The organism is Neisseria shayeganii, assembly GCF_014054965.1.
GTDB lineage: Bacteria > Pseudomonadota > Gammaproteobacteria > Burkholderiales > Neisseriaceae > Eikenella > Eikenella shayeganii.
In genome coordinates this window covers 1860087-1914046 of sequence record NZ_CP059567.1, presented here as the reverse complement: position 1 = coordinate 1914046, position 53960 = coordinate 1860087, and the positions used below count along the sequence as shown (strand labels likewise).

59 protein-coding genes and 2 pseudogenes (2 of these 61 cut by a window edge) are annotated in these 53960 nt (G+C 58.4%); 22 read left to right on the top strand and 39 right to left on the bottom strand.

Features of this window, described 5'->3' with window-relative positions; translation table 11 throughout:
* The 6 genes from nuoN to efp all read left to right on the top strand — a co-directional run.
* On the top strand, positions 1 to 723 hold the 3' end of the coding sequence (gene nuoN / locus H3L94_RS09355; protein ID WP_182121804.1) for an NADH-quinone oxidoreductase subunit NuoN. 738 nt of this gene lie to the left of the window's left edge; 723 of the gene's 1461 nt are visible here — the last part of the coding sequence; its start codon lies off the left edge, out of view; its stop codon occupies positions 721 to 723.
* A 162-nt stretch (positions 724 to 885) separates the two neighbouring features.
* Positions 886 to 1185 carry a DUF2818 family protein gene (locus tag H3L94_RS09350; RefSeq protein ID WP_182121803.1) on the top strand — a complete coding sequence of 100 codons (300 nt, stop codon included), beginning with the start codon at positions 886 to 888 and terminating at the stop codon, positions 1183 to 1185.
* 297 nt (positions 1186 to 1482) lie between these two features.
* Entirely contained in the window at positions 1483 to 2553 is a 1071-nt protein-coding gene (locus tag H3L94_RS09345; protein ID WP_198003639.1) for a zinc-dependent alcohol dehydrogenase family protein, read from the top strand.
* Between the two features lie 151 nt (positions 2554 to 2704).
* Positions 2705 to 4378 carry a DNA repair protein RecN gene (recN, locus tag H3L94_RS09340; protein ID WP_182121802.1) on the top strand — a complete coding sequence of 558 codons (1674 nt, stop codon included), beginning with the start codon at positions 2705 to 2707 and terminating at the stop codon, positions 4376 to 4378.
* 401 nt (positions 4379 to 4779) lie between these two features.
* Positions 4780 to 5169, top strand: coding sequence for an ACP-like domain-containing protein (locus tag H3L94_RS09335; RefSeq protein WP_182121801.1), 390 nt, complete (start codon positions 4780 to 4782; stop codon positions 5167 to 5169).
* A 153-nt stretch (positions 5170 to 5322) separates the two neighbouring features.
* Positions 5323 to 5883 carry an elongation factor P gene (gene efp, locus H3L94_RS09330; protein ID WP_040660994.1) on the top strand — a complete coding sequence of 187 codons (561 nt, stop codon included), beginning with the start codon at positions 5323 to 5325 and terminating at the stop codon, positions 5881 to 5883.
* A gap of 69 nt (positions 5884 to 5952) precedes the next feature.
* Here the strand turns inward: efp and H3L94_RS09325 are convergent, their stop codons facing one another.
* Complete coding sequence (locus tag H3L94_RS09325; RefSeq protein WP_182121800.1) at positions 5953 to 6258, bottom strand: PepSY domain-containing protein; 306 nt, start codon at positions 6256 to 6258, stop codon at positions 5953 to 5955.
* Between the two features lie 223 nt (positions 6259 to 6481).
* Here H3L94_RS09325 and thrB point away from each other — a divergent pair.
* Positions 6482 to 7390: pseudogene (thrB, locus tag H3L94_RS09320) on the top strand (homoserine kinase); the annotation flags it as partial.
* Entirely contained in the window at positions 7367 to 7771 is a 405-nt protein-coding gene (locus tag H3L94_RS13130) for an avidin-fold protein (protein ID WP_483406972.1), read from the top strand. The pseudogene thrB and the gene H3L94_RS13130, both read left to right, overlap by 24 nt.
* Before the next feature lie 202 nt (positions 7772 to 7973).
* On the opposite strand, the gene H3L94_RS09315 is transcribed toward H3L94_RS13130, so the two are convergent.
* From H3L94_RS09315 to recA, 9 genes are all read right to left on the bottom strand, one after another.
* The gene (locus tag H3L94_RS09315; protein ID WP_182121798.1) at positions 7974 to 9011 is read right to left on the bottom strand and encodes a Csu type fimbrial protein; all 1038 of its coding nucleotides are present in this window, start codon (positions 9009 to 9011) and stop codon (positions 7974 to 7976) included.
* Positions 8999 to 11464: a fimbria/pilus outer membrane usher protein gene (locus tag H3L94_RS09310; protein WP_182121797.1), complete on the bottom strand. Its 2466-nt coding sequence runs from the start codon at positions 11462 to 11464 to the stop codon at positions 8999 to 9001. The genes H3L94_RS09315 and H3L94_RS09310 overlap by 13 nt, the downstream gene beginning before the upstream one ends.
* Positions 11451 to 12158: a fimbrial biogenesis chaperone gene (locus tag H3L94_RS09305; protein WP_182121796.1), complete on the bottom strand. Its 708-nt coding sequence runs from the start codon at positions 12156 to 12158 to the stop codon at positions 11451 to 11453. The genes H3L94_RS09310 and H3L94_RS09305 overlap by 14 nt, the downstream gene beginning before the upstream one ends.
* Before the next feature lie 43 nt (positions 12159 to 12201).
* Positions 12202 to 12762: a Csu type fimbrial protein gene (locus tag H3L94_RS09300; RefSeq protein WP_182121795.1), complete on the bottom strand. Its 561-nt coding sequence runs from the start codon at positions 12760 to 12762 to the stop codon at positions 12202 to 12204.
* Positions 12763 to 13347: 585 nt separating this feature from the next.
* A complete protein-coding gene (locus tag H3L94_RS09295) occupies positions 13348 to 14319 on the bottom strand; it encodes an SPFH domain-containing protein (protein ID WP_009118716.1) in 972 nt (323 codons plus the stop codon).
* A 4-nt stretch (positions 14320 to 14323) separates the two neighbouring features.
* Positions 14324 to 14740, bottom strand: coding sequence for an NfeD family protein (locus tag H3L94_RS09290; RefSeq protein ID WP_182121794.1), 417 nt, complete (start codon positions 14738 to 14740; stop codon positions 14324 to 14326).
* 130 nt (positions 14741 to 14870) lie between these two features.
* Entirely contained in the window at positions 14871 to 16346 is a 1476-nt protein-coding gene (trpE, locus tag H3L94_RS09285) for an anthranilate synthase component I (RefSeq protein ID WP_182121793.1), read from the bottom strand.
* Between the two features lie 31 nt (positions 16347 to 16377).
* Positions 16378 to 17160, bottom strand: a complete 783-nt coding sequence (locus tag H3L94_RS09280; protein WP_182121792.1) for an HNH endonuclease — start codon at positions 17158 to 17160, stop codon at positions 16378 to 16380.
* An 83-nt stretch (positions 17161 to 17243) separates the two neighbouring features.
* Positions 17244 to 18302 (bottom strand): recombinase RecA, encoded by a 1059-nt coding sequence (recA, locus tag H3L94_RS09275; protein WP_182121791.1) that lies wholly within the window; start codon positions 18300 to 18302, stop codon positions 17244 to 17246.
* A 155-nt stretch (positions 18303 to 18457) separates the two neighbouring features.
* Between recA and trmB the strand changes: the two genes are divergently transcribed.
* The 8 genes from trmB to H3L94_RS09235 all read left to right on the top strand — a co-directional run bounded on the left by trmB (position 18458) and on the right by H3L94_RS09235 (position 24285).
* A complete protein-coding gene (gene trmB, locus H3L94_RS09270) occupies positions 18458 to 19159 on the top strand; it encodes a tRNA (guanosine(46)-N7)-methyltransferase TrmB (RefSeq protein ID WP_182121790.1) in 702 nt (233 codons plus the stop codon).
* A gap of 281 nt (positions 19160 to 19440) precedes the next feature.
* Positions 19441 to 19848 (top strand): thiol-disulfide oxidoreductase DCC family protein, encoded by a 408-nt coding sequence (locus H3L94_RS09265; protein ID WP_182121789.1) that lies wholly within the window; start codon positions 19441 to 19443, stop codon positions 19846 to 19848.
* Positions 19849 to 19948: 100 nt separating this feature from the next.
* Positions 19949 to 20230: a hypothetical protein gene (locus H3L94_RS09260; protein WP_182121788.1), complete on the top strand. Its 282-nt coding sequence runs from the start codon at positions 19949 to 19951 to the stop codon at positions 20228 to 20230.
* Between the two features lie 1083 nt (positions 20231 to 21313).
* A complete protein-coding gene (locus tag H3L94_RS09255) occupies positions 21314 to 21733 on the top strand; it encodes a DoxX-like family protein (RefSeq protein ID WP_182121787.1) in 420 nt (139 codons plus the stop codon).
* Positions 21730 to 22200: a DUF2269 family protein gene (locus H3L94_RS09250; RefSeq protein ID WP_182121786.1), complete on the top strand. Its 471-nt coding sequence runs from the start codon at positions 21730 to 21732 to the stop codon at positions 22198 to 22200. Before H3L94_RS09255 ends, H3L94_RS09250 begins: the two co-directional genes overlap by 4 nt.
* A 213-nt stretch (positions 22201 to 22413) precedes the next feature.
* Positions 22414 to 22902, top strand: a complete 489-nt coding sequence (locus tag H3L94_RS09245) for a hypothetical protein (RefSeq protein ID WP_244958746.1) — start codon at positions 22414 to 22416, stop codon at positions 22900 to 22902.
* A gap of 35 nt (positions 22903 to 22937) precedes the next feature.
* Complete coding sequence (locus H3L94_RS09240; protein ID WP_182121785.1) at positions 22938 to 23765, top strand: NAD-dependent epimerase/dehydratase family protein; 828 nt, start codon at positions 22938 to 22940, stop codon at positions 23763 to 23765.
* A gap of 178 nt (positions 23766 to 23943) precedes the next feature.
* The gene (locus H3L94_RS09235) at positions 23944 to 24285 is read left to right on the top strand and encodes a hypothetical protein (protein ID WP_182121784.1); all 342 of its coding nucleotides are present in this window, start codon (positions 23944 to 23946) and stop codon (positions 24283 to 24285) included.
* 262 nt (positions 24286 to 24547) lie between these two features.
* On the opposite strand, the gene H3L94_RS09230 is transcribed toward H3L94_RS09235, so the two are convergent.
* The 4 genes from H3L94_RS09230 to H3L94_RS09215 all read right to left on the bottom strand — a co-directional run bounded on the left by H3L94_RS09230 (position 24548) and on the right by H3L94_RS09215 (position 27743).
* Positions 24548 to 25225: a hypothetical protein gene (locus H3L94_RS09230; protein WP_182121783.1), complete on the bottom strand. Its 678-nt coding sequence runs from the start codon at positions 25223 to 25225 to the stop codon at positions 24548 to 24550.
* 133 nt (positions 25226 to 25358) lie between these two features.
* Positions 25359 to 26552 (bottom strand): amino acid aminotransferase, encoded by a 1194-nt coding sequence (locus tag H3L94_RS09225; RefSeq protein WP_182121782.1) that lies wholly within the window; start codon positions 26550 to 26552, stop codon positions 25359 to 25361.
* Positions 26553 to 26688: 136 nt separating this feature from the next.
* A complete protein-coding gene (locus H3L94_RS09220) occupies positions 26689 to 27126 on the bottom strand; it encodes an META domain-containing protein (RefSeq protein ID WP_182121781.1) in 438 nt (145 codons plus the stop codon).
* 56 nt (positions 27127 to 27182) lie between these two features.
* On the bottom strand, positions 27183 to 27743 hold the full coding sequence (locus H3L94_RS09215) for a DUF1543 domain-containing protein (protein ID WP_244958745.1): 561 nt from the start codon (positions 27741 to 27743) through the stop codon (positions 27183 to 27185).
* Between the two features lie 327 nt (positions 27744 to 28070).
* Between H3L94_RS09215 and H3L94_RS12620 the strand changes: the two genes are divergently transcribed.
* Positions 28071 to 29138 (top strand): YadA C-terminal domain-containing protein, encoded by a 1068-nt coding sequence (locus H3L94_RS12620; protein WP_244958743.1) that lies wholly within the window; start codon positions 28071 to 28073, stop codon positions 29136 to 29138.
* A gap of 165 nt (positions 29139 to 29303) precedes the next feature.
* Here H3L94_RS12620 and H3L94_RS09205 read toward each other — a convergent pair whose 3' ends face one another.
* The 3 genes from H3L94_RS09205 to H3L94_RS09195 all read right to left on the bottom strand — a co-directional run bounded on the left by H3L94_RS09205 (position 29304) and on the right by H3L94_RS09195 (position 31871).
* Positions 29304 to 30080, bottom strand: coding sequence for a ferredoxin--NADP reductase (locus tag H3L94_RS09205; RefSeq protein WP_182121779.1), 777 nt, complete (start codon positions 30078 to 30080; stop codon positions 29304 to 29306).
* A 442-nt stretch (positions 30081 to 30522) separates the two neighbouring features.
* Positions 30523 to 30969: a DUF4124 domain-containing protein gene (locus tag H3L94_RS09200; RefSeq protein ID WP_182121778.1), complete on the bottom strand. Its 447-nt coding sequence runs from the start codon at positions 30967 to 30969 to the stop codon at positions 30523 to 30525.
* A gap of 98 nt (positions 30970 to 31067) precedes the next feature.
* On the bottom strand, positions 31068 to 31871 hold the full coding sequence (locus H3L94_RS09195; RefSeq protein WP_182121777.1) for an outer membrane protein assembly factor BamD: 804 nt from the start codon (positions 31869 to 31871) through the stop codon (positions 31068 to 31070).
* Here H3L94_RS09195 and rluD point away from each other — a divergent pair.
* From rluD to H3L94_RS09170, 5 genes are all read left to right on the top strand, one after another.
* Positions 31870 to 32994, top strand: coding sequence for a 23S rRNA pseudouridine(1911/1915/1917) synthase RluD (rluD, locus tag H3L94_RS09190; protein ID WP_182121776.1), 1125 nt, complete (start codon positions 31870 to 31872; stop codon positions 32992 to 32994). The genes H3L94_RS09195 and rluD overlap by 2 nt on opposite strands.
* A 116-nt stretch (positions 32995 to 33110) precedes the next feature.
* Entirely contained in the window at positions 33111 to 34538 is a 1428-nt protein-coding gene (locus H3L94_RS09185; RefSeq protein WP_182121775.1) for a leucyl aminopeptidase, read from the top strand.
* An 866-nt stretch (positions 34539 to 35404) separates the two neighbouring features.
* Positions 35405 to 37516 (top strand): ATP-binding protein, encoded by a 2112-nt coding sequence (locus tag H3L94_RS09180; RefSeq protein ID WP_182121774.1) that lies wholly within the window; start codon positions 35405 to 35407, stop codon positions 37514 to 37516.
* Positions 37513 to 37878 carry a response regulator gene (locus H3L94_RS09175; RefSeq protein WP_182121773.1) on the top strand — a complete coding sequence of 122 codons (366 nt, stop codon included), beginning with the start codon at positions 37513 to 37515 and terminating at the stop codon, positions 37876 to 37878. Before H3L94_RS09180 ends, H3L94_RS09175 begins: the two co-directional genes overlap by 4 nt.
* Position 37879: 1 nt before the next feature.
* Positions 37880 to 38338 carry a chemotaxis protein CheX gene (locus tag H3L94_RS09170; protein ID WP_009118821.1) on the top strand — a complete coding sequence of 153 codons (459 nt, stop codon included), beginning with the start codon at positions 37880 to 37882 and terminating at the stop codon, positions 38336 to 38338.
* A gap of 422 nt (positions 38339 to 38760) precedes the next feature.
* Here H3L94_RS09170 and H3L94_RS09165 read toward each other — a convergent pair whose 3' ends face one another.
* The 22 genes and pseudogenes from H3L94_RS09165 to H3L94_RS09065 form a co-directional block, all read right to left on the bottom strand.
* The gene (locus tag H3L94_RS09165) at positions 38761 to 39024 is read right to left on the bottom strand and encodes a lactate dehydrogenase (protein WP_182121772.1); all 264 of its coding nucleotides are present in this window, start codon (positions 39022 to 39024) and stop codon (positions 38761 to 38763) included.
* Between the two features lie 294 nt (positions 39025 to 39318).
* Complete coding sequence (locus H3L94_RS09160) at positions 39319 to 39531, bottom strand: hypothetical protein (protein WP_182121771.1); 213 nt, start codon at positions 39529 to 39531, stop codon at positions 39319 to 39321.
* Between the two features lie 195 nt (positions 39532 to 39726).
* On the bottom strand, positions 39727 to 39906 hold the full coding sequence (locus H3L94_RS09155) for a hypothetical protein (protein ID WP_182121770.1): 180 nt from the start codon (positions 39904 to 39906) through the stop codon (positions 39727 to 39729).
* Positions 39887 to 40363 carry a hypothetical protein gene (locus tag H3L94_RS09150; protein WP_182121769.1) on the bottom strand — a complete coding sequence of 159 codons (477 nt, stop codon included), beginning with the start codon at positions 40361 to 40363 and terminating at the stop codon, positions 39887 to 39889. Before H3L94_RS09150 ends, H3L94_RS09155 begins: the two co-directional genes overlap by 20 nt.
* Entirely contained in the window at positions 40360 to 41112 is a 753-nt protein-coding gene (locus tag H3L94_RS09145) for a hypothetical protein (protein WP_182121768.1), read from the bottom strand. Before H3L94_RS09145 ends, H3L94_RS09150 begins: the two co-directional genes overlap by 4 nt.
* Positions 41113 to 41140: 28 nt before the next feature.
* Complete coding sequence (locus H3L94_RS12880; protein WP_342355428.1) at positions 41141 to 41623, bottom strand: phage tail protein; 483 nt, start codon at positions 41621 to 41623, stop codon at positions 41141 to 41143.
* 663 nt (positions 41624 to 42286) lie between these two features.
* Positions 42287 to 42472: pseudogene (locus H3L94_RS13070) on the bottom strand (phage tail protein); the annotation flags it as partial.
* A gap of 10 nt (positions 42473 to 42482) precedes the next feature.
* A complete protein-coding gene (locus H3L94_RS09135; protein ID WP_182121767.1) occupies positions 42483 to 43049 on the bottom strand; it encodes a YmfQ family protein in 567 nt (188 codons plus the stop codon).
* Positions 43046 to 44098 (bottom strand): baseplate J/gp47 family protein, encoded by a 1053-nt coding sequence (locus H3L94_RS09130; protein ID WP_182121766.1) that lies wholly within the window; start codon positions 44096 to 44098, stop codon positions 43046 to 43048. The genes H3L94_RS09135 and H3L94_RS09130 overlap by 4 nt, the downstream gene beginning before the upstream one ends.
* Positions 44095 to 44448, bottom strand: a complete 354-nt coding sequence (locus H3L94_RS09125) for a phage GP46 family protein (RefSeq protein WP_182121765.1) — start codon at positions 44446 to 44448, stop codon at positions 44095 to 44097. Before H3L94_RS09125 ends, H3L94_RS09130 begins: the two co-directional genes overlap by 4 nt.
* A gap of 69 nt (positions 44449 to 44517) precedes the next feature.
* Positions 44518 to 44733, bottom strand: coding sequence for a hypothetical protein (locus H3L94_RS09120; RefSeq protein ID WP_182121764.1), 216 nt, complete (start codon positions 44731 to 44733; stop codon positions 44518 to 44520).
* A gap of 2 nt (positions 44734 to 44735) precedes the next feature.
* Positions 44736 to 45350, bottom strand: a complete 615-nt coding sequence (locus tag H3L94_RS09115; protein WP_182121763.1) for a phage baseplate assembly protein V — start codon at positions 45348 to 45350, stop codon at positions 44736 to 44738.
* 21 nt (positions 45351 to 45371) lie between these two features.
* A complete protein-coding gene (locus H3L94_RS09110; RefSeq protein WP_182121762.1) occupies positions 45372 to 46490 on the bottom strand; it encodes a phage baseplate assembly protein in 1119 nt (372 codons plus the stop codon).
* The gene (locus H3L94_RS09105; protein WP_182121761.1) at positions 46474 to 47844 is read right to left on the bottom strand and encodes a DNA circularization protein; all 1371 of its coding nucleotides are present in this window, start codon (positions 47842 to 47844) and stop codon (positions 46474 to 46476) included. The genes H3L94_RS09110 and H3L94_RS09105 overlap by 17 nt, the downstream gene beginning before the upstream one ends.
* 1 nt (position 47845) lies before the next feature.
* Positions 47846 to 50101 carry a phage tail tape measure protein gene (locus H3L94_RS09100; RefSeq protein WP_182121760.1) on the bottom strand — a complete coding sequence of 752 codons (2256 nt, stop codon included), beginning with the start codon at positions 50099 to 50101 and terminating at the stop codon, positions 47846 to 47848.
* Positions 50098 to 50310: a hypothetical protein gene (locus H3L94_RS09095; protein WP_182121759.1), complete on the bottom strand. Its 213-nt coding sequence runs from the start codon at positions 50308 to 50310 to the stop codon at positions 50098 to 50100. Before H3L94_RS09095 ends, H3L94_RS09100 begins: the two co-directional genes overlap by 4 nt.
* Positions 50310 to 50696 carry a phage tail assembly protein gene (locus tag H3L94_RS09090; RefSeq protein ID WP_182121758.1) on the bottom strand — a complete coding sequence of 129 codons (387 nt, stop codon included), beginning with the start codon at positions 50694 to 50696 and terminating at the stop codon, positions 50310 to 50312. Before H3L94_RS09090 ends, H3L94_RS09095 begins: the two co-directional genes overlap by 1 nt.
* 105 nt (positions 50697 to 50801) lie before the next feature.
* Entirely contained in the window at positions 50802 to 51323 is a 522-nt protein-coding gene (locus tag H3L94_RS09085) for a hypothetical protein (protein WP_182121757.1), read from the bottom strand.
* Positions 51324 to 51398: 75 nt separating this feature from the next.
* Positions 51399 to 51773: a phage tail protein gene (locus H3L94_RS09080; protein WP_182121756.1), complete on the bottom strand. Its 375-nt coding sequence runs from the start codon at positions 51771 to 51773 to the stop codon at positions 51399 to 51401.
* A gap of 15 nt (positions 51774 to 51788) precedes the next feature.
* On the bottom strand, positions 51789 to 53216 hold the full coding sequence (locus H3L94_RS09075; protein WP_182121755.1) for a phage tail sheath subtilisin-like domain-containing protein: 1428 nt from the start codon (positions 53214 to 53216) through the stop codon (positions 51789 to 51791).
* Positions 53206 to 53403 carry a DUF2635 domain-containing protein gene (locus H3L94_RS09070; RefSeq protein WP_182121754.1) on the bottom strand — a complete coding sequence of 66 codons (198 nt, stop codon included), beginning with the start codon at positions 53401 to 53403 and terminating at the stop codon, positions 53206 to 53208. Before H3L94_RS09070 ends, H3L94_RS09075 begins: the two co-directional genes overlap by 11 nt.
* 10 nt (positions 53404 to 53413) lie before the next feature.
* On the bottom strand, positions 53414 to 53960 hold the 3' portion of the coding sequence (locus tag H3L94_RS09065; RefSeq protein WP_182121753.1) for a DUF1834 family protein. The gene runs 101 nt beyond the window's last position; only the last 547 of its 648 coding nucleotides appear in the window; its start codon lies off the right edge, out of view; the stop codon is at positions 53414 to 53416.

Sequence of the window (53960 nt, the reverse complement as noted above, 5' to 3'; positions counted from 1 at the left end):
GTGACCGCGCTGGTGGGCACGGCCCCGAAAATTGCGGCCACGGTGTTTGCCTTCCGCATTTTGGTCAACGGCTTGGGCAGCAGCAGCGAAGATTGGATGATGATGTTGAACCTGTTGGCCGTCGCATCGCTCTTGGTGGGCAATCTGGCTGCCATCATGCAGACCAGCATCAAGCGCATGCTGGCTTACTCGACTGTGTCGCACATGGGTTTTATCCTGCTCGCCTTTATGGGCGGCACCCAAGGTTTTGCCGCCGCTCTGTATTACGCTTTGGCTTACGCGCTGATGGGCATGGTGGGCTTCGGTGTGTTGATGCTGCTGTCGAAAGACGGCCAAGACTGTAACGAAATCAGCGATCTGGCCGGCTTGAACCAGCGTAATGCTTGGTATGCCTTCTTGATGCTGCTGGTGATGTTCAGCATGGCCGGCATCCCGCCGCTGATGGGCTTCTATGCCAAGTTCGCCGTGATCAGCGCTTTGGTGGCCAAGGGCTATGTGTGGCTGTCCGTGTTTGCGGTGGTGATGTCGCTGATCGGCGCTTTCTACTATCTGCGCGTGGTGAAGGTGATGTATGTGGACGGCACGGAAGAGCGTGCGCCGTTTATGATGACTGCCGCCGGCAAAGCGGTTTTGTCGGCAGGGGCGCTGCTGTTGCTGGTATGGGGAGTGTTGCCCAAATCGGTCATGGATTGGTGTCTGTACGCGATTGAGAAAACATTCTAAATCTCTGACACAGGCTACCTGAAACCTTCAGGTAGCCTGAATTGTTTATGGCGGTGGCCGGTTGAGGGGGGAGGAACTATGGGAACAGGCTGTTGTGCGGCCCCTGGTTTTTTGCCCCATGCTGCTTTATAGTTTGATAAGTTTGCTAAAGGAGTGCCTGTGATGACAGCACCCATGTATGTTTTGTTGGCGGTGGCGCTGGTGTGTGCCAATCTGCCCTTTGTCGGCAATCGCTGGTTCGGCGTGAAAAAACTGCCGAAGAAACGGTTTCCCCACCATTTGCTGGAACTGGCGGCGGGTTTTCTGTTTGTGGGGGCATTGGCGTATGCCTTGGAGGCACAAAGCGGTGTCGTGCACGACCAAGGATGGGCTTTCTATGTGGTGGTGCTGTGCCTGTATTTGATTTTCGCTTTTCCGGCTTTTGTGTTGCGCTATTTCTGGCACGGGCGCAATCGGGAATAGGAAGGCCGGCAAGCTTGCTTGTGTGTGCCAACAGTAAACAGGACGGGCTGGCTGCTGGTTTCCGGCTGTCTAAACCAATGCTGAGGCGTCCGCTTGGGTGGGACGTGAGCCGAACCAGGGTTGTTCAACGGATTTCACTTGATGTTATTGCATAACATAATGTATTCAATCAATAAATTTTCATGAATCGCCCCGTTTGGATCAAGTCGGATTTATAATTCGTCGCGGACACGGTCAATCTGCCGCCTGTCCAGCCACCCATATTCCCACTTTAGGAGAAGCCCCATGAGCAAGACCATGAAAGCGATGACGTATTACGGCGAAAACGATATCCGTTTCGAAGAGCGCCCCGTTCCCACCATCATCGAGCCTACCGACGCGGTGATCCGTGTGACCAAAACCACCATCTGCGGCACCGATCTGGGCATTTGGAAAGGCAAAAACCCGGAAATCGAGGCGGTGGCCCGCGAGAAAACCGGCGAATGGAAGGGCCGGATTTTGGGACATGAGGGCATCGGCGTTGTGGAAGAGGTCGGCCCCGCCGTCAAAAACTTCAAAAAAGGGGATAAAGTCATTATTTCCTGTGTCAGCCGTTGCGGCTCCTGCGAAAACTGCCAGAAACAGCTGTATGCCCATTGCCGCAAAGACGGCGGTTGGATCATGGGTTATATGATCGACGGCACCCAGGCCGAATATGTGCGCACGCCTTTTGCCGATAATTCGCTTTACCACTTGCCCGACAGCCTGAATACCGATGTGGCGGTGTTTCTGTCTGACGCTTTGCCCACCGGCCATGAAATCGGCGTGCAGTACGGCCAAGTCAAACCCGGCGATGTGATTGCCATTGTCGGCGCCGGCCCGGTGGGCATGGGTTGCCTGCTGACCGCCCAATTTTATTCTCCGGCCACGATGATTATGGTGGACATGGATGAGAACCGCCTGCAAATGGCCAAAGAAATGGGTGCCACCCATACCGTGAACCCGGCCAAAGAGGATGCCGTGGCCAAGATCATGGAGATCACCGAAGGCCGGGGCGTGGATTGTGCCATGGAAGCGGTGGGCTTGCCCGCCACTTGGGATGTGTGTCAGAAGGTGGTGAAAGAAGGCGGCCATCTGGCCAATGTCGGCGTGCACGGCAAACCGGTCAGCTTTGAAATCGAGCGCTTGTGGATTAAAAACATTACCGTCACCACCGGCTTGGTCAACGCCAATACCACCGGTATGCTGTTGAAGTCTTGCGAAGCCAGCAAGCTGCCGATGGACAAACTGGCCACCCACCACTTCCCGTTCAGTGACATGGAAAAAGCCTATGATGTCTTCAAACATGCGGCAGACACCAAGGCAATGAAAGTCATCATCGAAATGTGATGCCGCCGCCATGAGGCTACCTGAAAGCAGTTCGCTGTTTTCAGGTAGCCTTTTTATTGGTGCCGCTTGTTGAAACGCAGCAGCCGGCCGTGTTGTGGCGCCGCTTTGCGCTATAATCGCCGCTTTGTCTGAACTGCTTCTTTGCACGACCATGCTGCTCAATCTTTCCCTGCGCGATTTCGTGATTGTTGACGAACTGCATTTGGATTTCGACACCGGCTTTACGGTATTGACCGGCGAAACCGGTGCCGGTAAATCGATTACCTTGGATGCCATCGGCCTGCTGTTGGGCGATAAGGCGGATTTTTCACAGGTTCGGCATGGTGCGAAAGAAGCGCAATTGTCTGCTCTGTTCGACCTTTCCGAGCTGCCTGCGGTGCGGGCGGAGCTGCAGGAGCAAGGCCTGTTGGCAGAAGGGGCGGAGGAGCTCTCTCTGCGCCGCATCATCGATGCCAAGGGCAAAAGCCGAAGTTTTATCAACAATCAGGCCGCCACCTTGGCGCAGCTCAAGCAAATCGGCAGCCGCCTGATCGACATCCACGGTCAAAACGCCCACCATTCGCTCAACACCGAAGCCGCGCAGCGCGATCTGTTGGATGCCTTTTCAGGTAGCCTGGATTTGGCGGCGCAGGTCAAAACCGCCTACCGAGCTTGGCAGGCGGCACAAGAAGCCTGCCGCCAAGCGGCGGAGCAGGCCGAGCAATTGGAAACCGAGCGTGAGCGTTTGGCTTGGCAACACGGCGAATTGGAGAAGCTGGCCCCGGCGGAAGGCGAGTGGGCGTCGCTTTCCGCCAGCCATGACAGCCTGGCCCATGCGGCCGATTTGTTGCAGGCGGCGGAGAGTGTGCGCGAATACGTGGATGGGGAGGGCGGTTTGAACAGCCTGTTGTCCCGTTGCCAGAAACAACTTGCCGACCTGAGCGGCATCGAGCCCCGTTTTGCCGATAGTTTGGAGATGTTGGGAGAGATAGAGGCCCAATTGGGCGAAGTGGCCGCCAATATGCGTGCGGTTTGCGCCCATGTGGAAATCAACCCCGCAGAGTTGGCCGCCCAAGAGGCCCGAATGGGCGAGCTGATGGGCATGGCGCGTAAATACCGCATCGAACCGGAGGCCCTGCCGGCCAAATTGGCCGCCTGGGCGCAGGCATTGGCCGAGTTGGCGGCAGCGGCGGATTTGGGCGCCTTGCAGCAACAGGCGGAGGCCGCCGAAGCGGTTTATCGGGAAGCGGCCGGCCGGCTGTCGGCCGCCAGAGCCGCCGCCGCCGCCGGTTTGGCCGCCGAAACCACCGCCCATATGCAGCATTTGTCGATGAAGGGCGCGCAGTTCCAGATTGCTTTGTTGCCCGCCCAGCCTTCCGCATACGGTTTGGAGCAGGTGCAATACCAAGTGGCGGCCAACCAGGGCAGCCCCTTGCGCCCGCTGAGCAAGGTGGCTTCGGGCGGGGAATTGGCGCGCATCAGCCTGTCGCTGCAGGTGGTGACCAGCCAATATACCCAAGTGCCGACTTTGATTTTCGACGAGGTGGATACCGGCATCGGTGGGGGCGTGGCCGAAACCGTCGGCCGGGCCTTGCGGCGCTTGGGGGTCAAACATCAAGTTTTGGCGGTTACCCATTTGCCGCAAGTGGCCGCCTGCGGCGAACAGCATTGGCAGGTGGTCAAACACATGGAAAACGGCCAGACCGCCAGCGAAATCCGGCGGCTGGACGGTAGCGGGCGGGTGGAGGAAATTGCCCGTATGCTCGGCGGCGAAACTATTACCGTCACTACCCGCCGTCACGCGGAGGAAATGCTGGCTTTGGCGCAAGCAGACGGCGGGGCGTAGGCATTTGCCGTGTTAAGGCCTGCGGCATTGGATGAAGTTGTGTATGGCTTGAGGCATTTGGCTGCGGCATGTTTTAAAGCCGGAGACCTTTGCAAAACCCCCATCTGCGGCGCATTTCTGCGTTGTGCGCTGCTCGCTCACTTGCCTATCTATATGATATGTCTGCGTTCCCTGCGCTGCTACGCCTTGAACTGCATCCACATCTGGAGGTTTTGCAAAGGTCTCAGCCGGTAAAAAATGTCAAATGTTTGCAGGAGCGCTGGGATGGCGGTGCATTTTCTATATAATGCGCCCGTCTGTCTGAAGGCCGGCGGCTTTCGGATAGGGTTCTCCCACTCCGAAAGTACCGGGATGGGAAGCAATCTGTTTATTGCTCCTAACACCACATAAGGAAGAATGTCATGAAAAAAGCCGTTTATGCCGCTTTTGTTGCCGCCGCTGCTTTGGTAGCCGGCAGCGCCCAGGCCCAAACGCCAGATGTGAAACACGAAGACGCGGTACGCACCGCGTCTGTGCGCTACACCTGCCAAGGCGGCAAACGCCTGACCGTTACCTACGGCTTCAACCGCCAAGACCTGCCGGTTTATGCCTCTGCCTATATGCACGGCAAACGCCGCTACATGCCGGTGAACCTGAATGTGTCCGACAACGTGGAAACCACGTTTGGCGACGAAAACAACTTCAAACTGAGCACCGAATACTTAGACCGCCGCAACTACCGCAGCCGTTCCGTGATGGTGACTTCGCCCGGCCAAGAAATCATCTACAAGAGCTGCCGTCCGCGCCGCTAAGCGGTTTGAAACCGTAGAAGCCGAGCCGCCCGCATTTTTGCGGGCGGTTTTGTGTTCCGCGCAGGGCGCCGGCCGGCGGTTTTCAAAGCCGCCGAACTGCGCTAAAATGTCGCGTTTTGATTTTTACCCGTTTATTTGAAAGAGATACCGAATATGAAAACCGCACAAGAACTGCGCGCCGGCAATGTGTTTATGGTGGGCAACGATCCGATGGTGGTGCAAAAAACCGAATACATCAAAGGCGGCCGTTCTTCGGCCAAAGTGAGCATGAAGCTGAAAAACCTGCTCACCGGCGCCGCTTCCGAAACCATCGTTAAAGCCGACGACAAATTCGACGTGGTGGTGTTAGCCCGCAAAAACTGCACCTACAGCTATTTTGCCGATCCCATGTATGTGTTTATGGACGAAGAGTTCAACCAATACGAAATCGAAGCCGAAAACATCGGCGACAACCTGAAATTCATCGTGGACGGCATGGAAGACGTGTGCGAGGTTACCTTCTACGAAGGCAACCCGATTTCCGTGGAGCTGCCCACCATCATCGTGCGCGAAGTGGAATACACCGAGCCCGCGGTGAAAGGCGACACTTCCGGTAAGGTCATGAAAACTGCCCGTTTGGTTGGCGGCACCGAAATCCAAGTGATGTCTTACATCGAAAACGGCGACAAAGTGGAAATCGATACCCGCACCGGCGAATTCCGCAAACGTGCCTAAAACTGCTCCGTATCAAAAATCGGGCTACCTGAAAGCTGTTTCAGGTAGCCCGATTGCTTCACGATACTGTTAATAATCGCGCTGGCTGGAAAGCACGCGGCCGGTTTTGGCATCGATGATGACATCGTATTCGCCGTCGCGGCCCATCACGTCCACTTCGAAGTAGGCGCCTTGGGTACGGCTGTATTCGAAATCCACTTTGCCGGCCTGGCCACCGACCTTATCGGCCGCGATTTTGGCGGCCTGCTCGTAGCTGATGTATTGGCTGCGGTTTTGCTGGTAGTGCAGCTCGTCGTTGTCGGCAAAAGCGGGAACGGATGCGGCCATCAGTGCGGCGGCCAAGCCCCAGGCGATATTTTTACGGGTGTGCAACATGGTGAAACCTCCATAATGGGAAAAGAATAAGGCAAACAGCAGGCGCTGTTTGGCGATGGGGGTATTCTAGGCGGGGAAAATTAGCGCCGATATAGGAAAGGGTCAGGATAGGTTATCCCAACCGCAAAAATTTGTAATCGCGCAGGCAGTTTCAGGTAGCCTGCCTTTTCTTCCTTTTGTTAAAATCGCGGCTTCTTTTCCGACCCCGAAACGGCCGCCTCTCATGTCTGTTTACACCAGCGTTTCCGACTCTGAATTGCGCATTTTCCTTGAAGACTACGACCTCGGCGGCCTGGTGTCGCTGCAGGGCATCGCGCAAGGCGTGACCAACAGCAACTACTTCCTCACCACAGAACGCGGCCGTTTCGTGCTCACCATTTTCGAGGCGCTCACGCAGGAAGAGCTGCCGTTTTTTCTGGAGCTGAAACAGCATCTGAGCCGGCACGGCGTGGCCTGTCCTGCGCCGGTGGCGCGGCGGGACGGCCGTTTCGACGGCACCCTGGCCGGCAAGCCGGCCTGTTTGGTGAGCTGTCTCAACGGCCGCGACACCGCGGTGCCGGATGCCGCACAATGTTTCCACACCGGCGCCATGCTGGCACAGATGCATTTGGCCGGCCAGTCGTTTCCGCAGCACATGGACAACCCGCGGCACGCCGCTTGGTGGCAGCGCGAAAGTGCCCGCCTGCTGCCGTGTTTGGATGCCGAAGATGCGGCCTTGCTGCAAGACGAAATCGCGTTTTTGGCCGCCCACCCCGACGGGCATCTGCCGCACGGCATCATCCACGCCGATCTGTTTAAAGACAATGTACTGCTCAACGGCCACCAGGTAGCCGGATTCATCGATTTCTATTACGCCTGCTGCGGCAGCTTTGTGTACGACATCGCCATCGCCGTCAACGACTGGGCGCGGCTGGCCGACAACCGCCTGTCGCCCAAATTGCGGCAAGCGTTTCTGGACGGCTACCAAAGCGTGCGTCCTTTGAGCGAGGCGGAAGCGGCTTATCTGCCGCTGGCCCACCGTGCCGGCTGCGTCCGTTTTTGGGTATCGCGCCTGCTGGACTACCATTTCCCGCAGGGTGGAGAGATGACCTTTATCAAAGACCCGAATGTGTTCCGCGATTTATTGCTGGCGTTCCGCGATGAGGACACAAGCAGGGCCGTGACGGCGGAAGCGGCCGACCTGGACGGAAAAATTTTCCGCACCGTCTGCAACGCCGATAACGGCGAAGTGGGCGGCGAAACACGTTTCCATTACCGCCAACAAGGCGAAATGGTGTGGGCCGAATATGCCGGCGGTGAGATCCGCAAAGGCTTTCTCATCGGGCGCATGAGCACGGCCGACACCTTCGAATTCACCTACCAGCACCTGAACCGCGCCTGGCAAATCCGCAGCGGCCGCTGCCGCAGCCGCATTGAGCGGCAGGCAGACGGCCACCTGCGTTTGTACGAAAGCTGGCAATGGACGGACGGCAGCGGAAGCGGCGGAGAGTCGGTGTTGGAAGAATGTCGTTGAGCAGGCTACCTGAAAAGAGGGCGGCAGAGCAGGCGTTGCGCCTGCTTTTTGATGCCTTTCGTTTGGAAAACAAGGCTGTGATTTCCGAAAAACGCACGTTCGCAGCATATTGCTGTGCTGAGTGTTTACTTTGCCGGTGTCCCATATAGAGATTGCGCACTCCAAAAGCCATAATGGCCGATTGGATTTTTGCCGGCGCATCTTAATAGGTGACTTCAATACGCACGGTGTCTTGATACTCGCCCGGCCGATAGTCGGCGGATTCAACCTTGCCGAAGACGGGGTAGGTTTGTATGGTGCCGGTGCCCTGACCATGGGCGCGCAAGCCAGGTGCGAATCCCCAGCGGTTGTCGTGATCCGGCGGACTGCTGCGGTGCAGACTGTAAGGCACGCCGGTGCTGCCGCCGCTCTTTGGCTGCATGCTGCTGTATCCCTCCTGCTGTGCGTTATCGGAAGTGAGGCCGATGGTGTAGGGCGTACCTAGGGTACACTGCAAACGCATCTGGGTTTCCCCTCTGAGGTTTTTTGTGGTGGCGGGAACGCTGCCGAAATTGAGGTCGTCGGCTTCTACATAGCATTGTTTGGTAACGGTGGCTTGCAAGGTAAAAGGCATACGGGTGTCACCGGTGCCGAGAGCGCCGCAATCATTGCCGGCAGGCTCAAACATTAAAGCGGTTGCGGCGTTTAGAAACGTACTTTGGTATTGACCGGGCTGGACGGTTTTTTGGGAGGGTACAGCTGTTTCCGCTTCAATTCGGGCGTAAAACACCATGCTTTCCGTACCGACACGGCGGCCTGTTCCGCCGGGAATATTGATTCGAGTGTTGAGTGTTGCCCTAGCTGTGGTTGGGTTGCGGTGTGACGGGGTACCTAAAAGGGTAGAATAGTTGTTATCTATGTAGAAGTTGTACCTCAGTTTTTCGTTGTTGCCACAACTATTCAGGTTGCACATATAACGTTCGTTGATAGGGGGTTGGACAGAGCCGACCCTGCCGCCGTCTATGGCCAGGCAGACATGGAAATGCCGGGTGGCGGGATTGTCTGTTTCGCAGCGGACGGTAACATTGACTGGGATTTGTTTGGCCGAGTGTTCAAGTACATCGATGTTGCCGAAATCGATGGTCGTGCCGCCGTCAAGCGTGGCTGTGCACTGTTCTGCGCCCCATGCGGCCGGCGGCAACAGCAGGGCGGTCAAACAAGCCGATACATAAGCAGCGGCTTTTTTGTTTAAGGCAAACATACAATTTCTCCCAAATCGGGCAGCCAGGGGTTTTCAGGTAGCCGGTAGTCGATGCTGAAGCGGCAGTGTTGGCCGTCGGGCTGCACGGCGGTGAAGCCGTTGCGGCCCTCTTGCAGAGATTCGACGAACACGCGGCCGTCGAAGCCCACCACGGCCACGGCTTGGCCGTCGGTGTTGATGAGGTTGCTGCCGGGGGGCAGCCATTGGCCGTTGCCATTACGCAGGCTCCAAGAGGCGGCTTGGTAGCGTTTGAGCGGAAACGCCACCGCCACGCCGCTGCCGGCCGAGGGTACGGCCACCGCCTGATGGACTTCGGCCTGCATATCGGGCGGCAGGGCGGTGATGTCGATGCTGAGGCGGTTTTCCTGGAAGGGATGCAGGTGCGGCACCAGCAGGCGGCCGTTGCGGTTGGTTGTGCCGGCCGGGCTGTTAAACAGGCTCACGGGCACGCCGGCCACGCCGCCGGTATTCACCACGGCAAAGCTGCCGTGTACTTGGCGTGAGGCAAACAGGCTACCTGAAGCCCAGACCAGGCCGCCGTTCCAGCTGCCGTCCCAGCGGGTATCGCGGCGGCTGTGCTCGAGGCTGAGCCAGCCGTCGCCGTATTGGCTGTGGTAGTGTAGGCGGCCGTCTGCCCGCTGTTGGCGGCGGCCGGCGTATTGTTCGGTCTGCCAGCCGATCTGCCACGAGGCGTTGTTGATGCCGTTGCTGTGGCGGCTGAGGGCGGCGCGGTGGCGCTGACTGCCGTCGCTATGGCGGTGGCTGTTGAGCGAGAGATGATGGCGGCTGTCGAGACTGGCCGACAGGCTCGCATATACGCTGTGTCGGGCTTGATGTTGCTGGGTGCGGCTGGCGCCCAGCGAGAGGTACACGCGCGGGGTTAAATTGTATTGCCAGCTGGCGGTGGCGGCGCGTTCGGGCGTGTCGTCGCCGCTGCGGCTGTAGAGGTAGGAGGCGCCGAAGCTGCCCAGTTTGCCGCTGTTCCACGACAGCGACAGCGAGGCGCTGCGGTGGCGGATGTTTTTCGGTTGGTAGGCTTGCGGCTGTAACAACACATCCATGCCGGTGAAGCCGTCGTTGTGCAGACGCCAACCTGCCCCCAGCGACCAGCGGCGGTGGTGGGTGTTGAAAAACAGGCTGCTGCTGTGACCTCGCCGGCCTTGGAAGCGGCTTTCGGCATGGCTGGCATCGAGCTGCCCCCAGCGGCCGAGCACGGTGCTGGCAGCCGCTCCGTATTGGTGGTAACCGCCGCCGCCTTCCGCATGCAGTTGCAGGGTGAGGAAGTGGCTCAGGCCGCGCCGCCAGGTGGCGCTGCCCACCGGCTTTTTGTGGTAGGCGGAGGAGCCGGTGCCGTAGCCCTGCCGCAGATAACCGGCTTCCAGCGACCATTCCTGCAGGCCCTTGGCCAACAGACCGCTGCCGCTGTACAGCGGCAGATCCACCACCACGGTGCGGCCCAGAATGTCGGTGGCCACTACGCTGGCTTGGCCGCTGCCGCTGATGCCGGGCGGCAAGGTCAGCTCATACGGGCCGGCCGGCACCGATTGGCTGGATTGTTTGACGCCGTTTAAATACAGATCAACGGTGGAGGGCAGGGTGGCCGCGCCCACATAGGCCTGCAGAGGAGCGGTGCGCCGCCACGGCTGTACCGAGTAGCTGCGCGAAAGGCGGAAGCCGCCGATGCGCGAAGCACTGCCGCCGCCCAGCTGGCTGGTGGCTACATCGCCGATGCGCAGTGACAGCCCTTGCTCCGGCCACACGCTTTCCCAATAGGTGTCGAGACGGGTGAGGCTGCGCTCTTTGCCGTGAGCGCCTTCGTTTTGCCGCCAACTTTGGGTGTGGCTCAGGTAGCCTGCCGGCGTGGTCAGGCGGGCTTCGGCCAGCAGGCCGTGGCTGCGGCTGCCGCTGCTGTGGCCGCTGATGTGGGTGTCGTAATTAAGCACCGCAGCCCAGGTGGGGCGGGCGATGAGGTAATCGGCACTGTCGTTACGGGCGCCGATGCGGGTGGTGGCTAAATCCAGCCATTCAAGCGGGGCAGTGAGCAACAGCTGCTGTTGGGCGGTGCGGTAGTCCGCCGCCAAGCCGGGCAGGCTGTCCACGGCCAGCCACGGGGCGGCAGAAGGGGTGCGGCCCGGCGGCAGCCAAGCCGGCGCCAGTTCGGCCGATTCAGACTGCGCCTGCGCCAGCACCGCCTCGGGCACGGCAATGCCCAAGGCGGTCAGGGTGTCGGCCTGCACATACAGGCGCGATTCGTGTTCGGCAAACACAAACACGCCGTTGGCCGCGCGGCCGTTTACCGAAACCTGCGGATACACCGGCATCCAGGCGGAAAAAGCGGCTTCGATTTCGGTTTGCGTGAGCGGCGGCAAAGGCGAAGCCGCCGTGCTGGAGCCGATCAGACAGAGGCACAGCGCCAACGGCCGGAGGCGGCCGATGTGTTTAGGGTGCGGCAAACTCAACCTCCGGTTGTTCGATGCGGTCGTTGACTTGTACCGAAAGGCTGCCTTGGCGCACTTCGGTCGGGGCTACATCGAAAACGCGCCGCCAAGTGCGGCCCGGCAAGACATAGCCGGCCAAACCGTCTACCAGCGGGCGGATTTGCTTGCCGTCGGCAGCGGTCAGCACGATGCGTCCCAGTTGGGCATAGGCTGTGCCGTGGTTACGGGCGCTCAATTCGGTTTTGCCGCCCACGGCGCGCCACTGCCAATGCAGCTGTGTGGGCGGGTTTTCGCTTTGGTTCAAAAAGAGGGGCAGCGAATAGCGCAACACAAAGTTCAGCCCGGGGCGGGGCGTGTGTTGGGGCGGCGGCAATTCGTCGATGACCACACGGTAGGCCGTTTCTTCCGCTGAGGGCGGGCCGGTGCGGATCAGGCGCAGCTGCTGCTCGGCGCCGGGGGCCAGGCGCAACATGGGCGGGCTGGCCACCACGCCGTGGTCGGGGGCATAGACATCCTGCCCCTGTTCGTCCTGCGTCCAGCGGAACACCCGCACCTGCGCGGTCATGGCTTCGCCGCCGGTATTGGTGAGCGTGACCACCGCGGCCTGTTGCGAGGCGGGCAGAACCAGGGAAACGGGGCTGACCTGCAAACCGGCGGCCTGGGCGGCGGGTGCCGCCCAGGCCAAAACGCCGGCCAACAGGCAAGCCATAGTAGGGAATGGCTTGACAATCATAAGATGCTTACATCAAAGATTAGTAGGTAACGGTTACCTGAACGGTGTCGTTGTAGCGGCCTATCGGTTTGTCCAGTAACTGGCCGGCTTCAATTTTTCCGTACACGGTAAATGTGGTGTTATTTGCGTTTACAGAACTCCCAAAACCCGTACCTGTTTCACGAACCAAGCTAGCGCCTTCATTGCCCCATGCATTGTTATAAGTGTTATCTTTGTGTAGGGAGTAGGCAATTTTTTCGTCACCGTCAGTTCGTTTCATTGTGCCGGTACCGTCATTGTTCGAAGTACTGGTAGGCATAAGGCCGATGCTAAAACTTGTGTCTTTGCTACATTTAACTGTCAAAGCGTTCCCAGTGTCTTTTTGAGCACCTGAGGCCGTTATCTCCCCGGTTTGGCTACCAGGATATTGGCCGAAATTGATGTCGGCACCTGTTGGTGATTCAAGAGTGCCGCTATGGGTGTTGACCTCACAGGCTTTGATAATTTCGATGGTGGTTTTAAAGTTACCGGTTGCGGTTTCGGCCCAAGCAGGGCTGCCGGCTAATAAAGCGGCGGCGAAAACGGGTTGCCATAATTTCATATTTTTTCCTTCGTTTGAATCAAGTTGTCGTGATGTTGCTTGGACAGAAGCCGGCACTGATTGTGTGCCGGCTTCTGTGGGCGGGTCCGAAAAATCGTTGTGCGCCTGCCCGCCGCATGGCTACCGAGAGACAGGCGGCGTCTGTAAACATACAGCTGTTGATCTGCCGTAAAACCGGTGGTGTGGCTGATAACAGGCCGATTTAACGGATGCGGGCATTATCTATTATTACAATAAATTACACAAATATATTTTTTATTAACCAAAATTTATTAATCATAAATATTGTAAGTCTTTATCGGCGCGGGGTTTTCGGCTGATGGATTTTGGCGAATGCCAACGGCAGGCTACCGGAAAACGGTGGACGTCATCTGAGGGGTGAAGCCCTGGCTGAACCTGATGGGGTGCGCTTGCTGTGTTGCTGCGCCTTGCATGGCATCCACATCTGGGGCAAAGGTCTCTCGGTTTTGGCCTTGCCAAACCGTTTCGCCGGTTTGCTGAGGATACAATTGGGGCTACCTGAAAACGGGGTTTCAGGTAGCCCTTTGAGCAAGTTCTTACGTATGGCGGCGTGGTGCTGGCCGGCTAAACGGTGTGCTTCGGGTGATGCTGTTGTTGGTGCTTCACCACGTTCATGCCGGCGGCCACCAGGCTGCCGATGTCGGCCACATTGGCAGGCAGAATCAGGGTGTTGCCTTCTTTGGCCAGTTTGGCGAAAGCTTCCACATATTGTTCGGCCACTTTCAGGTTGACCGCTTCGTTGCCGCCGGGCTGGCGGATGGCTTCGGCCACCATGCGGATGGCGTCGGCGCTGGCTTGAGCCACCAGGCGCAGGGCCTCGGCTTCGCCTTGGGCGCGGTTGATTTGGGCGACTTTCTCACCTTGGGAAGCGTTGACGGCGGCTTGGGCTTCGCCTTCGGATTTTTTGATGTCGGCTTCGCGTTCGCCGGTGGCGAGGTTGATCTGTTCGATTTTCAAGCCTTCGGATTGGGCGATGCGGGCGCGCTTTTCGCGTTCGGCGGTGATTTGCGCCTGCATGGAACGCAGGATTTCCTGTGGCGGCACCAAGTCTTTGATTTCGTAACGCAACACTTTTACACCCCAGGAAACGGCGGCTTCGTCGAGCGAGGCGACCACGGTGCGGTTGATGTCGTCGCGCTCTTCAAAGGTTTTGTCCAATTCCATGCGGCCGATGACGGAGCGCAGGGTGGTTTGCGCCAGCTGGGTGATGGCGGTGATGTAGTTGCTGGAACCGTAGGAGGCCAGTTTGGCATCGGTTACCTGAAAGTAGATGATGCCGTCTACGGTGAGCTGGGTGTTGTCGCGGGTGATGCACACTTGGCTGGGCACGTCGAGCGGGATTTCTTTCAGCGAGTGTTTGTAGGCCACGCGGTCGAGGAAGGGGATGAGGAAGTTGAGGCCGGGCTTGAGCACGGCGTGGAAGCGGCCGAGCCGTTCGACCACGTGGGCTTCCTGCTGCGGCACCACGCGGAAGGCTTTGAAGCCGAATACGGCGAGGACGATAAATAGGATCAGGGGTAGGCTCAACCATTCCATGATGTCAGTTCTCCTGTGGGGTCAGAATCAGCACATTGCCGTCTTTGCCGGCAATGCGGGCGGTTTGCCCGGCTTGGGCGGGGAAGTCGGCACGCGCCTGCCAGGGTGCGCCGCGGTATTGCACCAGCCACAGGCCGTCGGCTTGGCGGCTGTGCAGGATCACGGTGTGGCCGATGTCCAAATCGTCATCGCTTTTCTCGGCGGGGCTGCGGTGGTGGTTTTTGCGCCAGCGGTAAACGCAGAAGATGCCGACGGCGGAGAGCAGCGCGGCCACCGACAGCGACACTTGCCAGCCGGCGTCAAACAGGCCGGCAGTGAGGCCGGCGCCGAGCAGCGAGGCGGCCACCACCAAGAGATAGACGGTGCCGACAAACATTTCCAGCACAAACAAAACGGCGGCGGCGATCAACCAATACATCATCAGCGGATTCCTTATGTGGCGGGTGCAGGCACAATGTAAAAGACGGGGCGGCTTTTGGCAAGCGGGCTACCTGAACGCCTGAAGGGGTTTCAGGTAGCCTGATTTTCAGGTAGCCCCTAAGGCGGCGGGCTTATTTGTCTAAACCTTGCTGCACCATTTGGGCGGCGCGCAAGACGGCGCGGGCTTTGTTTTGGGTTTCCTGCCATTCGGCCTCTTCGTCGGAATCGGCCACGATGCCGCCGCCGCTTTGCACATAGAGCATGCCGTCTTTGATGACGGCGGTGCGGATGGCGATGGCCAAATCCATGTCGTTATTGAAACTCCACACGCCCACGGCGCCGCCGTAGATGCAGCGTTTCTCCGGCTCCAGTTCTTCGATGATTTCCAGGGCGCGTACTTTGGGGGCGCCGGAGAGGGTGCCGGCGGGGAAGGTGGCGGCGAGGATGTCCATATTGCTCACGCCGTCTTTCAGCGTGCCTTCCACGTTGGAGACGATGTGCATCACGTGCGAATAGCGCTCGATCACCATTTTGTCGGTTACGCGCACTTGGCCGGTTTGGCTGATGCGGCCGACGTCGTTGCGGCCCAGGTCGATCAGCATCACGTGTTCGGCGGTTTCTTTTTCATCCGCCAACAGTTCGGCGGCCAGCGCGGCGTCTTCCTGCGGGGTTCGGCCGCGCAGGCGGGTGCCGGCAATCGGGCGCACCACCACGCTGCTGCCTTCGCGGCGTACCAGGATTTCGGGCGAGGAGCCGACCACGAAGAAGTCGTCGAAGTGGTAGTAAAACAGATAGGGCGAGGGGTTGAGCGTGCGCAGGGCGCGGTAGAGCGAGAGCGGGTTGTCGCTGAAGGGCTGTTTCATGCGCTGGCTGGGCACCACCTGCATGCAGTCGCCGTCGAGGATGTATTGGCGGATTTTCTGCACATAGCTTTTGTAGCGCGCTTCGCCGGTTTCGTGTTCCGGTTCGGTGGCGGGGCTGCCGAGCGAAAGGGGCAGGGCGCAGCTTTGGCGCAATCGGGTGCGCAGCTCTTCCAAGCGGGCGCGGGCTTTCAGGTAGCCTTCCGCTTCGGCGGGGTCGGCGTAAACAATGAGGTAGATTTGGCCGCTGAGGTTGTCCACCACCACCAATTCCTGCGACAGCATGAGCAGGATGTCGGGCGTGCCGATGGTGTCGGGCTTGTGCGGCTGTTGCAGGCGGTGGGCGAAGTGTTCGAAGTGGTAGATGGTTTCGTAGCCGAAGTAGCCGACCAGGCCGCCGGTGAAGCGGGGCAGGCCGGGGATGTCGGGCGTGTTGAAGCTTTGGTGGTAGGCTTCGATAAAGGGCAGCGGGTTGCCTTCGTGCACTTCCACCAGGCGGTGTTGTTCGTAGCGCTCTACTTTGCGGCCGCTGGCTTTGAGGTAGGTGTGGCAGGGCAGGCCGATGAAGGAATAACGGCCGAAGCGTTCGCCGCCGACCACGGATTCGAGCAGGTAGCTGTAAGGCTGGTTGGCGAGCTTGAGGTAGAGCGAGAGCGGGGTGTCCAAATCGGCCAGCAGCTCCTGCACCAGCGGGATGCGGTTGTAACCGGCGGCGGCTTGGGCTTGGTATTCTTGCAGGGTAATCATTTTTTCAAGAGATTCTATTTCTGGAGAATATTCATTTTTGGAAAATTTGTTCTCTGTGGAATTGCATATACTCAAGAATTTCCGGTTTTTTTTCTTTATGAATAAGATTTTCAAACAAAATCTTTGCATCAGTATTGAGGCCGATTTTTTCTAATAAATTACTAGGTAATTTTTTTGAAACCAGAATTTTTCCTTGATTGTCAAAAGTGATAAATCCTTGGTCGAATAACTTATCAATATGGGCGGATAATAATAATCCGTTTGAAGGGTCATAAGCCTCATTATTTTTGCATTCTGAAAACCTTTTGATATGAGAGGCTGTTAGGAGATAGTGAAAGTCAATATTTGTGAGAGCACATTTCCCTCCCCATAAGTTAATCAAGTTTTGTCTATATTTTCCTTGTTGAGTTCGCTGTTTAATAATTCGTTCTGTAACAATACGAATATCCGATGGATTTTTTGGTGTTGGACTAGATTTGTTAATGTCCAGTGCTTGAAAAATAATTGTGAAGTTTTCTTCTGCCTCCTGAGCTAAGGTTTCGCATAGTTCCTGCATTGATTGGGGAAATTGAATTTCTTCTCCACTATTGACTACAAAGAAATCGTAAATGGCTTCTGCATCCTCCAGTTGGGGAAAAGATATTTTAAAAAATCTCTTATCCTTATCTTCATTTTGGTAATGATGTTTGAATTTACTTGGAATTCCCCAGCTTTGATAAGTGGTTTTTTTACTAATGCGATCACGACTTAAGCAGTTATTTTTCCATATGTATTCTGTTTCTGAAATAATTTCATTAAAATTCTTTTTTTTCATCTTTAATTCTCTAAATTAATAAGCTGTGATATAGGCCGTCTGAAACGTAATCCAGACGGCCTGATATTCGAAATAGCAGAGTTTTACTCCTCCGGCTGTTCGCCGTCGGTTTCATCGAGCGTGCCTTCGGTGATGGCCACTTCGATGCCGGCTTTTTCGCGGATTTTGGCGTTGATTTCGTCGGCTACTTCGGGGTTTTCCTTCAGCCACACGCGCACATTGTCTTTGCCTTGGCCGATTTTGGCCCCGTTGTAGCTGTACCAGGCGCCGGATTTCTCCACGATACCGTGCACCACGCCCAAGTCGATCAGTTCGCCTTCCCAGCTGATGCCTTCGCCGTAGAGAATGTCGAATTCGGCTTGGCGGAAGGGTGGGGCAACTTTGTTTTTGATCACTTTCACCTTGGTTTCGTTGCCCAGCACGTCGTCGCCTTTTTTGATCTGGCCGGTGCGGCGGATGTCGAGGCGCACCGAGGCGTAGAACTTGAGGGCGTTGCCGCCGGTGGTGGTTTCCGGGCTGCCGAACATCACGCCGATTTTCATGCGGATTTGGTTGATGAACACCACTAAGGTATTGGTTTTCTTGATGTGGCCGGTGAGCTTGCGCAGAGCTTGGCTCATCAGGCGGGCGTGCAGGCCGACGTGGTTGTCACCCATTTCGCCTTCGATTTCGGCGCGCGGCACCAAGGCGGCCACCGAGTCGATGACCACCATGTCCACGCCGCCGGAGCGCACCAGCATGTCGCAGATTTCCAGCGCCTGCTCGCCGGTGTCGGGCTGGGACACCATCAGCTCTTCCACTTTCACGCCCAGTTTGCGCGCGTAAATCGGGTCGAAGGCGTTTTCGGCGTCAATGAAGGCGCATACACCGCCGTTTTTTTGGCATTGGGCGATGGTTTCCAAACACAGCGTGGTTTTGCCCGAAGACTCGGGGCCGAAGATTTCCACAATGCGGCCGCGCGGCAGGCCGCCCACGCCCAAGGCCAAATCCAAGCCCAGCGATCCGGTGGAAATCACTTCCAGATTTTCGTCTTTATGGCTGCCGTCCATCTTCATGATGGAGCCTTTGCCGAACTGCTTTTCAATCTGGGCCAGCGCGGCGGCCAGCGCCTTGCTCTTGTCTTGGTTTTTGTCTTCAGCCATTGCGGATACCTGCGGATAAACGGTTAATCTTGAAAGCGCCGATTATCGCATAAAGCCGCGGTGCTGTGGGCGGGCGCGTTCAGGTAGCCTGCGGCTTGAAGCGCGCATCGGATGCTGGCAATATGCCGTTTTTTCAGCGAAAGGCTTTGAGCGCGATGAGCGACGACCACTCCACTCCCGCCGACGGCAGCGCGCGCCGCGGCATCAAATCTTTTGTTTTGCGCCAAGGGCACATGACTGCCGCCCAGCAGCGGGCGATTGATGACAACTGGCCGCGTTTCGGCGTGGATTATCAAAACGCGCCGCTGGATTTGGCCGCCGCTTTCGGCCGCGAGGCGCCGAAAATTCTCGAAATCGGTTTCGGCATGGGCACCGCCACGGCCGAAATTGCGCGCCGCCTGCCCGAAAAAGACTTTCTGGCCATTGATGTGCACGGGCCGGGCGTGGGCAATTTGTGCAAGCTGATGGCCGAGCAGGGCCTCGCCAACATCCGCGTGATGCGCCACGATGCGGTGGAAGTGGTGGAAAACATGTTGGCCAACGGCAGCTTGGACGGCATCCACATTTTTTTTCCCGACCCTTGGCACAAAAAACGCCACCACAAACGCCGCCTGATTCAGCCGCCTTTCGTGGCGAAATTATTGCCCAAGCTCAAAAGCGGCGGCTATGTGCATCTGGCCACCGACTGGGAAGAATATGCGGTACAGATGTTGGAAGTGTTGAACGGTTTCCCCGAGCTGGCCAATACCGCCGCCGATTATTCACCGACGCCCGACTACCGCCCGGAAACCAAATTCGAAGCCCGCGGCAAACGCTTGGGGCATGGGGTATGGGATTTGGTGTTTGTGAAGCGTTAGAAGTTAGTGAGCATCTCCGTGGCGGTGGTATTTTCGGCCAGGGTGCTGAGTCTGCCGCATTGATCACGCGAGGCAGCAACCCATGCCGGCAAGGTTTATCTTGCCGGCATTTTTACTTGGCATCTGCGGTTTTTCCTCGGGTAGCGAAGTAGACTGAAAATACCGCCACAACACGAATTGGCAAAAGCTGAGGGCCAACGCTCGCTAGATACTTGTACTGGTTCATGCATTCATTTATACTATAATTTCTGTTAATGCAGAAATTATGAAAGGATGGGGAAATGTCCATTACCATGTACTACGACAGCGATTGCCCGCTGTGCCACACTGAAGCGCTGAAAATGCACAGGCGGCGGCCTGATGCCGTCAGAATTGTTGCAGTGGATGATGCCTTGGCCGAATTGGCGGCAGCCGGCATTTCACGTGTTCAAGCGATGACTTATCTTTGTGTGTGCGACAGCAACGGCGGCTGGCATACCCATATGGATGCCGTACGTCTGCTTTATCGCAGCGCGGGGCTGGATTCGTTGGCCGGTTTTTTGAGTTGGGGCCCGGTGAAGTGGTTGAGTGATCGTTTTTATCCCGTTTTGGCCCGTAACCGCTACCGTATCCCCAAGCCGCTGATCCGCCTGCTCTACGGCGGAGTGTGTGATAAGGGCAGTTGTCGGATTCCGCCTGCCAAGCGGTAAAGCCGTTTGCCGAATGGCCCTTGCGGGTGATAGTGGAAATGCCGGTATTGTGCTATGGTTCCCATACTGCGTTGAATCAACAAAATAAGGGAGTCTGTTTATGCTGCGCAATTTTTCCGACAAATACTCCGGTAACGATGACAAAGGTAATTTCGAATTGCATTGCATTGTGATGATCATTGAAGACAACGCCCGTCAGCAATGGGCGGCAAGGGTCAAGGTAAGCAAGAAATACGATTGGAGCAACAACCGCACCGTGGTGGTGGAAGAATTTATCAAAGAGCTGGCACGTGAATACGATGCCCAACATGCGGTGCTGACGGCTTTGGAAGATTTTCCCATGTTCCGCGAAAAACTGCTGGAAGGTTTCCAAATCAAATAATGTTCTGAATTTTTAAAAGTATTCGGCGGCTGCTTCACAGCCGCCGTTTTTGATTAGGCGCTTTCTGTTCACTGTGCTGAGTGATGACACTTTCTACAAGATGTCTCCTCTGATCATATTTGAACGTTTCATGTTTTAGAGCGTGTCGTCAAAGTGTTGCGGCGGTATTGTTGGTCAAAACCCGCATCTGCGGTGTATCCCCCAAGGGGACGCAGAAAATGCTCGCAAAATGTCCCATTTTGCTGTGCTGGTTGGTTTGACTGGCGCAGCGTGTCAAACCGCCCTCTTCGAGTGAGCCAGGCGGCTGTAAGTTTTGCCTCGGTAGCGCAGCAGACTGGCGAAGCTAAAAACCGCTTCGTCAGCATGATGACGGCACGCCCGAGCCAGATATCCGGATCGGGCTACCTGAAAAATTTCAGGTAGCCTGCATGCTGTATGAAAGGCAGACTTCTGAAAATTCATTGATCAATATTTATATATAAGACATTAACTTAATTTCAATATTGCTTCTGTTTCTCCGTGCGCGGCAAATAAACCTTGCGCCGAGCAAAATAATCAAACTATAATTTCAGTAAATACAGAAATTATAGTTTGATTGCTGGTGGCATTGAAGCCATCTTATCCGATGGCGCAACCGCAACCATTGACCTGTGTTATGAAGCCCGATACCCGGCCTGCTTGCTGCCCACATCTTCCGTGCATGAGCCTGTGTTTCCGTTGTGGAAAGCCGGTCTAAGCCCGTCAGCCGTTTGGCATAATCGGTACTGATTAAAAATCAGGCAAAGCAAAACCGATACCCACACGCGCCGGGGAAGCCGATTGGGATAAGCTGTGGATAAGCAAGCGAACACATTGAGGGTATTGGCAGATTTTTCCATTGCCTAAAAAACAGACAAATTCGCCGCCTTGCTGGCTCATGACATCAGCCGCCCATGCGGCCGCCGCTTTCCCCCAGCCGTTTGGATAACACCGTAGAGAGGCTGTGGATAAGGCGCTTAAGTTGCTTACCGAAAAAAGAAAATGCCGACTGCCGAAAAAATCGGCAAAAAATTTCCTTAATTATTTCTCTTAAGGCAGAAATTTATGAATAATCAGCCCTGTTATGTTTCCGCATCCTTTGGCGGTTTATGGCTGTGGAGCGGGCTGCAGCCCATTCTCACCGCCCGCAACGAAGCTTTGCAATTATTGGCCGATGTCGGTCTGCCGCCCGAATGGCAGATGCCTGCGCTGGCGGCCGCTTCAGCTTGGGACGTGCTGCTCGGCGTGTTGTTGTTCAGCCCTTGGCGGCAACACCGCCTGCTGTGGGCGGCACAGGCGGCCACCATTGCGGCGTATAGCCTGATTGTGGCGCTGTGGCTGCCGGCCAATTGGCTGCACCCCTTCGCTCCCCTGGTGAAGAATTTTCCCTTGCTGGCCGTAACGATTTGTCTGGCCGGCGCGCAACAAACGTCTGGTCCGACGCGGCCTGAAAACCGCCCCGTTTCTGAAAGGAGTGTGTCATGAACACCTATCTGATTGTCAAAACCCTTCACATCCTCTCCGCCACCCTGATGGTGGGCACCGGCTTCGGCACCGCCTTTTACCTCTTCTTCGCCAACCGCAGCGGCAACGTACAGGCACAGGCCGTGGTGTCTCGGCTGGTGTGCCGCGCCGATTGGTGGTTTACCACCCCAGCGGTGATTTTTCAGCCTCTCTCCGGCCTGTGGATGATCCGGCACGCCGGCATGGACTGGAGCATGAGCTGGATTGTGTGGACCTTGGTGCTTTATACCTTGGCCGGACTGTGTTGGCTGCCGGTGGTGGTCTTGCAGCTGCGGATGGCCAAAACCGCCCAAGCGGCAGCCGAACGCGGGGAGCGCCAACTGCCCGATGCCTATTGGCGCGATGCGCGGCGTTGGGAGCTGTTGGGCTATCCCGCCTTCTGCGCCATGGTGATTGTGTATTTTTTGATGGTTCTGAAACCCGTTTAGAGCGTGGCGCGCTTGGGCCTGCACAACGTTTCGGGGTGGAAAACCACGCACGCAAGGAAGAAAGCGCAGCAAATGAACGCTTTGCGAGCATGGCCGATACAGCAGGCCCGGATTTCGCCCCACGAGACCGCCGTCATCGTGCATGACAAAAGGCAACCTCAGGCTACCTGAAAGCCACCCGACCAATTTTCTTCACTTTGTCAGGAGTTTGTGATGTATTCCCCTACCCATTCTTCCCTTGCCGTCACCGCTGCCGTGGTGCTGGTTTCGCTTACTGTCAGCGGTATTTGCTGGGCCATTCTCGGCCGGCCGTTGCGCAAAGTACTGGCCTTTCTCTGCGACGATCCGCGCCCGGAGGTGAAGGAAATCAGCGGTATGTTCTGGCAGCGGCTTTACCTCAGCCTCACCCTGCTGCTGCCCATGCTCTGCGTGTTGCTGTTTGCCCCGCGTTTCGGCCAGAGCCTGGCGAACAACCTGCTGTATGCCCTGCGTTGGGCCATTTTCGGCGGCGTCGGCCTGCTGTTGGTATTGGCCTATCTCGTCCGCCAGCAAATCCGTTTGCTGCAAAGCGGTCCGAAAGCGCCCGTGGCTCAAACGGGCGGCAAACTCCACCTCAAACGCGGTCAAATGCCCGATTTCGCCCCAGCAACGCCGGCCGCCTCGCCCCGCCACGACGACGGCCTGCCGCCCTTGTTCAAATAACCTTATCCCGTCTGCCATTCACCATCGGAGCCATCATGAACATCCTACTTTTTGGCGGCAGCGGCTTTATCGGCGCCCCCACCGCCCGCCTGCTGCAACAGCAAGGACACCAAGTCAATATGCCAAGCAGCCGCGAATTCAACTTTCTGCAGCCTGATTTCACGCGCCTCACCGGCTACCTGAAAAGCGCGGACGCGGTCATCAATGCCGTCGGCATCATGAGCCGCCACCGCAGTGTTCTGGAGACCGTCCACCATCATACACCGGCCAAATTGGCCCATCTGGCGGCGGAACATGGTGTGCCGCGTTGGGTACAGCTGTCCGCCCTCGGCGCGGCTGCCGACCATCCGGTGCCTTTCCTCGGCAGCAAAGGGCGCGGCGACTACGCCGTAGCCGGCAGCGGCCTCAGCACGGCCATCGCGCAACCTTCCGTGGTGTTCGGGCGCGGCGGCGCCAGCTGCGAACTGTTTATCCGCCTGGCCCGTCTGCCGCTGCTCTGCCTGCCTGAAGGCGGCCGTTTCGCGCTGCAGCCGGTCCACCTCGACGATGTGGCCGAAGGTCTCGCCAAGTTGGCAGTCGGCACCGCAGGCGGCTGCATGCCATTTACCGGCAGCCAAACCTGCACGCTGGCCGGCTACCTGAACCTGCTGCGGCGCAACCTCCACCGCAAACCGCCCGCCCGCATCTTCTCCTTACCCCGGCCTGTGGCCGAGTGGGGTGCCGCGCTGGCGGAGGTGCCCAGCAACGGCTTACTCAGCCGCGACAGCCTGCGCCTGTTGCGTGCCGGTTCGACGGCCGACTGCGCCGGTTTTGCCGCCCTTTTGGGGCGCCCGCCGCAGTCCGCTGAGGATTTCGGCCGTTAAGCTGTTGCCCAAACTGCACATTCCGTACCCCTTCCCCCTGCTGCGGCTACCACAGACAGGGGGATTTTTGGTATATTCCGCGCCAACATCAGGGCGCACCCAAAAAAGCGCCCGAAAACAACAAACAAACACACAATAAAGCGGCCGGACACACCGGCCGCAAGACATACCTACACACATGAAACACATCCTGCTTTCCTTTGACTCCGCTCGCCCTGAGTGTTTGAGTGAAATCGACCCTGCCTGCCACATCTGGCTGTTTATTCCGGCCGGCCAGGAATATATGCCCATGACTTGGTGCGAAGTGCTGTGCCGTTTCGGCAAACGGGTGCATTTTGTCTTTTTACCGCCCGGCAGCGCCGCCGACCCCGGCTTGGTTTGGGCCTATCACTTGGGCCGCATCGCCGCCCAAGACCCCGATGCCGCGATTTGCCTGCTGTCGGACGACAATCGCCAAGACATTGTTCTCCAAAGAATGCGCGCGCAACAACATTGCCTGGATGTGGTCCGCTTCGATTGAGCGGTGCCGATAAAGGCACAGCAAACATAAAGGCACAGCAAACAGGCTACCTGAAAGCTTTTCAGGTAGCCTGAACGGTTGCTGCATCAGTTTCTGAATAAAGCCGGTATCCAGATCGGGAATGCCGGCTGTTGCGGTGACCCTACCTTCTTTCCTTCCGTCCGGTATGGATGCGGCGGTAAACGCCCTTTCTATATTGGGGCGAGTACTTAGGGGAGGGCACCGGGGGCTGCAAGAGCCGCTCCCCGTTTGGCGCCGCAGCCTATTGTTCGTCGCCGTTGGGCAGCGGGCCGTCTAAATACCAGCGGGTGCGGTTGGCGAGGTTGCGCCAACGCTCGCGGTGGCGGTTCGGTTCGTCTTCAAACATATTGGCGCCGGTAACGGTTTTCTGCCGTCCGCTTAGATAATTGGTGCTGACCATGGTTTTCTCGCCGCTGTTGCGCATATATGAGACCTGATCCAGGCCGATGAGCCGGAAGCGCCGGCCTTCCAAGCGGAAGGTGTAGGTATTGTTTTGCACACCCCAGCTGCCGCAGCTGAGCCAATAATGCAGCATCACCGTCAGGCGGCCGTTTTTGATGCCGATGCCGCCCTCTTCCAGCGGGTCTTGCAGGCAGGGTGTTTCGGTGCTGCCTGCCGGCGGCAGCCAGTCGCGGTTGGCCGCCGCCAGTTGATAGCCTTGGCCTTGGCGCAAAAACACCAGCAGCTGGCGCGGGTTGGTGTCGAGTTCGGAAGCGCCCAGCCCTTCATTGCGCACCATCTTGGCCGGGTCCTGGCCGCGGACCACGATGACGGCATCGGCCTGGCCATCGCCGTTCAAATCGCCCTCGGCGCTGTAATCCAGCTTCCAGCCCTGCGGCACCAACGCGGAAAAATCAGCTGCCTGTGCCGGCACGGACAATATGGGCAGCAGCATGGCGAGCATCAGCGGACGTTTCATTTTGTTCTCCTTTGCTTCATCAGATCACACAGAACGGCCAGTATAAAACCTCTGTTCACAAAGGACAACAGGCTACCTGAAAGTGTTTCAGGTAGCCTGTCGGGGTGCGGGGCTGGGGAGCCGCGGTGCCGCCTTATTTCAATACTTCGGCAATCGCGTTGGCCACGTAATCCACGTTTTTGCTGTTGAGGCCGGCCACGCACATGCGGCCGTTGTCCACCATATACACGGCAAACTCGCTTTGCAGGCGCGCCACCTGTTCGGGGGTAAGGCCGGTGAAGCTGAACATGCCGCGCTGCTTGGTGAAATAGCTGAAATCGCGGCCGGGCACTTTGGCGCTTAACACGTCTTGCAGTTTTTGGCGCATGGCGCGGATGCGGTCGCGCATTTCGTACACTTCGCCCACCCATTGTGCAAACAGTTCGCCGTCGTTCATGACGCTGCCCACCACATAGGCGCCGTGGGCGGCGGGGCTGGAGTAAATGCGGCGCACGGTGAATTTCAGCTGGCCCAACACCAGTTTGGCTTCTTCTGCGGTGGGGCATACCACGCTTAGGCCGCCCACGCGCTCGCCGTAGAGCGACAGGTTTTTGGAGAAAGAGTTGCTCACAAACACGGTCAGGCCCATGGCCACTGCTTGACGGATGGCATAGGCATCGCTCTCCATGTCGTCGCCGAAACCTTGGTAGGCGATGTCCATAAACGGAATCAGCTTTTTGGCTTGGACGATGGCCAGCAGCTCATCCCATTGTTCGCGGCTCAGATCCACGCCGGTGGGGTTGTGGCAGCAGGGGTGCAGCAGCACCACGTCGTTCTCGTTGAGGGTGTTGAAGAAGGCCTTCATCTCTTCGAATTTCACGCCGATGGTGGCCGGGTCGTAATAGGGGTATTTGCCCACTTCAAAACCTGCGCCCTCGAAAATGCTGATGTGGTTGCCCCAAGTCGGGTTGCTCACGTAGCACTTGGCTTGCGGAAACCATTGGTGGATAAAGTCGGCGCCCACTTTCAGCGCGCCGGAGCCGCCCAAAGCTTCGATGGTGGCCACGCGGCCTTCGGCCACGGCTTGGCTGTTGTCGCCGAACAGCAGTTTTTGGCAGGCGCTGCGGTAGCCGGCCAAACCTTCCATCGGCAAGTAGCCGCGCGGACGCTGTTCTTCGGCAATCGCTGCTTCTACAGTTTTCACGCATTCGAGCACGGGCAGGCGGCCGTCTTCGTCATAATAAACGCCCACGCCGAGATTCACTTTCTCGCTGCGCGGGTCTTGGGCGTATTTTTCCATCAAACCGAGGATGGGGTCGCCGGGATAAAATTCGACGTGTTGGAACATGGTGGAAATCCTTTTCAATAAGGCATAAACGGGAAAATGTGCGGGCGGTATTGTACGCCTCCGGCGCGGTTTCAGGTAGCCTTGCGCACAGGAAAACGCCCCGCCTGCGGGCAGACAGGCGGGGCCTCAGACGGCTTTATTCGGCCACGGCTGCCAAAACGGGTTTGCCGTCGGCATCGATCAATTCCAGCTGTTGTCCCTGGCGACGGTAGCCGCGCGTTTGTGCCAGCGCGGCGGCGGCGTCACGGTCAAGCTGCATGGCCTCCGGTTCGCACATTTTCAGTGTGCTGGCCGCCGGCCCGAATACCAAACCGCCCTTGGGCAGGGTAAACGTGCCGAACAGATTGTTGCAGCCCAGATTGAGGGCGTAACGGCCTTGCGCCGCATCCAACCACAAGGTGCCCTGTCCGGCGGCGAGGTTTTTTCCGTTCACATGCGATACCCGCCAATTGCCGTTTAGGCCCTCTGCCTGGGAGTTGGCGGCCGATGACGGTGCCGCTGCGGCAGCGTCCGGATGGGCTTGGGCGCAAGCCGCCAATAAAGCGGCAGCGGCAAAAATAGCGATTGCTTTCATTCAAATTCTCCTGGATAGGGGTACACAAAATCAGAGTGGTGCGCCGGATGGCGCATTCAACGGCATTGGGCAAATTTGTTGCGGTTCAGGTAGCCGATGTGCCATTCGTCCGGCTGCCCGTCTGGTGCGGGGCGGATGTGCAGCGCATAACGCTGTTTGTCCTGTTGTGCCAGCACTTCGCCGATATTGTGGATTTCGTCCACGTCCACGCCGTGCTTGTCGTCCACATGAGACACCGCGCCGGCGAAATCGAAATCGCGGTAGAAATCGCTGCGTTTGGCCTCGGCAATCGCCGCTTGGCTGCTGGGCGCCACAATCAGCATTTTGTGGTGGTACTCCTCAAATTCACCCGGCCGGTAGCCGCCCAAATTGATAAAAAACAGCTGATTGCTATCTGCCCGCGCCTGCTCGCGCGGCACCACACGCACCGCATGGCCGCCCACCTGGCTCACTTCGCGCCAGCAGTCGATGTGCCAATTGCCGGCCGCTTCCGGCCATGCGGCCTCAAAAGCCGGAATCAAATCAGCCGGGTGCTCGGCAATACCGAAAAACACATCGTGCTGCTCAATCAAGCGGCCTTTCGGCGTGGCGCCCAATTTCAGCATAAACAGTTTCATGGCTTGTGCTCCATCTTGCCTTTCCATCGCCTCAAGTCCTAGCATCCGTTTGCGGATCATGCTTCAGGTATGGCCTACTCTACACCCATCTGGCCCGGCCGGCGTAAGAATTTTGTTTGTGCCAGCTGTTTTTTTACCGTTGAGGGGCTAAGCAGCATATTTTTTATATTGGCAAACAATGATGTAAATTTTATTGAATCCAAATAGGGTGTCAACTTGTCAGAAAATGCGGATAGGCCGCGTCAGAAACGCCGTTGGCAAGCTGCTTGCCAACGGCCATCTTTTTCTATGATCGATTTCCCAATTACTCAACTGACGAAAACCAAAATGACTCGAACAAATACCCTGCGCCCCCTGACTGTGATGATTACCGCTGCCGTGTTCGGCCTGACCCACGTTTCCGCTTTTGCCGATGAAGCCGAGCTGCGCCGCGACATCGAACAAAACCGCCACGCTATCGAAAATCAAGCGAAAAAACTGGATGAGTTCGACAAAGTACTCAAAAACCACGGTGACCGCATCAAAGAAATTTCGGACACAGCGGATGCCAATGCCCAAACCGCCCTGCAAGCACACATCCTGGCCTCGCAAAATGAGCAATTAGCCCGACACCAACAAGAAACCCTTTTGGCTTTGGGTAAGGCAGATCAGCAGATCAACAATCAGCTCAAGCAGCAAGCCGAACACATCCGTGCCCACGACACAGCGCTCGAACAAGCGAAACAACAAAACCAACAAACACAAGAACAGGTGGCCCGACACAGCGCAAATCTGAGCCAGCTCGATCAGAAACTCTCTGGCATCCAGAAAGAGGTCTCCAGCGGAGTGGAAACAAACGCTAAAACTGCCCTACAAGCCCTAAATTTGGCTTCGCAAAACCAGAAAACAGTAGAAAACCAACAAGAGGCCCTCCAGGTTTTGAATCAAGCAAACAAGCAGATCAACAGCCAGATTAACGGCCAAGCTGAACAAATCCGTGCTGGTGAAACTGCGCTGGAGCAGCTCAAACAGCGCACCGACAACCAAGCCAAGCAAGTACGGCAAAACCAACAAGCCATCCAAGCTTTGCAGCAGAGTGTACCGAGCCATGAAAAACTGGCCCAAATCGACCGCAATGCGGAACGAATCGGCCAATTGTCGCAACGCCTGAGTGATCTGGATCGGGAAGTGCAGCGCGGCCTGGCCGCCCAAGCCGCACTGAGCGGTCTGTTTCAGCCTTACGGTGTCGGCAAGGTCAACCTCTCGGCCGCCTTGGGCGGTTACCGCTCGCAAACGGCCGTGGCCGTAGGCGCGGGCTACCGTTTCAATGAGATGTTGGCTGCCAAAACCGGGGTGGCGTTTAATGTCCGGGGCGGCGGCTTGAGTTACAACCTCGGCGTTAATTTGGAGTGGTAAACACCCCGTGCGGCGGGGGTGGATACCGAACTGCCGCTGCACATCATCAAACCAAACCTAAACCTGAAACAGGCTACCTGAAATGTTTTCAGGTAGCCTGTTTTGCAAATATTCTCGTGTTTGGCGTGGAAAGGTATCGGCGGAAAAGCGCTTTGCGTATCCGCCTCAGAAGCCGTTTTCCATCATGATTTGGCCGGGGATGCGGTTGCGGTGCATGGTGAAGCCGAGATTAAGCAGGGCTTGGAAGGTGTCCTTCACCATGGCGGGGTTGCCGCAGATCATGAAGCGGCTGTGTTCGGCGGAGAAGGGCAGGCCGATGGCGCGGTTGAGCGAGCCGTCGGCGATGAGTTCGGGCAGACGGCGGTTGAGCGGGGCGGCATCGGGTTCGCGGGTAAGCACGGGGATGAAGCGCAGTTTGTGGGCGTAGTCGCCGACCAAGGGGTGTTGGCTGAGCTGGTGTAAGGCTTCTCGAAAAATCAGTTCGTCTGCATAGGAGACGGAATGAACCAGCACCAGGTGCTCGAAGCGCTGCCAAATTTCGGGCTGTTGCAGGATGGAGAGGAAGGGGGCGATACCGGAACCGGTGCAGAGCATGATGAGGTCGCGTCCGTCGGGGAAACGTTCGGGCAGGAAAAAGCCGGTGGCGGTTTTGTCGAGCAAGAGGGTGTCGCCGGCTTTCAATTCGGCCAGGCGGGCAGACATGGGCCCGTGTTCGATGAGGACGGCGAAGTATTCGAGGGTGTCGGCGTATTCGGCGGACACCACGGAGTAGGCGCGCCAGATGAAACCGCTGCCTTCAGGTAGCCCGAGGCGGGAGAATTGGCCGGCGCTGAAGCGGTATTCGGCGGGGCGGGTGAGGGCGAAGGTCATCAGTTTGGGGGTGTGGTGTTTGACCCAAAGCACGGTTTCTTCGGTGTATTTGGCGGCTGGAGCGGCAGTCATGGTCAGGGTGGTTGCGGGTTGGTGCGGGAATGTCGGAGTAAATGGGTGGTACTGCGGTTTTTTCAAGCATTCAGGCCGGGGGTGGGCGCAGGCGGAGACAGCGGTGGGATAGGCAGGCGAACAATAAAGGAAGTAGGAATGCTGGGAAGAGGTGGTGTGCGGATATGGAGCTCGTGAGGAGAAGTGAGGGAGAGCGGATGAGGGTGAGCGCTTATGGCCATACTGCCGGCAGCTATGGCCACAAGCGGATGCGATTTTCAGGTAGCCTGGGAGCGGGAGCCTTCTTCGCAAGATATTCTTTTGGCATTCATGCGGTAGCGGCCGTCTCGAATGCTTCGGGGGGGCGTTTGCTGTGTTCGGTTTTTTCAATAGTGCTTTGTGCCGGGAGTCGGGCTACACAGATTAGTGACGGTCGGTTGGGCTTGTTACAGGCTGGATGGGTTTAGCGGCTTTGCAGGCTTTCCAATTCTTTTTGAGCAGCAGTGACCGCATCTTCCAAGGCTTTGATTCGCTCAAGATAGCGCGCGTAGTTGCGCTCGTTACCGTAGCGGACTTTGCGGCCTTCTTCCAAATTTTGTTTGGCTTGGCTGAGCCGTTCTTCGGCGGCACGGATCGCGGCGGGCGATCGGGCGGGAGATGGGGCCGTTTCTGTGCTCAGAATCGTAACGGAAGGCCCTGTTTGTGTGACGGAAGAGCCGGTATGTGCTGAGGTTGGATTGGGCGCGGCAGGGGTATAAATGTTTGGTTTCCCCAAGTTGGCGTCTTTGCAGTTGGGGCCGGGCGTGGCCGTGTAGGTGCGGCGGCCCTGGCTGTCGGTGCATTCGTAAGTGGCGGCAGCGGCGGGGACGGCGAGCAGACAGCAGGCGGCCAACAGGCTGAGGGATTTCATGCGGGTATCCTTTGCATCGCCGGATAGGCGGTTTGCGGGGTAAAAATGGGGAACAGGCTACCTGAAACGCCGGAAACGGTTTCAGGTAGCCTGAATCTTTATTTCCAATAACGCCACCAGGGGATGTTGTTGGGGCGCCATGCTTGTTCCAAATAAGGGCTTTGCGGGAAGTTTTGCGCCAGTACGCGGCGGGTGTCGTCGCGCAGTTGCGGTTTTTCCAGTTTGTCGTAAGCCTCGATCATCATGGCTAGCGCTTCTTCTACGTAGCGGGTGTTTTGGTATTGGCTGATCACCACTTGGGCGCGGTTGGCTGCTGCCAGGTAGGCGCCGCGTTCCATATAGTAGCGGGCGATGGCCATTTCGTTGCCGCCCAAGGCGTCCACCAGCTGCGTCATTTTCTCGCGGGCGTCGGCGGCGTATTTGCTGTCGGGATAGCGGGTAACCAGTTCGTTGAAGGCGTGGTAGGCATCGCGGTTGGCTTTGGGGTCGCGGTCGGACCAGTCTTGCGAGGCCAGTTTGTTGAGGAAGGATTTGTCTTCGTTAAACAGAATCAGCGCCTTCAGATAGAGGGCGTAATCGGTGTTTTGATGGTGCGGGTGCAGGCGCAGGAAGCGCTCCACGTGGGCCAAGGCCTGAGCCTGCTGTTCGTCTTTGTAGTAGGCGTAGGTGGTGTCGAGCTGGGCTTGGGCGGCGTAGCGGGTATTGGGGAAGCGCGATTGCAGGATTTCGTATAACTTGACGGCGCGGTTATAATTGCCGCTGTGCAATTCGTCGTTCGCTTCGGCATACAGACGTTCCACCGGCCAATCTTGTGTGGCCTGCGCCTCTTTGTCTACTGCGGAGGTGCTGGAGCAGGCAGACAGGGCCACGGCCAAACCGGTAACCAAAAGAAATTTTTTCATGCAGAACACTTCTTCCTATGTCAACAATGACGCCGATTATAACGATGATTTCGAGTTTTCGGCAGCCTCCGATACAGAAAATTGTTTAAATTTCACCGTGCCCGTCGCGCTGGCCGGCCAGCGTTTGGACGCGGCTTTGGCCAAGTTGATGCCCGATTATTCGCGCAGCCGCTTGAGCGCGTGGATCAAAGACGGTGCGGTGTTGTTGAACGGCGAAACGGCGCAGCCCAAGGCCAAGCTGATCGGTGGCGAAACGCTTCAGGTGGCCGTGCAGCAGAGCGAGGAGAACCTGGCCTTCACGCCGGAAGCCATGGATTTGGACATTGTTTACGAAGACGACAGCGTGATGGTGCTCAATAAGCCGGCCGGCTTGGTGGTGCATCCGGCGGCGGGCAACTGGAGCGGCACTTTGCTCAACGGCCTGTTGGCCCATTGTCCGGCGCTGGCCGCGGTGCCGCGCGCGGGCATTGTGCACCGCTTGGACAAAGACACCAGCGGGCTGATGGTGGTGGCGAAAACGCTGCCGGCACAAACCCATCTGGTGCAGCAGCTGCAGGCGCGTACGGTGAAACGGATTTACCGTGCGGTGGCCGACGGCGTGGTGCCGTTCGACGGCAAAATCGACACCCTGATCGGCCGCGACCCGCATAACCGTTTGAAAATGGCGGTGGTGAAATTCGGCGGCAAACCGGCCGTGACCCATGTGAAAGTATTGGAGCGCTATCGGGCGCACAGCTATATCGAATGCGCGCTCGAAACCGGCCGCACTCACCAAATCCGCGTGCACATGCGCGAGGCGCGCCATCCGCTGGCCGGCGACCCGGTGTACGGCAATCCGCGCCATCCGGCTTCCGACGAAGTCAAAGCAGTGGTGAAAGGTTTGGCGCGTCAGGCGCTGCATGCCTACCGCTTGAGTTTTGTCCATCCGCAAAGCGGCGAGGAAATGTCGTTTGAAGCGCCGCTGCCGGAGGATTTCTACCATCTGCTGTCGGTGTTGCGCCTGGAGGCGGGGCTGGATTCTTCTCTGAGCCATGCCGAGGAATGGCAGGCAAAATTTGCCGAAGATGAAGACTACTGGGATGAAGACGATTACGATGTGGAAATCGTGTATGTGAAAGAATAGCAATGACGGAGGCTACCTGAAAGCATGAATCGGCTTTCAGGTAGCCTGTTTAAGATAGGATGAGGATTGCTGGCCCTCAGGGCTGTTTGATTGTGTCAGTTTTTTAAGGAAAAAATATGCAGTTTTCTGTTCAAACCGAATGCTTGGAAGCCGGTGTCGCTGCCCGGCTGTATGTGTGCACCGATGCCTGCCCGTGTACCGAACACGCCGCCGATGCCACGGTGGCTTTATTGTGCGGGGAGTTGTCGGACGATGAGCGTTTTGCCTCGGCGCGGGTGCCGGCGGCGGAAGGCTTTTGCGACGTGGCCGTCTTGCGTTTGAAAGACGGCACCCGCGCGGCCATGGAGAAAGCTGCCAAGGAAGCCGCCGCGTGGGCGCAGAAGCGGCCCCAGGTAGCCGTGTGTCTGAATGCCCTATGCGAACGCGAAGCGCCGTTGGCCGCCGGTGTGCTGGCCTTGGCCTTCGGCGAGGCGGCGTACCGCTTCGATCATTTTAAGTCGGAAGCCAAGCCGGCCAAGCTGACGGCCGTCTTCTTCCGCCACAGTCGTCATGCCGATGCGGTGGAGTCGGCCCTGCGCCAAACCGAAGCCCTGCTTTACGGCATCAATTTGTGCAAAGATTTGGGCAATACCGCGCCGAATGTCTGTACCCCCTCTTATTTGGCCGAACAGGCGAAAAAAGAAGCCGAGCAGGCCGGCGCACAGGTGAATATTTTGGGCCGCGATTATATTGAAGCCAATATGGGCGCGTTTTGGTCGGTGGCCAAGGGCAGCGTACAGCAGCCGCAGCTGATCGAATTGGGCTGGTTTGGCGCGGCCGACCGCGAGGCGGCGCCGATTGTGCTGGTGGGCAAGGGCATTACCTTCGATACCGGCGGCATTTCGCTGAAGCCCGGCGAGGCCATGGATGAAATGAAATACGATATGTGCGGCGCCGCCAGCGTGATCGGTGTGTTTACTGCCGCCGCCCGCGCCAAACTGCCGATCAACCTGATTGCGGTGGTGCCGACTTGCGAAAATATGCCCGATGCCGGCGCCAGCAAGCCGGGTGACATCGTGACTGCCATGAACGGCACCACCATCGAAATTCTGAACACCGATGCCGAAGGCCGCCTGATTCTGTGCGATGCGCTCACCTATGCCGCCCAATTCAAACCGCGTGCGGTGATTGACGTGGCCACGCTCACCGGCGCCTGCATCATCGCTTTGGGTCATGCCGCTAGCGGCCTGTTGGCCAACAATCAGGAGCTGGCCGACACCTTGCTGGCCGCCGCCCGCGAAAGCAACGACAAGGCTTGGCAGTTGCCTCTGTTTGACGAATACAAAGAGCAGTTGAAGTCCAATTTTGCCGACTTGCAAAACATCGGCGGCCGGCCGGCCGGCACCATTACCGCAGCCGCCTTCCTGGCGCATTTTGCCCAAGATTACGCCTGGGCCCATTTGGACATTGCCGGTACGGCGTGGAAATCGGGCAAGGACAAAGGGGCAACCGGCCGGCCGGTGCCGCTGCTGTGGCAGTATTTATGCGAGGAGGCTGGCATCTAAGGCCGGCTGCGTCGGTTGGTGCCGCCGCACGCCATCTTCCCAACTTCAGGCTACCTGAAAGGTTTTCAGGTAGCCTTTGTTTTCGCCTGCGGCATCGGTAAGGGCACGTAGTCGGTTGGCATGAGTGTGTTTCTGTCAATGGATGTTGGGAATCTGTGCAGCTTCGTCATCCACGGCGTTTTCTGCGTTCATGTCCGCGGACTGTGGCGGGGATGACATCTATATTGTGTGCGTGCTTGACTTGATGCTTGCTGGAAATCAATGTTGGGTTAGATAAAGCAGGCAATTTTAAACTTTGTTAAATGTTAATGTAAGGTTGTATCTATAAGGGTGGAAACGTCTGGTATGTGCCCGAGGCTGTTGAAATGCTTAAGTAGAATATTGCGCAAATTACGCAAAAAATAATTTTCCACCTATTGGATACCCCAACTCTGCAATTTGTATTGGTGCATAGAAATCAGCATTTGCCTATTGATAAACTCTTTTTTATAAAATTTTGTGTTTTAAAATTGAAAATGAAAAGATGAAAATTCTAAAACCTGAATAACCTAATTTTAAGTAGTATCTTTAATCTAAAAGATGATAATTTTCAAAACTGTATTGCGTTCGGTCAAATTTCCGCAAATTTACCTTTGTATATTTTTGTTAATCTTGGTAATATAGCTCTACCGACAGGACCGTGTCGCTGCCACTTTGAGGGCGGTTGATATTTATTTTGTTGTTTTCAAAATTAAAAATGCAGCGGAAATAAGAAAAACCTAGGTTCTGCCATCCGCAGCAAAATACGGTCTGGAGGTCGGCGGGAAGATGCCGCACGCTCGGCGGCTGGATTTGATCCACTATTTTCATCATTGGAGTGCAGGGGTATGCAGAAGACACATTCGGCACAGAGAGGCAAATACCGAAGCATCACACTTTCGCTTCTGGTATTGCTGGTTATTCTGTTCGGAGTGCTGGCAGGTAACTACTATCTGACCAGGGAGATTACAAACAATACCAACCGGATCGAAGTGATCAACCGGTTGGACGACAATATGCAGAATATTCTGACGGAAGTGCAGAAGCTGGCTTTGATCTCCGAGGCCAGCGGCGATGCTTACCGCAAAACCACCAATTACCATCAGACTTTGGGCCGCATCCAAAGCTATCAACTGGAAGTGAACAGTTTGCTCGGCGTGTTGCAGGCCGGCGGCCAATATTTGCCTAAAGGCAATGTGGGCGGCAAAGTGAGCCATTTGAGCGCCAAGGTTTCGGGCAATGAGTATGAGGCTTTGCAAAGCTTCGGCGCGCGCTGGAAAGACTACCAGGACAAAATCAGCCTGCTGTCTTCCTATCACAATATCCTGCTGAACCGCTCGGTGGCCCAATATGTGCAGATCAACCACGGCGAAATCCGCGCCTACATTGAAGATGCCTATCTGAGCAATGTGGAGGAAAGCAACCGTTTGGCCCGTTATGCCACTATTTTGCAAGCTGCGACCTTGGCGGCCTTCATTACCTATTTGCTGGTATTCGTTTACTACTTTGTGCGCCGTCTGCGCAAAGCCGATGCGCAAATCGATTTGGCTTTCCGCGAGATCAGCGAAATCATGGAAACCGTGGACATCGGCCTGTTCCTGCTTGACCGTAACTTGACCATCGGTGATTCCTATTCCGTGGAATTGGAAAACCTTCTGGCACGTCGCGACCTGCAGGGCCAGAACTTGATGGATGTGTTGGACAACATGGTGTGCGAAGAAGATTTGCAGTCAACCCAAGCATTCATCGGTCAGTTGTACAACCCCCGCGTGAAGGAGCGTTTGATTTTCAGTCTCAATCCTTTGGATTGCGTGCCCTTACAGGTAGCCGGCCGTCGGGGCAGTATCGAAACCCGTTACTTGAGCTTCCGCTTCAAGCGCATTTACCAAGAGCAGGAAATCGAACGGGTATTGGTCAACGTGAGCGACATCACCAGTGCGGTGTTGCTGGCTCAACGCAGCGAGCAGGAGCGGGCGCAAAACGATATGCAGCTGGAAATGCTGGGTGCGATTTTGAGCAGCGACAGCGAGACCATCAAAGACTTTATTGCGCGGGCCAGACAGCACGCTTGGGACATCAATGCCGTACTCAAACGCCAAGACGGCTCCAGCTCGGTAGCGTTGCGCGAGAAAGTCAATGCCATGTTCCGCTCGGTGCACAGCCTGAAAGGTGAAGCAGGTGCGTTGAAACTGCATGGTTTTATCGCCTTGGCGGAAAACATCGAATCACAACTGGTGCAGCATCGCAGCAACCGTTCGCTGACCGGTGAAGATTTCTTGGGGCTCACCGTATCGTTGGAAGAAATGCTGCACTTGATCCAATTGATTGAAAGTTTGGTGGAACGTACTTCCAATTCGCCAGAGCTGAATATGGCCGGCAACTCAAGCGACAATTACTACAGCAAATTGGTTGCCGACTTGGCCAAACGGAACCGCAAGCAGGTGGACTTCATCTGCAAAGGCGTAGACAACATGAAAAACGAAGGTTTGCGCAATATCGTGCGTGAAATCTCAGTACAGCTGCTGCGCAATGCCGTGGTGCACGGTATCGAAACGCCCGAACAACGTACGGCACAGCGTAAGTTGGCTACCGGCCACGTACGCATGGAAGTGACATCGGTAAACGATATGTTGGTATTGAATGTGGAAGACGACGGTAAAGGCATCGATTATGAAGCCATCCGCCGCAAGGCCGTGGAATTGGGTATTTATGATGCCGATCAAGCCGCCACTTTGGAGCAGAAGCATTTGGTGCGTTTGATTTTCCATCCCGGATTCAGCACCGCAGCGGAAGCGACTTCGGATGCCGGTCGCGGCGTGGGCTTGGACATCATTAAAGACCGCGTGATCAGTTTGGGCGGCAAAATCCATGTGTCCAGCCTGCCCAATGCCTATACCCGATTCAGTTTCTCGTTTCCGAAAGACATTCCCTGGGTGATGAAGGAGTTGGTAACACCATGAAGAAGATAATGATTGTGGATGACTCGAATGTGATCCGTAACCGCATCAGCCGGGGTTCGAACGGCTCAGACTTTCAGGTGGTCGCGACGGCCAGTAACGGTTTGGAAGCGGTGGACCTCTATAAGGAACACCAACCGGACTTGGTGACCATGGATCTGACCATGCCGAAAATGGATGGTTTGGCCTGCATCGCCGCGATTACCGAGTTGGATGAAGATGCCAATATTTTGGTGATTTCGGCCCTGTCGGACAAAGCCACCGGCATCCGGGCTTTGGAATTGGGTGCCCGCGGATTTATTTGCAAACCTTTTACAGACAGCGAACTGTCTGAAGCCTTGGAAGAAATGACTTGGAGTGACTGAAATGAGCGAAAAAAAACTGCAAGTGTTTATCAATAGCGTACAAAAATACTTCAGCCAAATCATGGATGAAGACGAGCTGGTGGTCGGCACTCCTTACTTGGTGGAAAACCGTGTGCCCTCGGCCAAAGACTACACCGGTGTGATCAGCATCAGCGGCCGACGCAACGGCGTGGTGTATTTCACCGCACCAAAAGACCTGTTGGAGCGTTTGCTGGTGTTGATGGGCGAGCCCGATACCGGCGAAGCCATGATGGTGGATTTGGTGGGCGAAGTGGCCAACACCATCGCTGGTAACGCGCGCGTTGAATTCGGCGAAGACTTTGAAATTTCCGTGCCGCTGATTTTGCGCGGTCCGCCTAATGAAACCATGTTGCCGCGTGATAAAGAACGCTCTTTTGTGGTGCCGGTCAATTGGCGCGGCCGCAGCGCATCGATTGTGGCGGCGTTCCGCAAAAACTGAGCCGCTTCAGCCAATTGTGACGAATGGTCAATCAGGCTACCTGAAAATCTTCAGGTAGCCTGATTTTCGCTGGCAAGATTGATGAGACATCAAGCCCGCTATGATGCGTTGGCCGTTCAAACCAGTCATCAGGTTTTCAGGTAGCCTGAGACCTTTGCAAAACCCCCAGATGTGGATGCAGTTCAAGGCGCAGCAGCACAGCGAACGTGAACGTCAGGAATCCCCGTGGGACAGACATATCGAGACCTTTGCAAAACCCCCATCTGCGGCGCATTTCTGCGTTTGTAAGCGCGCGGCGGTTTTGTCCGTGTTTTGCATTTTTTTTGTCAAGCGCTCGGACAAAAGTAGCGCGAAATTTTAGCGGCGGTTTTGTCCGCCGCCCTTTGAAATTATAAAACCCCCGTTGCCAAACGGGGGTTAATTTATACTTTGCTCTCCAGCCAAGCCCAAGCGAGGCAGCGCTCGAAGTCGGCCAGCATCATGATGTCGTCAAACGATGCGCCGCGCTGCATCATCTCCAGCTCCGGCATCAGTAGGTTTGCCGCCAAAAACGGGGTTTGCGGCGGATTGCCGGAGCCGCCGGCCAGCGACCACGCCTCGGCTTTGGCCTTGCTGTGCCGGCACACCACAAAGCGCAGGGCGTCTGCCTGATCGGCATGGCCGACAGAAACGACAAACTCAATCATCTTTCCGTTGTAGCATCCGACACCTCTGCCCGCTCGCTGCGGCAGTTGTGGCCAAACAGAAGGCTACCTGAAGGGTTCAGGTAGCCTTAAGGCAAAATTACCTTATCCGAATTACTGATTCGGGTATGAGCGGCAATGTTCACGTACCCGTTCAAGTCGGCCTAGGTTTTGTCCAAGTTGGTTAACTCCAAATTTTCTCCATCATCGTTTCAGGATAGACAATAAAATTTCGTCAACCAAACGGTTGTTAAGAAAAACCCCTTGCGGGCGCAAGGGGCTATTTTAAAGTTCAATTTAATCTTCTAAATCTTCATCAGAAAAATGTTGTGCCAACTTGGCAAACTCTATTCCTAATTTCTGATTTAATCCAAATAAATTAAAAAAGTTTTGAGCAGCCGACTCATATTTCTCTTGGTATAAAAAGCGGGCAGCTATTTCATTTTCTCTGGCAATTTCTTGATTTATATTAGAAATGTTTTCTAGAATTTTTCTTTTTGACTCACTCATTATGGCCTCTAGGTATGAAATATTAAAATCAATAATTTGAATAAACTGTTTAAATCATTGTTATTGCTTTTATACATATTTCTACAGCCTTTGTCAAAGAATATAAAATAACAGAATAACTAAACTTAATACTCAAATCAAGGGTGGGCTACCTGAAAGGCAGCCCACCCCACTCAAGCAAGGCAGAAATCCCGCTTATGTATCCAGTCGCTGCCAGTGGCGTTGATGACGATAGTTTTGCCGCCTCCGCCATTGTTGCCACGTTGCCACCATATTGCGCAGGAATAAAAGGCCGGCGACAAAATTCAGCGCCCGCACCGGCCACACACAGGCATGGCCAATGCGCTCGCACCAGTTACACAGCTTGGTTTCCATGGCGTTCTCCTTTTTTTGCGATGGCCGCCAAATCATTTGGCGAAAACCGCCAGCTGTCCGGCAGGCCGAGCACATGGCCGGCCCACTCGCTGCAAAACCAACGCTCGGGACGGTGGGCGGTGCGCAGGACAAAGCCGAGCGCGCCGGGCCAGTCGTAGGCTTGGCCGTGGGTGGCGGCGTAGTGAGCCTGCAGGTCGATGGCGAGGCTCTCGCGGCTGCTGATGGGGATGAGGTCCCACTTGTCGGCCGGCAGAGGCATGGTTTTGTGGCGCACGCCGCCGTCGCGCACGGAGGCGGAGTAGCAGCCGTATTGGCCGCCGCCGAGGTGGGTGACGAGCTCGCAATGGCTGTACGGGCCGCGTGTCATCACGCGGGTGAGCCAATCGGAGGCGCGGGCCAGCAGGTCGTAGGGGCGACGGATGGTTTTGCGGCCACGATAAAGAGCAAGGTAGATCATGCGTCACCCCCGTGCAGTTGCTCGCCGACGGAGGCCACCGCCGCCAGTATCTCGTTGCTGCGTTCGGTAACGGCCTCGGTGCTGTCGAGCTGTTGCAGCTCAAACTTGCGCATCCGTAGGGTGGCCAGCTGGTCGAGCGCGGCGTGCAGCTTGGCTGCTTGTTGCAGGATGATGTCGGTGGCCTGTTGCGGCTGCAGATTGGCCGGGGTGGCAAAGGCGGCCACTTGGCTGGGCACCTCGCCGGTGTAGCCGGCATCGGCATAGGCGCGGGCTTGGCTCTCGCGCAGCTCGTACTCGGCGCGGAATCGCAACAGGGGCTGGGCCACGCCGTACACGGCGGCGTTGATGCGCTCGGTTTCCTCGGCGCGGTGGGCGTCCAAACGCTCGGCGGCTTTGGCGGGGTTGAGCGTCCACGCCGCGCCGTCCCACTCGTGGCAGCTGTCGGGCGGTGGCAGCAGGGTGAGGCCCTCGGGCAGCTCGCCCACGGTGTCAATGGTGAGGGCTTGGCCGTCGGCGGTGCGGTAGGCGGTTTGGCCGCGGTGGTCGGGCAGGTATTGCCAGCCGCTGCCCGTCCATTTGGTGGCCATGCCCTCGCGGGCCTCCGGGGGCGCGGTGTCGATGCAGCCGCCGGGAATCAGATAGCTGCCATCTCGGGCATACACATCGAGATCGGCCTCGGCTTGGCCGACGTAGATGCCCGCGGCGTCGAGTTGGCAGACGGGTTTGGTCCACGGGATGTTTGCAGTCATGGGGTTTTCCTTTCAGGTAGCCTGATGATTAGATTTTGATAATGGCGAGCAGCGCTACGTTGCGGGGGCGGGTCTCTGTGCCGCCGGTGGCATAGGGGCTGGTCAATTTGGGCTGTGCCCAGCCGTTGTCTCCCCAGCCACTACCGTCACCAATGATGTCGCTGTGTTGCAACTGATCCGGGACATCATCATCCTGCTCAAACAGATCCGATCGCACCACAGCCAAGGCGTCGCTGCCTGTCACGTCAGATGATATAAATTTGTGCACGTGCCGCTTAATCTCATCCGTCTGTACGGAGCCGATAGCACGACCGGCATCTACCCCGCGCCCGTCATCCCAGCCCCGCACAAACTCGCCTCGTACATCCGGCAAATTAAAGGTGGTGCTGCCGTCGCCGCTGCCGTAGATGGTGCCGATGGCGGCAAACAGCGGGGCGTAGGTGGTGCGGGAGACGGCGGCACCGTTGGCCTTCAGCCAGCCCGCCGGCGGGTTGCGGCCGGCGAAATACATGACGGTGCCTGGCGGGGCGGCTTGAGTGACGTCGGTACGGCTGGCGGCGTCGGTGATGCCGTAGCCGGCAAGGGTGGTCGGCCGGCCGCGCACGTCAGCCCAGTCGGCGCCATCCACTCTGTACCACTGCTGCATGGGATGCGTGTGATATCCACCACGGGCGTACACCCCGCCAGTGTGCGCGATATAGAGCTGGGCTTTGCCGTTTCCGGATGCCAGCGAGAGGCCGAGACCGTATTTGTAGGCACCGTCGGGCATACCGTCGTTGCCGTTGTTGACGGAGATGATGCGGTTGTATCCGACCGTGCCGGTAAAGGTGCCGGATTGCGTCAAGATGGTGTCGGCGGCTTTGGCGAGCTCGTGGTTGGTGCTGCCGATACGCACATAGGCTTTGGCGGTATCCGCAAATAGGCTGCTGATATGTTGGCCGTCCTCACCGTAGTTAGAGATGGCCGCCCAACGTAACGTGCCGGAAAATTTGCTGTTGGATACAGCACCGTAGTTGCCGTTGCCGGGCGAGCGCTCGTAATTGCCAAAAATCAATTGTTGATAGACATTGTTGCGGCCGTCGCCCAGCTTGAGCTCGCCGGCGTTGTTGAGTTTTTTGCCGTTTAGGTCAACGTGCTTGGCGGCGCCGGTGTAGGGGACGGCACCGGCGGCCATTAGGCCGCGGATGGCTTGCAGCAGTTGGCCGTTATTAGCCCTATCGGGGTTGATACCGGCCGCGCCCAACACGGCCAGCACCTCTGCCTGCACTTGATTGAGCCACCAAGCCGGCAGGATGGTGCCCAGCTCGCTGACGCCGTCGCCGTCGTGAAATAATTTGTCTTGCGTATCAATGGGGTGCATATCATCTGCCTTATCGGTAGGTAAATCGGATGGCGGTGTGGGCGGGCTTGAGCTCGTTAAACATCGTCTCAATCACCGCATCGCTGTAATCGCTCAAGCGGCTGCCGGCGGTGCTGCTGCCGGCGCGGAAACGCCAAACGGTCTGCCGGTTGGCGGCCACATCCACCCACCACACCCACATGATGTCCTCTCTGGCCAAGCGGTGGCCGGCGCGGTTAACACCCGCCCTAAAGGGCTGCGGCTCGCTGATGTGGATGGTGTAACCGGCTGCAGCGGCCAGCGCGGTAAAGTAGGGGATGCTCAAGCCGCCGGTGGCGTTGAGCTTGGCCAGTACGTCGGCCACGCGGCGGGCGTAGTTGCCCGGTTGCGGCGGCGTGATGGCCAACAGCTGCTCCCAGCGCGGCAGATAGCCCGCAGCAGCGGGGGCGTAGCAGGCATCCAGCACGCGTTCGGCGTGGTATTGCAGGCGGCGGTAGGCCTCGGCTTCCGCCTGCCGCTGCGCCGTTTGGCCGGCGGCGGCGGTGTCGTAGCTGACCGGCGGAAAACACTGGGCCAGCAGGGCGGCGTAATCGCTCATAGGGTGCCCAACTCCAATCCGCCAAAGGTCAGCCATTGCAGCTGCGGCGTAACGGTGGCCTCGGTATTGCCGGCCGGCGCGCTGACCACGCGGTCGCGCACACCGGCGGCCAAAGTAATCACGCCCTCAATGTGGCTCTTATAGACCGCCTCGCCGGGCTTGAGCTTGGCAAAGTAATCGCGCAATGCCTGCTCAATCTGGGCTTTGACCGCCGGCAGGGCGTAACCCGGCAGCAGGGATACCTGCGCCCGGATGCTGACCGGCACCGCCGTGGGCGAGAGCGCCAGCGAGTGCTTGGCCGTCACCGGGCGCCGCTCGTCGATGTAGTCCTGCACCGCTTTGACCACCTGTGGCGACGGCAGGCCGGCGGCGGTCAGCACGGCCACGTCCACCGTACCCAAGCCGCGGCGCAGCGGGTACACAAACGCCTGCTCCACGCCCGGCACCTCCATTGCCCAGCGGTAGTAGTCGTGGGCATTGCCGCCGGCGGGCGGGCGACGCAGGCGCGACAGCAGACGCGCCAACAGGGCGGCATCGTCCTCGGTATCGGTGCCCCCGATCATCTGCACCACGGTGGCTTCCGTCTCGGCGCCGGCGGGGGCGCTTTGCAGGCGGACCACGGTGTGCGCGGGCAGGTTGTAGGCCGCACCCACGGCCACCGCTTGGCAGGGCAGCTCGGCCGTACCGCTGCTGATCACCGCCTCTTGCAGGGTGCGGTAGAGGCGGCCCTCGTATTGCACGGTGAGCCCCAGCGGCAGACGGGTGCCCGCTTTGCCGCGCACGCTTACCCGCCCGCCCGCGGCGGCGCCCGGTTTGCGTTGGATGCCGTACATGGCGCAATGGCGCTCCAAATAAGCGGGGTCGGCGGTATGGGCAAAGGCTTGGCGCAACACCCACTCTTGGTGCTGGTATTGGCCTTCCGCCAGCGCCGCCAAAGCGGTGGCGCGGGCGTGGTTGTCGCTGCCTGGATGGACGTGGGCGGCCGGCGCCATGTTTTGCAGGTCGCGCAGGTATTGCGCGCGGATCTGCTCTAGGTTGTAGGTGCTCATGCCAGCGATACCTCGTAGTCCAGATTAACCGGGCGGCCGCCGGGATCAACCGCAGCCACATGCAGCTTGAGCCAGCCCGGCCGCAACAGAGCGGCGCTCACCGCCACCGAGCGGGCACGGCCGGCCGACAACATCGGCTGCAGGGCCTGCTCGGCATACTGCCGCGCCAACACCTCCACCCGCGTCAGGTGCTTCTGCCGCCGCAGCTCGTGCAGGCGGCTGCCCAAGGCGGGGTCGCCCCAATAACTGCCCAGCGGCGTCATCAGGCGGATATAGGTCTCGTTTTCCAGTCCGGTTGCGGACTGGTCGGCCACATAATCGCCGGTGTAGGGGTCAAGCAAAGCGTCCATACCCCTTATTGTGGGATATGGACGCTGCTTTACCCGCTTGAGCGGCCTCACCGGGTTTGGGCCTATTGCTTAACTCTCCGTGCTATGCGCTAGGATGACAGCCAAAAAATGGCCGTAATCGCCGGAGATAGCCTCCTCTGTTACCTGCTTGCAATCTACCGGACTCCACCCTTGATACATCGCATTAATCGTCCAGCCGGCAATCAGCGAAAATGCGTCGCCGTCTAATCCGGCAAAATCCATTTTGACTTTACGGGGTGGGTTAAATAAGTTGTTTGCCGCCATGTTTAACCGCCCTCAACAATGGTTTGCGCCTGTACTTTTTGCGCGCTCACGGTTTGCGCCTGCACCGTGCCGCTGGTGGTGTAGTCGCCCTCAATCTGGCGGATGTCGCCTTCAAAACTGGCTCCGCTGCCGCCCTTAACCTCCATGCCGCCGTTGCCGTTAATTTGGCCGGACGCCGTAATCTGGTTGGTACAGTCCACATTGGGCGCGTCGATATTGACCCCGCCGGGGGCCTTGATGTTGAGCACCTCGCAATCAATGTCGATGATGCGGCCGAGCTTGAGCACGATTTTGGCGCCGTCGATGTTATAGACCGCAGTCTCGCCCTCTTGCAGGCCGGTGATGCGGTAGGCGCCATTGGTGGTGGTGACGATAATGCCGTGGCTGGTTTTGCCGCCCAAGGGCACCACCACGCAATCGCTGCCGGCAGGCGGATGGGCCGTAAAACCAAACTGCTCGGCGTGCTCCAAATCCTGCACCGTCTCGCCGTCTAGGCCCTCCAGCTGGATGCGCTGCACCCCGCCGCCGGCATCGGTGCGCCGCACTTGGCCGCGGAAAGCCTGCCGCAGCGCGCCGAAAGCGCGTTTGATGCGGTTATCCACCTGTTTAGCGTCCATTAATCATCCCTTAAAAGACATTTAATCCAATATTTGCAATTGTTTCTCAGCGCTTCCGCCGTTGCGGCGGCGGCCGCTGCGCCGACGGCGGTTGCCGTTGCCCTGTTGTCCCTGCCGTTTGGGCGGGTCGGCATCCAATACCCAAGCGCCGTCCTCTTTAAGGGTCAGCACGGTGTGGGTGGGCTGGCCGCGACCGCCGGCAAACTTACGCGCCATCAAAAAATAGATCGCGTCCAAGCCGTCCGGCTCGCTCATCACGCGGATGCGCTGGCCGGGCTGCCACAGCACGCCGTCGTCATTGCGGTGACCCTTGACGGTGGCGGTAATGGTGAGCGCCTCCAAGCGGCCGTCGGCCAGCCGCTTTTTGGCTTTGCGTTCCGCCTCGGCCTTGTCGTCCACATCGGCCTCCACCACAATCAGCGGCCGGTGCAGCTTAAAGCCCTCGTCTTTGGCGGTGGCGCGGATATTGTGCCGGCCGCTGTGGCTCTGCCCCAGCACCGTCACCTCGCTGTAACGCGGCGACAGGTCGCGCTCCACCTCCAGCTGCTCGATGTTGTTGCCGCGCCCGTCCAGCCGCAGAATCAAATCCGCCACCGGCGGCGCGGTGTAATCGGGGCCGCCTACCACCAAGGTGCCGTCCGGCTCGACCCACGGCCACAGGCCGTTGGCCTCGGCATACTGCACCAAGGCATCCCAAGCGCGGCTGCCCGGCTCAATCTGCACCTTGTGCGTGCGTTGGGTGCGGGCGGCGTCAATGCGGATTTGGGTGAGCCCCAGCGGCTTGACGATCTTGTCGATGATTTGCGGCAAATCCATGTCCTGCGCGTCAAAGATGGGGCAGGAGCAGTCCAACAGCACGGCCGCCTCGTCGCGGCCGGTGATGGTCAGGGTTTTGCCGCCCTTTTCGGTGCGCGTCTCCACCCGGTCGATGCGGCCGGAAAGCACCGTATCGCTGCCCACCCGCACCTGTACCTTGTCGCCCGGCTGCACCGCATCAGGCTTGGCATCCACCGGGCGGCCGAGGGTAACGGCAAAATCGTCGGCCGGCGTGAGCAGGTCGCTGTCGATGTCGTAATCCGTCCACTGGCCGTGGGTCTGCCCGTTGATCAGCAGGGAGACGGTGTTATCGGGCGTAGGCATGGATCAGGCTCCCGCGCGGCACAAAGTTGGGGTGGCGGATCTGCGGATTGAGGCGCACCAGCTCGGCCTGCCGGCGGTAGTCGCCATACCACGCAAACGCCAGCAGATGCAGGCTGGTATCGGCGTGCGCCACCTTTTGCACCAAGGGCGGGCGCAGATTGATGACGGCCAGCGCCTGCTTTTGCAGGGTGTGGGCGGTGCGGCGCACGCTTTGCGCCAGCTCGGCGGTGTGTTCCAGATACGGGCGCGCGGGCAGCAGGCCTGCCGCCTCAAATCGCTGATACACGCCCTCGGCGGGCTGCGCCGGCTCTTGGTAGAGGTCGAGCAGGTGGCCGGCCATCTCGGCGGCCTTGTCCGGGTTGGCCAGCATCATGCCGCAGATGCGCTGGGCGGTGAGACTGCGCATCAATGCCTCGCGGCTGTCGGCCAACACCTGCGACACCTCGCGCGGGGTCAATACCGGCTGCTCCAGCTCCAGCGCCAACAGGTCGGCCGCCTCGCTGGCCAAGTTGGCGGCGCCGACGGTGGCAATCAGGCCGCACAGCGCCGCCACATCTTCCACCCGCGCGCCTTGGTGGTCTATCGGCGCGCGGTTGCCGGCATCAATCAGGCTGCTGTGCACTTGGCGCGGCACATCGGCCGCACGGCGGGTGGCTCCCGCCAAATCGCGCCAGCCGTCCAGCGTTTTGCCGCCGCGCCGGTACAGACCGGCCAAGCCGCCAAACACCGACAGCAGCTCCGTCATCAACACGCGCGGGCTGTTGATTAAGTCCAGGCTACCTGAAAACACGCCGTTAATCTGGCCGTACAACACGCCCACCGCCGTCAGCGCGGCGGCGTGAAAGGCATTCCAACGGCGCTGCTGGCCGCGGATGCCGGCCAGCGCCTTGCTAAACACCTCAAAGCCCTGCCAAGCGGCCAAATCGGCAAAGTGGTCGATCTCGTCGGCCATCGCCAAAGGCAGCTCCTGCGCAAAAAACGGCGCCGCCGCCACGCTCTGCCGGAAACTGATGCGGATGGTGGCGTAATCCGGGCTGTCCTCATGATGCCCCACCTCAAAATCGGCCACCACGCAATCGGGCACGCTGCCGTAAATGGGGTGCACCAGCTCGCCGCCGCCGCCCTCACGCAACACCTGAATCAGCTTTTGCAGGCGGCCCTCGTAATCGTCGCCGTAGAGCACGGCGGTGATGTCCATCGTCAGCGCCTCGCAGCCGGTGTCCTCGATGTCGGAGCCGTCCACAAAAGGGTAGCTGTGCTCGGCCAGCGCGTGCACGCCGCGCAGGGCATCCTCGGTGGCCTCAAACGGCACGCCCTTGTAGCTGGCATCCAGCAGGGTATCTTGCCAAGACATATCAATTCCTCCGGCCGTCGCGGGCGGCGGCTTGGTTGAGATAGGCGGCGATGTTGCCGTTTTGCACCGTTACCGTAATCGGGATGGGCGTACCGGCTGCGGTAAGCATGCGCGCGGCGGCGGCGCCTACTTTTTCTGCCGCCTCGTTGAGCTGTTGGGCGGCGGTCTGGTTGTCGGCCACCGCCTGCATATATTGGTCGCCGGCCTGCTGGTAGGTATCCACCGCCAAGCCAAACTGCGCCATAATTTGCGCCATTTCGGGGTCGCCCGCGGCGGGGTCTTTGCCCTGTCCGCGCATATGATCCACATAGGCGCGGGCGTGGTCGGGACTCATGCCCGCACGGCGGCGCAACGCTTGGGCCTCCACGTCGCCGCGCAGATAATCGGAGATAGGATTCAGCCAGGCGGTGTGCTTGCGGATGGCCTCGGCGCGCTCGCCGTATTTGTCGCGCTCGCCGGCCCATTGGGTAACGTCATACATGGCGCTCAAAGGCAGTGTGGCCCAAGCCATCGCCCCAAAAGCGCCCCCGCGCGGCATCATCCGCGACCAGCGGCTGCCTTGGGCGGCCGCCTGTGCTGTGGCTGCCGCTTGGGTGGCTGTGGCCGCAGCACGCGCGGACGCTGATGCAGCCGTTGCGCCACTGGCCATGCTGCGCAGCATGGAGCCGGTATGCCAAAGCCCGGCACCAGCCATAATGGCACCGGCGCCATAGCCAGCGCCGACGGCCGCCTGTGCCGTCTCCGGGTTTTGGCGCGCCCAGTCGGAGAGCGCCTGCGTCCCGTCGGCCAGCTTGTCGGTGGCCGCGTTAAAGGCGCCGTACTCGGCATCGCGCAGCGTGACCTTGCTTTGCTCCACCCTAAAGCCGGAGCCTTGGGCAACAAAGTCATAAGCGTTATTGACCGATCTGGCGGCATTGGCCTGTCCCTGTTGCAGCCGGGCAGCGGCCTGCGGGTTGTTGGCCAGCGCCAACAAGGCCATCAGCGCTTGGCGGTCGCTAATCAGTTGGCCGACGGCGGTGCCGTCCACCAGCGCTTTTTGGCTCTCCAGCAGCGCCATTTTGGCCTCGTCGCCTTGGGCGGCATTGAGCTTTTGCGCCAGCTCGCGGCTGCGCTCGTCTTTGCTGACCAGCTCGCGCACAATGTCCACCAAGGCATCCAGCGAGTTCATTCCTTCCGCCTGACGGCTATTCATTTCTTTTGTAAAATCAAAGCCTTTTTGCCCGTTAATAGTGATGCCACGGGCTTTGGTGATGGTCTCTTGGCTATTGATTTTAGCCAGCAAATTGACCAGATTGTTGCCCGCCTCGTCGGCGCTGCCGGACGTCATAAATGACAGCTGGTTGGCATTGAGCAGCGCCGAAAAATTGTCCAAGGTCGGCGCCATGCCGGCGTTTTTCATGGCGGCCAGTTGCTGCGGCAGCCAGCGCGCCATATCGCGCAGCTCGAAACCGCCGTCCACACCGGACTGCATCGCCCGGTCAAGCAAAGCGGGGATGTCGCTCTCCGTAAAACCTGCCTGCAACGCCTTGCTGACCAAGGTAGCGATTTGCTCGCCATCTGCATTGGCGGCAGCGGATGTGCGCATGACGGTAGGCAACAGGCGCAACACCGCCTCGTCACTCATCGTGCCGCTGGCGGCCATCGTATTCATGGCGGCCAGCGTTTCCTCGCGGCTGCGGCCGCCGGTGTGGGCGGCGGCGCTGACCGATTGGTGGATTTTTGCCATGCCTGCCTGTTTTTCGGCCAGGCTTTTGCCGGCATACATGGTATTGGTGGCGTGGCGCAGCTCGGTGTCGTAATCCATGGTGCGGCGTACCGGCTGCGCCATCACATAAGCGCCGGCCGTCAACGCCGCGCCGGCCGTAACCGCGCCGCCCACCAAACGGCGGCCGCCGCCTACTGCCCGCTGCCAGCGGCTGCTTTGCGCCACGCCTTGGCCCAGCTCGTTGTTGAGCTGGCGGATTTTGTTGCGCGTGGCCTCCGCCGCCCGCGCCAGCTCGCGCTGCGAGAGGGTGCCGACGCGGGACAAACGGTTATAGGCCGCCTGCGTCTGCTGGATCTCGCGGCGGATTTGATGCTCGGAGCGGATACCGAGCCGGGCATAAGCGCCGTATATCTGCTGGTGCTGCCGGCCGGCCTGCGCCCACGCCCGGCTCTGCATCTGTGCCGTGCGCTGCGTCTCGCGCTCCAAACGGCGCAGCCCTTGGCTGGCGTTGTCCCGAAAACGGGCAATCAGCTCGACAATATTGCGGCTCATGTTTTGCGCCTCTTGCTCACATAAGTGGTGGTATCAGACGGCCCGGCCGGCACGGATGCCGGCGCGGGCGCTGCGGAGATAATGGGCGCCGCCGGCAACAGCGGGCGGCGCGCGCGCTGGATCAGGTCGGCCTGCCGCACAAAGGCAGCCAGCTCGGGCAGGCTCATGGCCTGCACCCGGCTTTCAGGTAGCCCGAATTGCCCGAGCATCAAGACGGCGTGGCAGTAGTAGTCGGGCGGTGCCGCTTTTTTGCCAGCAGCTCTTTGGCCAGATAGAGCACATCCATATCGTCGGCAATCAGATGGTCGGTTAGATAAGCGCCGGTCAGCGCCTCGGGCGGCACACCGCCCAAGCGGACAAACGAGCGCGCCTGCCGCTCCATCGCCAGCTCAAAGCCGGAGAGGCCGGCGGCAATCGCCATATCGTCGCGCACCGTTAAGAGGCGCAGCTCAAAATCATGGTGGTATTGCCCATCATATTCGACGCCGTATTTCAGGCTACCTGAAACGGTGCGGCCGTCGGCGGCAACGGCCAAGCCGCACTCGGCGACAGCCTGCTCCAGTTGATCATCGGGGGCGGTGTTTTTTGCGGACATAAAAAAGCCTTTAAACGCAGGTTAAACCAAACAATAAGAGAGGTTTAATTATCGTTTAAAGGCTTGCAGGCAGCCGCTTGAGCGGTTTCAGGGGGTAGTCTAATCCTATTTACGCTTTAGTGTACTTTCGGCGTCGGCTAAGGCATTCCGGCATGCCAGCATCGACTGGCGATAAGCAGCATAAGGCTCTTTATCAAAAGTTGATGGGCCGCTGCCGCTGATGGTTAAAATTTTTACCAACTCTTCGGCGTCTTTTGCGGCTTTACCGCACGCGGAAAACGGGTCACCCTCCGCGTTTTCGGCGGCATAATATCCGACCGCCTCGGCAATATTGGCTTGGTATTTGGCTACATCCCCCGCCTGCGGCATTTGCCCGCGCAAAAACCGGTCAAAATCGCTGTCCAATCCTTGTTGCAAAATACGGAAACGGGCGGCACGCTCAAAATAAAAAGCCTGTCTCTCGTCCGTAAACTCGTACTTATCGGCAAAAAAATACTTGCGCTCTTGTGCGTCAGGAGCCGTTGGTAATTGCGCCTCTTTGTGTTGCCCAGCCGGTTCTGTTGGCTCCGGCTGCCCACAGCCCGCCAACCCCAAAGCCAAAACCGCACAAACCCATAATTTCCGCATTATCTTTCTCCAAAACAAAGCCCTGCCAAATCGGCAGGGCTGCAATATTAACGCATCTTAACGCTTTCAGGTAGCCTACTCCACCACTTTGCGCGTAGCAAAGCCGGTGATGTCCACCACCAACTCGTTGTCCACGGTGTAGGTTTTGCCCACCTCGGTCACGCAAAAGCCCAGGTAGCTTTCCGCCGGCGCGCCCTTGATGTCGGGCACGCTGGTGATTTTGGCGTCCTCGATGTCGCCCCAATTGACCACGGTGCCGTCGGTGGGCACCACGGCGGTGATGCTGATGTCGTATTGGCCCACGCCGCGGCAAAAGCCCTTGGTGCGGAGGGTGCGGCTCATCACCTTAACCGGCTTGCGGCCGGTGCTGTCCTTAACGTCCAGCTTGGTGATGTCCACCTCGGCGGCGTCCACATACAGCGTGATGCTGCCTACATACTCTGTTGCCATTGTTTGGCCTCCTTATTACAGATACAGGTCCATCACCATGCCCACCACATGCAGGCCGTTGACCACGTCGGCCGGGATGCGGCAATTGAGCATGCCGGTGTTTTGCAGGTCGCGCTCCACAATCAGCTTGGGCAGATTGGGCTCCACCTGCTCCAAAATCTCCAGCTCCTCGCAGCGCATCAGCACATCGATCAGCTCGCTGCGCACGCGCGGCGGGGTTTTGTCGGAGAGCTTGTCGCGCGGGAAACGCAGGGCAATGCGCTGAATGCACGCCTTGGAGACGTAGATCAGGGTGCGCACGGTGGTCACATCGAGCAGGCTCTCGTCGGGCGTGCCGTTGGCGGTTTTGGTGTAGGTGGTGATGGCGCGCACGATTTGGGCGCGACTGCCGTCCGGGCTGGTCTCCACCGGCGCCACGCCGTTGTAGAGGGCGTTTTCCTGCTCGGTGCGCATGGTCTTGTCTTTGCTCGCACACACGCCGATGCCGGAGAGCGCCAGCGTATTCAGCGGGCGGGCGGGGTCTTCCTCGCTGGCCATTACGGCGGCAAAGGCGGCGGCCAGCTCGCACGGCAGGCTGGGGCTGCCGCGATACCAAGCGCACACCATTTGGCCGTGGTTGAGTTTGCCGGCTTGGGTGGTGGCGGCGGAGAGGCTGCCGGTGTCGCCGTAGATGCCGATGGCCCAGCGTTTTTCCATCGGGCTGCCCACTGTCTCCAGGTGGGTGCGTAACTTGATAAGGTTGGCCTCGTCGCGGATGCCGCAGGCGATGATGTCGTGGCCTTCGGCCACAATGGCGGTAAGCGCGGGTTGGATGTCGGGGTTGGCGTCGCCGCTGGCCATAGCCGTCACTTGGGCGGTGAGGCCGGCGGCGGTGGCGGCGGCGCTGATGCCGATGCTGTTGCCCTCGGTGCCCTTGTTTTTGGCGGTCAGGGTAACGGTGCCGCCGCTGGCTTTGGCCGTAACCGGCAGCTCGGGTTTGGCGTCAATCGCGGCCTTGAGCGCGGTGGCCACTTTGTCGGCGGTGTCGCCGGCGGCCACGCCCAGCGTGAGGGTGTCGGCGTTGGCAATGCTCACGCGCAGCACGCCCTGCGTGGTGGCCGGGCCGCCCAGCGCAATGGTGCCGGTGGCGGCCACGCCGCCGCTGTGGTCGGCCAGCGTAATCAGGCTCAAGGCGGCATAGGGGTAAGCCTTGATGGCGGCCTCGGCCATCAGATGCGCCTGACTGCCCGCGCCGCAGCGTTCGGCCACCTCGGCCGCGGAAAACACATCCGCCAAGGTAGATACTGCGCCCAAACCGGCGGCGGTGTGCTGGGCAATCAGCACCACGCGCTGGCGGTTGGTGGGCAGGTTGCGCACGGCCAGCTTGGTGTTCCATTCGGCGTACACACCAGGCTTGCGCGTAGAGGCGGGGATTTTGTCAAAGGTGATGTTTCTACTTGCCATTTTTTTCGGCTCCTTTTTGCGGGGCGGCGGCCTCGGGCGTCACGCGCACCAAATCGCCGTAGTCGAGACAGCGCAGGTAGTAGGCGGTTTCCGCCACCGCCACCGGCGTATCGTCGGTGATGTAGCGGTGCGGCTGGCCGTCCATCGGCACCTTGAGGCCGGGGGCGGCCTGTACCAATAAGCTCATGCTGGGCTCCTTATTTGAGGGAGACCTCCGCCTCCACGGCGGGGTCGGGTTGCTCGGGCGGGCTGTGTACTTTGAGGCGCACGCCCGTCAAATCGGGATCGGGCGGGCTCAAAGCGCCGCTGTAATCCACAAACAATTGGTCGGGGTGTTGCGGGCTGTCCGGCGTCTGCGGCCAGGCGCCGTTGGGCAGCGGCTCCTCATACCAGTGGGTGTCAAACTCGCAGGCAAACACGCTCATCGCCTCGTTGTGCTCCAGCCGCCCGTTAAACAGAGTGCGCACCGCGCCGGGTTGCAGATAATCGCAGGGCAGGCCCAAATCCTGCCGGGTGAGCAGGCGGCGGATGGCGTAAATCAGGTCGTAGCTGCCGATCTCCCAGCGCGAGGGGCCGCCGGTGCGGCTGGCCGCCTCACTGCGGTAAGAGCGCGCCGCGCACATCACCACAAAACGACCTTCAGCCTTGTATTTGCCGCGGGCGGTATTGGATGGCTCGGTTTTTGGGATGCCGCCAAAGGTCACCCACACCGCCGGCATCTGCTGCACCACCTGATACAGCCCC

What these genes read in the sequence shown, in the direction of transcription:
- H3L94_RS09350 (WP_182121803.1), top strand. Translation starts at nt 886, where the DNA reads ATGACAGCACCCATGTATGTTTTGTTGGCGGTGGCGCTGGTGTGTGCC.
- H3L94_RS09345 (WP_198003639.1), top strand. Translation starts at nt 1,483, where the DNA reads ATGAAAGCGATGACGTATTACGGCGAAAACGATATCCGTTTCGAAGAG.
- recN (WP_182121802.1), top strand. Translation starts at nt 2,705, where the DNA reads ATGCTGCTCAATCTTTCCCTGCGCGATTTCGTGATTGTTGACGAACTG.
- H3L94_RS09335 (WP_182121801.1), top strand. Translation starts at nt 4,780, where the DNA reads ATGAAAAAAGCCGTTTATGCCGCTTTTGTTGCCGCCGCTGCTTTGGTA.
- efp (WP_040660994.1), top strand. Translation starts at nt 5,323, where the DNA reads ATGAAAACCGCACAAGAACTGCGCGCCGGCAATGTGTTTATGGTGGGC.
- H3L94_RS09325 (WP_182121800.1), bottom strand. Translation starts at nt 6,258, where the DNA reads ATGTTGCACACCCGTAAAAATATCGCCTGGGGCTTGGCCGCCGCACTG.
- H3L94_RS09315 (WP_182121798.1), bottom strand. Translation starts at nt 9,011, where the DNA reads ATGTTTGCCTTAAACAAAAAAGCCGCTGCTTATGTATCGGCTTGTTTG.
- H3L94_RS09305 (WP_182121796.1), bottom strand. Translation starts at nt 12,158, where the DNA reads ATGGCTTGCCTGTTGGCCGGCGTTTTGGCCTGGGCGGCACCCGCCGCC.
- H3L94_RS09300 (WP_182121795.1), bottom strand. Translation starts at nt 12,762, where the DNA reads ATGAAATTATGGCAACCCGTTTTCGCCGCCGCTTTATTAGCCGGCAGC.
- H3L94_RS09295 (WP_009118716.1), bottom strand. Translation starts at nt 14,319, where the DNA reads ATGGAATGGTTGAGCCTACCCCTGATCCTATTTATCGTCCTCGCCGTA.
- H3L94_RS09290 (WP_182121794.1), bottom strand. Translation starts at nt 14,740, where the DNA reads ATGATGTATTGGTTGATCGCCGCCGCCGTTTTGTTTGTGCTGGAAATG.
- trpE (WP_182121793.1), bottom strand. Translation starts at nt 16,346, where the DNA reads ATGATTACCCTGCAAGAATACCAAGCCCAAGCCGCCGCCGGTTACAAC.
- H3L94_RS09280 (WP_182121792.1), bottom strand. Translation starts at nt 17,160, where the DNA reads ATGAAAAAAAAGAATTTTAATGAAATTATTTCAGAAACAGAATACATA.
- recA (WP_182121791.1), bottom strand. Translation starts at nt 18,302, where the DNA reads ATGGCTGAAGACAAAAACCAAGACAAGAGCAAGGCGCTGGCCGCCGCG.
- trmB (WP_182121790.1), top strand. Translation starts at nt 18,458, where the DNA reads ATGAGCGACGACCACTCCACTCCCGCCGACGGCAGCGCGCGCCGCGGC.
- H3L94_RS09265 (WP_182121789.1), top strand. Translation starts at nt 19,441, where the DNA reads ATGTCCATTACCATGTACTACGACAGCGATTGCCCGCTGTGCCACACT.
- H3L94_RS09260 (WP_182121788.1), top strand. Translation starts at nt 19,949, where the DNA reads ATGCTGCGCAATTTTTCCGACAAATACTCCGGTAACGATGACAAAGGT.
- H3L94_RS09255 (WP_182121787.1), top strand. Translation starts at nt 21,314, where the DNA reads ATGAATAATCAGCCCTGTTATGTTTCCGCATCCTTTGGCGGTTTATGG.
- H3L94_RS09250 (WP_182121786.1), top strand. Translation starts at nt 21,730, where the DNA reads ATGAACACCTATCTGATTGTCAAAACCCTTCACATCCTCTCCGCCACC.
- H3L94_RS09245 (WP_244958746.1), top strand. Translation starts at nt 22,414, where the DNA reads ATGTATTCCCCTACCCATTCTTCCCTTGCCGTCACCGCTGCCGTGGTG.
- H3L94_RS09240 (WP_182121785.1), top strand. Translation starts at nt 22,938, where the DNA reads ATGAACATCCTACTTTTTGGCGGCAGCGGCTTTATCGGCGCCCCCACC.
- H3L94_RS09235 (WP_182121784.1), top strand. Translation starts at nt 23,944, where the DNA reads ATGAAACACATCCTGCTTTCCTTTGACTCCGCTCGCCCTGAGTGTTTG.
- H3L94_RS09230 (WP_182121783.1), bottom strand. Translation starts at nt 25,225, where the DNA reads ATGAAACGTCCGCTGATGCTCGCCATGCTGCTGCCCATATTGTCCGTG.
- H3L94_RS09225 (WP_182121782.1), bottom strand. Translation starts at nt 26,552, where the DNA reads ATGTTCCAACACGTCGAATTTTATCCCGGCGACCCCATCCTCGGTTTG.
- H3L94_RS09220 (WP_182121781.1), bottom strand. Translation starts at nt 27,126, where the DNA reads ATGAAAGCAATCGCTATTTTTGCCGCTGCCGCTTTATTGGCGGCTTGC.
- H3L94_RS09215 (WP_244958745.1), bottom strand. Translation starts at nt 27,743, where the DNA reads ATGAAACTGTTTATGCTGAAATTGGGCGCCACGCCGAAAGGCCGCTTG.
- H3L94_RS12620 (WP_244958743.1), top strand. Translation starts at nt 28,071, where the DNA reads ATGACTCGAACAAATACCCTGCGCCCCCTGACTGTGATGATTACCGCT.
- H3L94_RS09205 (WP_182121779.1), bottom strand. Translation starts at nt 30,080, where the DNA reads ATGACTGCCGCTCCAGCCGCCAAATACACCGAAGAAACCGTGCTTTGG.
- H3L94_RS09200 (WP_182121778.1), bottom strand. Translation starts at nt 30,969, where the DNA reads ATGAAATCCCTCAGCCTGTTGGCCGCCTGCTGTCTGCTCGCCGTCCCC.
- rluD (WP_182121776.1), top strand. Translation starts at nt 31,870, where the DNA reads ATGCAGAACACTTCTTCCTATGTCAACAATGACGCCGATTATAACGAT.
- H3L94_RS09195 (WP_182121777.1), bottom strand. Translation starts at nt 31,871, where the DNA reads ATGAAAAAATTTCTTTTGGTTACCGGTTTGGCCGTGGCCCTGTCTGCC.
- H3L94_RS09185 (WP_182121775.1), top strand. Translation starts at nt 33,111, where the DNA reads ATGCAGTTTTCTGTTCAAACCGAATGCTTGGAAGCCGGTGTCGCTGCC.
- H3L94_RS09180 (WP_182121774.1), top strand. Translation starts at nt 35,405, where the DNA reads ATGCAGAAGACACATTCGGCACAGAGAGGCAAATACCGAAGCATCACA.
- H3L94_RS09175 (WP_182121773.1), top strand. Translation starts at nt 37,513, where the DNA reads ATGAAGAAGATAATGATTGTGGATGACTCGAATGTGATCCGTAACCGC.
- H3L94_RS09170 (WP_009118821.1), top strand. Translation starts at nt 37,880, where the DNA reads ATGAGCGAAAAAAAACTGCAAGTGTTTATCAATAGCGTACAAAAATAC.
- H3L94_RS09165 (WP_182121772.1), bottom strand. Translation starts at nt 39,024, where the DNA reads ATGATTGAGTTTGTCGTTTCTGTCGGCCATGCCGATCAGGCAGACGCC.
- H3L94_RS09160 (WP_182121771.1), bottom strand. Translation starts at nt 39,531, where the DNA reads ATGAGTGAGTCAAAAAGAAAAATTCTAGAAAACATTTCTAATATAAAT.
- H3L94_RS09155 (WP_182121770.1), bottom strand. Translation starts at nt 39,906, where the DNA reads ATGGAAACCAAGCTGTGTAACTGGTGCGAGCGCATTGGCCATGCCTGT.
- H3L94_RS09150 (WP_182121769.1), bottom strand. Translation starts at nt 40,363, where the DNA reads ATGATCTACCTTGCTCTTTATCGTGGCCGCAAAACCATCCGTCGCCCC.
- H3L94_RS09145 (WP_182121768.1), bottom strand. Translation starts at nt 41,112, where the DNA reads ATGACTGCAAACATCCCGTGGACCAAACCCGTCTGCCAACTCGACGCC.
- H3L94_RS12880 (WP_342355428.1), bottom strand. Translation starts at nt 41,623, where the DNA reads ATGTATTTCGCCGGCCGCAACCCGCCGGCGGGCTGGCTGAAGGCCAAC.
- H3L94_RS09135 (WP_182121767.1), bottom strand. Translation starts at nt 43,049, where the DNA reads ATGAGCGATTACGCCGCCCTGCTGGCCCAGTGTTTTCCGCCGGTCAGC.
- H3L94_RS09130 (WP_182121766.1), bottom strand. Translation starts at nt 44,098, where the DNA reads ATGAGCACCTACAACCTAGAGCAGATCCGCGCGCAATACCTGCGCGAC.
- H3L94_RS09125 (WP_182121765.1), bottom strand. Translation starts at nt 44,448, where the DNA reads ATGGACGCTTTGCTTGACCCCTACACCGGCGATTATGTGGCCGACCAG.
- H3L94_RS09120 (WP_182121764.1), bottom strand. Translation starts at nt 44,733, where the DNA reads ATGGCGGCAAACAACTTATTTAACCCACCCCGTAAAGTCAAAATGGAT.
- H3L94_RS09115 (WP_182121763.1), bottom strand. Translation starts at nt 45,350, where the DNA reads ATGGACGCTAAACAGGTGGATAACCGCATCAAACGCGCTTTCGGCGCG.
- H3L94_RS09110 (WP_182121762.1), bottom strand. Translation starts at nt 46,490, where the DNA reads ATGCCTACGCCCGATAACACCGTCTCCCTGCTGATCAACGGGCAGACC.
- H3L94_RS09105 (WP_182121761.1), bottom strand. Translation starts at nt 47,844, where the DNA reads ATGTCTTGGCAAGATACCCTGCTGGATGCCAGCTACAAGGGCGTGCCG.
- H3L94_RS09100 (WP_182121760.1), bottom strand. Translation starts at nt 50,101, where the DNA reads ATGAGCCGCAATATTGTCGAGCTGATTGCCCGTTTTCGGGACAACGCC.
- H3L94_RS09095 (WP_182121759.1), bottom strand. Translation starts at nt 50,310, where the DNA reads ATGCTCGGGCAATTCGGGCTACCTGAAAGCCGGGTGCAGGCCATGAGC.
- H3L94_RS09090 (WP_182121758.1), bottom strand. Translation starts at nt 50,696, where the DNA reads ATGTCCGCAAAAAACACCGCCCCCGATGATCAACTGGAGCAGGCTGTC.
- H3L94_RS09085 (WP_182121757.1), bottom strand. Translation starts at nt 51,323, where the DNA reads ATGCGGAAATTATGGGTTTGTGCGGTTTTGGCTTTGGGGTTGGCGGGC.
- H3L94_RS09080 (WP_182121756.1), bottom strand. Translation starts at nt 51,773, where the DNA reads ATGGCAACAGAGTATGTAGGCAGCATCACGCTGTATGTGGACGCCGCC.
- H3L94_RS09075 (WP_182121755.1), bottom strand. Translation starts at nt 53,216, where the DNA reads ATGGCAAGTAGAAACATCACCTTTGACAAAATCCCCGCCTCTACGCGC.
- H3L94_RS09070 (WP_182121754.1), bottom strand. Translation starts at nt 53,403, where the DNA reads ATGAGCTTATTGGTACAGGCCGCCCCCGGCCTCAAGGTGCCGATGGAC.